51 protein-coding genes (2 of these 51 only partly in view) are annotated in these 55,897 nt (G+C 68.9%); 26 read left to right on the top strand and 25 right to left on the bottom strand.

All coding sequences use genetic code 11. The features are described 5' to 3' along the window. A protein-coding gene (dusA, locus tag M2351_RS41755) for a tRNA dihydrouridine(20/20a) synthase DusA (protein ID WP_264661844.1) crosses the window boundary here: on the bottom strand, positions 1-211 show its beginning. 794 nt of this gene lie to the left of the window's left edge; only the first 211 of its 1,005 coding nucleotides appear in the window; its start codon is at positions 209-211; its stop codon lies off the left edge, out of view. Between the two features lie 197 nt (positions 212-408). Next, a complete protein-coding gene (gene hexR, locus M2351_RS41750) occupies positions 409-1,293 on the bottom strand; it encodes a transcriptional regulator HexR (protein WP_264661843.1) in 885 nt (294 codons plus the stop codon). A gap of 374 nt (positions 1,294-1,667) precedes the next feature. Here hexR and M2351_RS41745 point away from each other — a divergent pair, with 374 nt between their 5' ends. The 4 genes from M2351_RS41745 to M2351_RS41730 all read left to right on the top strand — a co-directional run bounded on the left by M2351_RS41745 (position 1,668) and on the right by M2351_RS41730 (position 5,761). Further along, complete coding sequence (locus tag M2351_RS41745; protein ID WP_264661842.1) at positions 1,668-2,183, top strand: TRAP transporter small permease; 516 nt, start codon at positions 1,668-1,670, stop codon at positions 2,181-2,183. Positions 2,184-2,224: 41 nt separating this feature from the next. Continuing rightward, a complete protein-coding gene (locus M2351_RS41740) occupies positions 2,225-3,502 on the top strand; it encodes a TRAP transporter large permease (RefSeq protein WP_264661841.1) in 1,278 nt (425 codons plus the stop codon). A gap of 33 nt (positions 3,503-3,535) precedes the next feature. After that, positions 3,536-4,549 carry a TRAP transporter substrate-binding protein gene (locus tag M2351_RS41735; protein ID WP_264661840.1) on the top strand — a complete coding sequence of 338 codons (1,014 nt, stop codon included), beginning with the start codon at positions 3,536-3,538 and terminating at the stop codon, positions 4,547-4,549. Between the two features lie 267 nt (positions 4,550-4,816). Beyond that, positions 4,817-5,761 carry an IS110 family RNA-guided transposase gene (locus M2351_RS41730; RefSeq protein ID WP_264655227.1) on the top strand — a complete coding sequence of 315 codons (945 nt, stop codon included), beginning with the start codon at positions 4,817-4,819 and terminating at the stop codon, positions 5,759-5,761. A 331-nt stretch (positions 5,762-6,092) separates the two neighbouring features. Here the strand turns inward: M2351_RS41730 and M2351_RS41725 are convergent, their stop codons facing one another. The 3 genes from M2351_RS41725 to M2351_RS41715 all read right to left on the bottom strand — a co-directional run bounded on the left by M2351_RS41725 (position 6,093) and on the right by M2351_RS41715 (position 9,521). Further along, the gene (locus M2351_RS41725) at positions 6,093-7,343 is read right to left on the bottom strand and encodes a hypothetical protein (protein ID WP_264661839.1); all 1,251 of its coding nucleotides are present in this window, start codon (positions 7,341-7,343) and stop codon (positions 6,093-6,095) included. 116 nt (positions 7,344-7,459) lie between these two features. Beyond that, on the bottom strand, positions 7,460-8,284 hold the full coding sequence (locus tag M2351_RS41720) for an aldo/keto reductase (protein ID WP_264661838.1): 825 nt from the start codon (positions 8,282-8,284) through the stop codon (positions 7,460-7,462). A 55-nt stretch (positions 8,285-8,339) separates the two neighbouring features. Next, positions 8,340-9,521, bottom strand: a complete 1,182-nt coding sequence (locus M2351_RS41715) for an MFS transporter (protein ID WP_264661837.1) — start codon at positions 9,519-9,521, stop codon at positions 8,340-8,342. 134 nt (positions 9,522-9,655) lie between these two features. Between M2351_RS41715 and M2351_RS41710 the strand changes: the two genes are divergently transcribed. From M2351_RS41710 to M2351_RS41685, 6 genes are all read left to right on the top strand, one after another. Beyond that, positions 9,656-10,555: a LysR family transcriptional regulator gene (locus tag M2351_RS41710; RefSeq protein WP_264661836.1), complete on the top strand. Its 900-nt coding sequence runs from the start codon at positions 9,656-9,658 to the stop codon at positions 10,553-10,555. Between the two features lie 105 nt (positions 10,556-10,660). Continuing rightward, entirely contained in the window at positions 10,661-11,110 is a 450-nt protein-coding gene (locus tag M2351_RS41705; protein WP_264661835.1) for a MarR family winged helix-turn-helix transcriptional regulator, read from the top strand. Between the two features lie 49 nt (positions 11,111-11,159). Then, positions 11,160-12,059 carry an efflux RND transporter periplasmic adaptor subunit gene (locus M2351_RS41700; RefSeq protein ID WP_264661834.1) on the top strand — a complete coding sequence of 300 codons (900 nt, stop codon included), beginning with the start codon at positions 11,160-11,162 and terminating at the stop codon, positions 12,057-12,059. Beyond that, positions 12,056-14,107, top strand: a complete 2,052-nt coding sequence (locus M2351_RS41695) for an FUSC family protein (protein ID WP_264661833.1) — start codon at positions 12,056-12,058, stop codon at positions 14,105-14,107. The genes M2351_RS41700 and M2351_RS41695 overlap by 4 nt, the downstream gene beginning before the upstream one ends. A 12-nt stretch (positions 14,108-14,119) precedes the next feature. Beyond that, positions 14,120-14,326, top strand: a complete 207-nt coding sequence (locus M2351_RS41690) for a DUF1656 domain-containing protein (RefSeq protein WP_264661832.1) — start codon at positions 14,120-14,122, stop codon at positions 14,324-14,326. A 124-nt stretch (positions 14,327-14,450) separates the two neighbouring features. Further along, entirely contained in the window at positions 14,451-15,545 is a 1,095-nt protein-coding gene (locus M2351_RS41685; RefSeq protein ID WP_264661831.1) for a spore photoproduct lyase family protein, read from the top strand. On the opposite strand, the gene M2351_RS41680 is transcribed toward M2351_RS41685, so the two are convergent. From M2351_RS41680 to M2351_RS41655, 6 genes are all read right to left on the bottom strand, one after another. Then, the gene (locus tag M2351_RS41680) at positions 15,533-15,766 is read right to left on the bottom strand and encodes a formate dehydrogenase subunit delta (RefSeq protein ID WP_264661830.1); all 234 of its coding nucleotides are present in this window, start codon (positions 15,764-15,766) and stop codon (positions 15,533-15,535) included. The two genes, M2351_RS41685 and M2351_RS41680, sit on opposite strands and share 13 nt — an antisense overlap. Before the next feature lie 22 nt (positions 15,767-15,788). Further along, positions 15,789-16,574, bottom strand: a complete 786-nt coding sequence (gene fdhD / locus M2351_RS41675; protein WP_264661829.1) for a formate dehydrogenase accessory sulfurtransferase FdhD — start codon at positions 16,572-16,574, stop codon at positions 15,789-15,791. A gap of 243 nt (positions 16,575-16,817) precedes the next feature. After that, on the bottom strand, positions 16,818-19,634 hold the full coding sequence (gene fdhF / locus M2351_RS41670; RefSeq protein ID WP_264661828.1) for a formate dehydrogenase subunit alpha: 2,817 nt from the start codon (positions 19,632-19,634) through the stop codon (positions 16,818-16,820). Between the two features lie 126 nt (positions 19,635-19,760). Continuing rightward, positions 19,761-21,338 (bottom strand): formate dehydrogenase beta subunit, encoded by a 1,578-nt coding sequence (locus M2351_RS41665; RefSeq protein ID WP_264661827.1) that lies wholly within the window; start codon positions 21,336-21,338, stop codon positions 19,761-19,763. After that, positions 21,335-21,823 (bottom strand): formate dehydrogenase subunit gamma, encoded by a 489-nt coding sequence (locus tag M2351_RS41660; protein WP_264661826.1) that lies wholly within the window; start codon positions 21,821-21,823, stop codon positions 21,335-21,337. Before M2351_RS41660 ends, M2351_RS41665 begins: the two co-directional genes overlap by 4 nt. Before the next feature lie 307 nt (positions 21,824-22,130). Further along, positions 22,131-23,063: a LysR family transcriptional regulator gene (locus tag M2351_RS41655; RefSeq protein ID WP_264662441.1), complete on the bottom strand. Its 933-nt coding sequence runs from the start codon at positions 23,061-23,063 to the stop codon at positions 22,131-22,133. A 218-nt stretch (positions 23,064-23,281) separates the two neighbouring features. On the opposite strand from M2351_RS41655, the gene M2351_RS41650 reads away from it, so the two are divergent. Continuing rightward, positions 23,282-24,040, top strand: a complete 759-nt coding sequence (locus M2351_RS41650) for a molybdate ABC transporter substrate-binding protein (protein ID WP_264661825.1) — start codon at positions 23,282-23,284, stop codon at positions 24,038-24,040. A 9-nt stretch (positions 24,041-24,049) separates the two neighbouring features. Here M2351_RS41650 and M2351_RS41645 read toward each other — a convergent pair whose 3' ends face one another. The 3 genes from M2351_RS41645 to M2351_RS41635 form a co-directional block, all read right to left on the bottom strand. Continuing rightward, the gene (locus tag M2351_RS41645) at positions 24,050-25,327 is read right to left on the bottom strand and encodes a multidrug effflux MFS transporter (protein WP_264661824.1); all 1,278 of its coding nucleotides are present in this window, start codon (positions 25,325-25,327) and stop codon (positions 24,050-24,052) included. A gap of 117 nt (positions 25,328-25,444) precedes the next feature. After that, on the bottom strand, positions 25,445-26,473 hold the full coding sequence (locus M2351_RS41640; RefSeq protein WP_264661823.1) for a sensor histidine kinase: 1,029 nt from the start codon (positions 26,471-26,473) through the stop codon (positions 25,445-25,447). A 207-nt stretch (positions 26,474-26,680) separates the two neighbouring features. After that, positions 26,681-26,875: a hypothetical protein gene (locus M2351_RS41635; protein WP_264661822.1), complete on the bottom strand. Its 195-nt coding sequence runs from the start codon at positions 26,873-26,875 to the stop codon at positions 26,681-26,683. A gap of 193 nt (positions 26,876-27,068) precedes the next feature. Between M2351_RS41635 and M2351_RS41630 the strand changes: the two genes are divergently transcribed. Next, positions 27,069-27,377, top strand: a complete 309-nt coding sequence (locus M2351_RS41630) for a ribbon-helix-helix domain-containing protein (RefSeq protein ID WP_264661821.1) — start codon at positions 27,069-27,071, stop codon at positions 27,375-27,377. Positions 27,378-27,485: 108 nt separating this feature from the next. Here the strand turns inward: M2351_RS41630 and M2351_RS41625 are convergent, their stop codons facing one another. The 4 genes from M2351_RS41625 to hflX form a co-directional block, all read right to left on the bottom strand. Beyond that, positions 27,486-30,608, bottom strand: coding sequence for an ATP-binding protein (locus M2351_RS41625; protein ID WP_264661820.1), 3,123 nt, complete (start codon positions 30,606-30,608; stop codon positions 27,486-27,488). Positions 30,609-30,900: 292 nt separating this feature from the next. Further along, entirely contained in the window at positions 30,901-32,766 is a 1,866-nt protein-coding gene (gene ilvD / locus M2351_RS41620; protein WP_264661819.1) for a dihydroxy-acid dehydratase, read from the bottom strand. Positions 32,767-32,946: 180 nt separating this feature from the next. Next, complete coding sequence (locus M2351_RS41615) at positions 32,947-33,354, bottom strand: DUF2934 domain-containing protein (protein WP_264661818.1); 408 nt, start codon at positions 33,352-33,354, stop codon at positions 32,947-32,949. 125 nt (positions 33,355-33,479) lie between these two features. Continuing rightward, entirely contained in the window at positions 33,480-34,850 is a 1,371-nt protein-coding gene (hflX, locus tag M2351_RS41610) for a GTPase HflX (protein ID WP_454464608.1), read from the bottom strand. A gap of 298 nt (positions 34,851-35,148) precedes the next feature. On the opposite strand from hflX, the gene M2351_RS41605 reads away from it, so the two are divergent. Then, a complete protein-coding gene (locus M2351_RS41605; protein WP_264661817.1) occupies positions 35,149-36,753 on the top strand; it encodes a phospholipid carrier-dependent glycosyltransferase in 1,605 nt (534 codons plus the stop codon). Positions 36,754-36,800: 47 nt separating this feature from the next. Here M2351_RS41605 and M2351_RS41600 read toward each other — a convergent pair whose 3' ends face one another. Then, the gene (locus M2351_RS41600; RefSeq protein ID WP_264661816.1) at positions 36,801-37,682 is read right to left on the bottom strand and encodes an NmrA family NAD(P)-binding protein; all 882 of its coding nucleotides are present in this window, start codon (positions 37,680-37,682) and stop codon (positions 36,801-36,803) included. A gap of 89 nt (positions 37,683-37,771) precedes the next feature. Here M2351_RS41600 and M2351_RS41595 point away from each other — a divergent pair, with 89 nt between their 5' ends. The 4 genes from M2351_RS41595 (at position 37,772) to M2351_RS41580 (ending at position 40,523) form a co-directional block, all read left to right on the top strand. Then, a complete protein-coding gene (locus M2351_RS41595; protein WP_264661815.1) occupies positions 37,772-38,701 on the top strand; it encodes a LysR family transcriptional regulator in 930 nt (309 codons plus the stop codon). A 27-nt stretch (positions 38,702-38,728) separates the two neighbouring features. Beyond that, a complete protein-coding gene (locus tag M2351_RS41590; protein WP_264661814.1) occupies positions 38,729-39,427 on the top strand; it encodes a TetR/AcrR family transcriptional regulator in 699 nt (232 codons plus the stop codon). Positions 39,428-39,621: 194 nt separating this feature from the next. Further along, on the top strand, positions 39,622-40,059 hold the full coding sequence (locus M2351_RS41585) for a phasin family protein (protein ID WP_264661813.1): 438 nt from the start codon (positions 39,622-39,624) through the stop codon (positions 40,057-40,059). A gap of 128 nt (positions 40,060-40,187) precedes the next feature. Then, positions 40,188-40,523: a tRNA-binding protein gene (locus tag M2351_RS41580; RefSeq protein WP_264661812.1), complete on the top strand. Its 336-nt coding sequence runs from the start codon at positions 40,188-40,190 to the stop codon at positions 40,521-40,523. A 149-nt stretch (positions 40,524-40,672) separates the two neighbouring features. Here M2351_RS41580 and M2351_RS41575 read toward each other — a convergent pair whose 3' ends face one another. The 3 genes from M2351_RS41575 to M2351_RS41565 form a co-directional block, all read right to left on the bottom strand. Then, on the bottom strand, positions 40,673-42,034 hold the full coding sequence (locus M2351_RS41575; protein ID WP_264661811.1) for an ATP-binding protein: 1,362 nt from the start codon (positions 42,032-42,034) through the stop codon (positions 40,673-40,675). A gap of 27 nt (positions 42,035-42,061) precedes the next feature. After that, positions 42,062-42,757, bottom strand: a complete 696-nt coding sequence (locus tag M2351_RS41570; protein WP_264661810.1) for a response regulator — start codon at positions 42,755-42,757, stop codon at positions 42,062-42,064. Between the two features lie 478 nt (positions 42,758-43,235). After that, on the bottom strand, positions 43,236-45,446 hold the full coding sequence (locus tag M2351_RS41565) for an ATP-binding protein (RefSeq protein WP_264661809.1): 2,211 nt from the start codon (positions 45,444-45,446) through the stop codon (positions 43,236-43,238). Positions 45,447-45,775: 329 nt separating this feature from the next. On the opposite strand from M2351_RS41565, the gene M2351_RS41560 reads away from it, so the two are divergent. Next, a complete protein-coding gene (locus tag M2351_RS41560; RefSeq protein ID WP_209768718.1) occupies positions 45,776-45,985 on the top strand; it encodes a cold-shock protein in 210 nt (69 codons plus the stop codon). Between the two features lie 118 nt (positions 45,986-46,103). Then, positions 46,104-46,400 (top strand): hypothetical protein, encoded by a 297-nt coding sequence (locus tag M2351_RS41555; protein ID WP_264661808.1) that lies wholly within the window; start codon positions 46,104-46,106, stop codon positions 46,398-46,400. 38 nt (positions 46,401-46,438) lie between these two features. On the opposite strand, the gene M2351_RS41550 is transcribed toward M2351_RS41555, so the two are convergent. Then, positions 46,439-46,951 (bottom strand): MarR family winged helix-turn-helix transcriptional regulator, encoded by a 513-nt coding sequence (locus tag M2351_RS41550; RefSeq protein WP_209768714.1) that lies wholly within the window; start codon positions 46,949-46,951, stop codon positions 46,439-46,441. Between the two features lie 146 nt (positions 46,952-47,097). On the opposite strand from M2351_RS41550, the gene M2351_RS41545 reads away from it, so the two are divergent. From M2351_RS41545 to M2351_RS41525, 5 genes are all read left to right on the top strand, one after another. After that, complete coding sequence (locus M2351_RS41545) at positions 47,098-47,970, top strand: branched-chain amino acid aminotransferase (RefSeq protein WP_264661807.1); 873 nt, start codon at positions 47,098-47,100, stop codon at positions 47,968-47,970. 479 nt (positions 47,971-48,449) lie between these two features. Beyond that, positions 48,450-49,490 (top strand): hypothetical protein, encoded by a 1,041-nt coding sequence (locus tag M2351_RS41540; RefSeq protein ID WP_264661806.1) that lies wholly within the window; start codon positions 48,450-48,452, stop codon positions 49,488-49,490. 94 nt (positions 49,491-49,584) lie between these two features. After that, on the top strand, positions 49,585-50,775 hold the full coding sequence (locus M2351_RS41535) for a hypothetical protein (RefSeq protein WP_264661805.1): 1,191 nt from the start codon (positions 49,585-49,587) through the stop codon (positions 50,773-50,775). Positions 50,776-50,913: 138 nt separating this feature from the next. Next, a complete protein-coding gene (uvrB, locus tag M2351_RS41530) occupies positions 50,914-53,052 on the top strand; it encodes an excinuclease ABC subunit UvrB (RefSeq protein ID WP_264661804.1) in 2,139 nt (712 codons plus the stop codon). A 94-nt stretch (positions 53,053-53,146) separates the two neighbouring features. Then, positions 53,147-53,368 carry a hypothetical protein gene (locus tag M2351_RS41525; protein WP_264661803.1) on the top strand — a complete coding sequence of 74 codons (222 nt, stop codon included), beginning with the start codon at positions 53,147-53,149 and terminating at the stop codon, positions 53,366-53,368. 160 nt (positions 53,369-53,528) lie between these two features. Here the strand turns inward: M2351_RS41525 and M2351_RS41520 are convergent, their stop codons facing one another. Beyond that, the gene (locus tag M2351_RS41520) at positions 53,529-54,020 is read right to left on the bottom strand and encodes a nuclear transport factor 2 family protein (protein ID WP_264661802.1); all 492 of its coding nucleotides are present in this window, start codon (positions 54,018-54,020) and stop codon (positions 53,529-53,531) included. Positions 54,021-54,272: 252 nt separating this feature from the next. Between M2351_RS41520 and M2351_RS41515 the strand changes: the two genes are divergently transcribed. Continuing rightward, the gene (locus M2351_RS41515; protein ID WP_264659284.1) at positions 54,273-55,040 is read left to right on the top strand and encodes an IS5 family transposase; all 768 of its coding nucleotides are present in this window, start codon (positions 54,273-54,275) and stop codon (positions 55,038-55,040) included. Between the two features lie 314 nt (positions 55,041-55,354). Beyond that, the gene (locus M2351_RS41510) at positions 55,355-55,807 is read left to right on the top strand and encodes a hypothetical protein (RefSeq protein WP_264661801.1); all 453 of its coding nucleotides are present in this window, start codon (positions 55,355-55,357) and stop codon (positions 55,805-55,807) included. Here the strand turns inward: M2351_RS41510 and M2351_RS41505 are convergent. Beyond that, positions 55,804-55,897, bottom strand: partial view of a Cache 3/Cache 2 fusion domain-containing protein gene (locus M2351_RS41505; RefSeq protein ID WP_264661800.1) — the final stretch only. Its footprint extends 428 nt past the window's final position; the window shows 94 of its 522 coding nt (coding positions 429-522); its start codon lies off the right edge, out of view — the gene reads right to left on this strand; the stop codon is at positions 55,804-55,806. The genes M2351_RS41510 and M2351_RS41505 overlap by 4 nt on opposite strands.

The following is a 55,897-nucleotide window of genomic DNA, read 5'->3' as shown; positions in this document are numbered from 1 at the left end:
CCGCCGGGTCCGACCCGCCGAGCTGGAGCGCCACCGGATGCTCCGCCGCGTCATAGCCCAGCAGCCGCTCCCGGTCCCCGTGCAGCACGGCGCCGGTGGTCACCATCTCGGTGTAGAGCAGCGTGTTCTTCGACAGCAGCCGGTGGAAGGTCCGACAATGGCGGTCGGTCCAGTCCATCATGGGTGCGACGCTGAGGGCGATAGGGGTCATGAGGCGCGGGATTTGGTGATAGGGGAAACAGCCGCATCAATTGGCCGATTGAGGACCTAATGGCAAGAGCCCCTTCGTCCCCTCTCCCCTCCGGGGAGAGGGTTGGGGTGAGGGGGATGCGCATTTGCCGGACGTACCAAGGTGGCGGGACCCCCTCACCGGCCCTCCGGGCCACCCTCTCCCCAGAGGGGAGAGGGCTATTGTCTCCGCCCCCTTGTCGGCCTTCCGTCCCGCGCCTCGCGCGTGTCGGCCAGCACGGCCTTGACCTTCGCCAGATGCCGCCGCGCGCCGGTGCCGATCTTCAACGCCACGCCGGTGGACAGCACGTCGATGATGGCCAGATGCACCAGCCGCGAGGCCATCGGCGTGTAGATCTCGGCGTCCTCTACCGGGGTGTGGCCGATGGTGACGGTGGAGACGGCCGCGAGCGGGGAACCCGGCGCGGTGATGGCGATCACCGGCACGCCCTGCTCCCGCGCGGTCTGCGCCAGTTCCGTCACCACGAAGGTGCGGCCGGTGTTGGAGATCGCCAGCAGAACGCCCTTCTCGCCCAGGTTCACCGACAGCATGCGCACCATCATCGGGTCGGCGCTGGCCTGGGCGGCCATGCCGAAGCGCAGGAACTTGTGCGCCGCGTCCTCCGCCACCACGGCCGAGGCGCCGGTGCCGATGCACAGGATGCTGGAGGCACCGGCCAGCAGGTCCACCGCGCGGGCCACCGCCTCCATGTCCAGCGCACCGGCCGCGTCGTTCAGCGCCGCGGCGGCCGAGGCGAAGACCTTCTGCGCCACCATCGGCACGTCGTCGTCGGGCGCCACGTCCTGGCTGACGAAGGGGGTGCCGCGCGCCTGCCCCTCGGCCAGCCGCAGCTTGAAGTCCGGAAAGCCGCCGCAGCCGATGCTGCGGCAGAAGCGGACGACCGTCGCCTCGCTCACCCCGGCGGCATGGGCCAGCACGGTGATGCTCTGGCCCAGCACCTTGTGCGGGTCGGCCAGCACCATGTCGGCGACCTGCGCCTCCGACTTCTTCAGCTCCGGCAGGCGGCCGCGGATGTGGTCGAGAATGTTCAGCGGCTGGAGCATGGGGAACCGTGTGTCCCTTCTTGTAGCGGGCCTCTTTCGCCGAATCGGGCGCCGGAGGCGGGGGATGGGGCGCAGTGTCCGGTCAATTCCCGGCCGCCGCAAGCCCCTTGCGCGCACCCTGTCATCGGGCTGCCCACGGCCCGGACCCTACGCGCAGGGTCTTCATTTTGTGAAGATAATTTTCGTCAGAGTTTCATTCGCAGCGCAGCGATATGTCCATATGAAGAAAATCTTCTTCACACGAATGAGGCGCTCATCTATTTTCCGCGCCCAACAAAACAAGGTTTCGGTAAGCCGGCCGTCCCCCGTTCTCCGCCGCTTGCCGATCAACGGAGTCCCGCGCGTGCCCGGTCGCGCGGGGTCAAGGAGTGTGCATGAATCGCGTGGTTGCAGCGCTGGAGCGCGTCACCGAATGGATCATGGCGCTGATGCTCGCCGTGATGGTGGCGCTGGTCTTCGGCAACGTGGTGCTTCGTTATGTCTTCAACAGCGGCATCGTCGCCGCCGAGGAGATCGCCCGCCTGATGTTCGTCTGGCTGGTGTTCCTGGGCGCCACGCTGGCGCTGCGCCGCAACCAGCACCTGGGGCTGGAGCTGCTGCAGGCCCGCCTGCCGCCCTCCGTCCGCCGCGCCTGCGCGGTGGTCAGCCACCTGCTGATGCTCTACGCGCTGTACCTCTTCGTGACGGGCAGCTGGACGCAGCTGCTGATCGGCATGCAGACCTACTCCACGGTGCTGCGCTTCCCGATGGCCTTCTACGCCGCCGCCGGCTTCTTCCCGGCCATCGCCATGGCGCTGACCATCCTGGCGAACCTGTGGAAGATCGTTTCGGGCGACCGCGACGCGGTGGTTCCCGGTGCCGCGCCGCAAGGCGTGCTGGTCGAACACTGATGCCCCGGCATTGACGCCCTTCTGATTCGGGACCCCGTTCCATGGCTCTCACGGTCTTCCTGTCCTCGCTGTTCGGGCTGATGCTGCTCGGCATGCCGATCGCCTTCGCGCTGATGCTGACCGGCGTCGCGCTGATGGTGCACCTGGACTTCTTCGACGCGCAGCTCGTCGCCCAGAACATGCTGAGCGGCGCCGACAACTACCCGCTGATGGCGGTGCCCTTCTTCATCCTGGCCGGCGAGCTGATGAACGCCGGCGGCATCTCGCAGCGGATCATCAACCTGGCGGTCAGCCTGGTCGGCCACATCCGCGGCGGCCTGGGCTTCGTGACCATCGGCGCTTCGGTGATGCTGGCCAGCCTGTCCGGCTCGGCCATCGCCGACACCGCCGCCCTGGCGACCCTGCTGATCCCGATGATGCGCGACCACGGCTACCCGGTGCCGCGCTCCGCCGGCCTGATCGCGTCGGGCGGCATCATCGCGCCGATCATCCCGCCCAGCATGCCCTTCATCATCTTCGGCGTGACGACCAACACCTCCATCAGCAGCCTGTTCATGGCCGGCATCGTGCCCGGCCTGATGATGGGCACCGGCCTCGTGCTGGCCTGGATGTGGGTGGTCCGCGGCATGGAGGTGAAGCTCCAGCCCAAGGCCAGCTGGGGCGAGCGCAAGGGCGCGCTGCTGGAAGGCCTGTGGGCGCTGCTTCTGCCGGTCATCATCATCGGCGGCCTGCGCGGCGGCATCTTCACCCCGACCGAGGCCGCGGTGGTCGCCGCCGTCTACTCGCTGTTCGTGGCGCTGTTCATCTACCGCCAGGTCGCGGTGAAGGACCTGATGCCGCTGTTCGTGCAGGCTGCGCGCACCACCAGCACGGTGATGTTCCTGTGCGCCGCCGCGCTGGTGTCCTCCTACATGGTGACGCTGGCCGACCTGCCGCAGCAGATGAACGAGATGCTGGCGCCCCTGATGGGCCACCCGAAGATCCTGATGGCCGCCATCGCGCTGCTTCTGCTGGCCGTCGGCACCGTTATGGACCTGACGCCGACGATCCTGGTGCTGGGCCCGGTGCTGACCCCGCTCGCCGTGTCGGCCGGCATCGACCCGACCTACTTCGGCGTGATGTTCGTCCTGATCGGCACGCTCGGCCTGATCCACCCGCCGGTCTGCACGGTGCTGAACGTGGTGTGCGGCGTCGCCCGCATTTCGCTGGAAAGCGCCACCCGCGGTATCTGGCCGTTCCTGCTGACCTACCTCGTCCTGACCGCCCTGCTGATCGCCGTCCCGGAGATCGTCACGGCGCCCCTGCACATGTTCCGCTAATCAAATCAATTCCATACAGGGAAGAGATCGACCATGAAGTTCCTGCGTTCCCTCCTCGTCGCGACCGGCCTCGCCGCCGCCGCGCTCGCCCCCGTCGCCGCCAACGCCCAGGACATCAAGCCGCGCCTGATCCGCTTCGGCTATGGCCTGTCGGAGAGCAGCAACCAGGGCCGCGCCGTGAAGTACTTCGTCGACGAGATGGCGAAGCGCTCCGGCGGCAAGCTGAAGGTGAAGGGCTTCGCCGACGCCAGCCTGGGCAGCGACATCCAGATGCAGAACGCCCTGATCGGCGGCGCGCAGGAGATGATGGTCGGCTCGACCGCCACGCTGGTCGGCATCGTCAAGGACTTCGCCGTGTTCGACCTGCCGTTCCTGTTCAACAACGAGCAGGAGGCCGACGCCGTGTTCGACGGCCCGTTCGGCCAGAAGCTGGCGGCCAAGCTGGACGAGAAGGGCCTCGTCGGCCTCGTCTACTGGGAGAACGGCTTCCGCAACCTGACCAACAGCAAGCGCCCGGTCACCAAGGTCGAGGACCTGAAGGGCATCAAGCTGCGCGTCATGCAGAACCCGGTCTACATCGACATGTTCAACGGCTTCGGCGCCAACGCCGTGCCGCTGTCCTTCTCGGAGCTGTTCACCGCCATGGAGACCGGCACCGTCGACGGGCAGGAGAACCCGGTCACCACCATCCAGTCCTCGAAGTTCTACGAGGTCCAGAAGTACCTGACCATTTCCAAGCACGTCTACAGCCCGTGGATCGTGCTGGCATCCAAGCGCTGGTTCGACGGCCTGTCGGCCGATGAGCGCAAGATCATCAACGAGGCCGCCGTCGCCTCCCGCGACTTCGAGCGCAAGGACAGCCGCGAGGCCTCCAAGCAGTCCATCGCCTACCTGAAGGACAAGGGCATGCAGATCAACGAGCTGAGCGACGCCGAACTCGGCCGCATGCGCGAGATGGTCAAGCCCGCCATGGACAAGTTCGCCGCGGATGGTGGTGCCGACCTGCTGAACGGCCTCCAGGCCGAGATCGCCAAGGTCCGGAAGTAAGCGTTCTTGAGAGAAAAGGCCGTGGCGTTTGCCACGGCCTTTTCTTTACGAAGTAAGTGGTTTCGTTGGTCCCCCCTCCCAACCTTGTATGTTGGAACAGCATTAGAGTGAAACCCGGCTGGCGCGCGGCCGCGCGCCAGCCGGGTTGACCGACCCCGTTACCAACCCGTCTTCAAAGCCGTGGGGGAGCTTGGGGCGGTCAACCTTCCTTGGAGACCGAACGGTTGCTTGGGGCGTGACCCCGCAGCACAAGGAAGGAGCGCAAGGATGACACACCTGATCCCGTCTGTCGGCCTCGATTGTGGCCGGGATTGGCTCGATGCCGCCCTGTTCCCCGGCCCGGCCCGCCTGCGCGTCGCCAACACCTCGGAGGGGCGGAGCGCGCTGGCGTCCTGGATCCGCGAGCGCGGTCTCGCCCGCGTCGGGGTCGAGGCCAGCGGCGGCTACGAGCGCCCGGTCCGCGACGACCTGGGCGCGGCCGGCTTGGCCGTTCACGTCCTCGATGCGGCCCGCGTGCGCCACTTTGCCAAGGCCAAGGGCCGGCGTGCCAAGTCGGACGCCATCGATGCTCCGCTGATCGCCGAGTTCACCGCCACCCTGATCGACGGCCCGCCCACGGCGCCCGACCACGGACGGGAGGCGTTGGCCGGCTTGCTGCGTCTGCGCCGGCGGTTGGTCGATCAGAGTGCCGATCTGCGCAAAGCGGCGGTCGGCCTGCCGAGGGAGGCCGAGGCCACCGTCGGCGGCGCGCTCGCGGCGTTGGACCAGGCGGTGGCCGCCGTGGAAGCGCTCATCACCCGGCGGGTGGCGGCCGACAGGGCGCTCGGAGAGCGCGTCGCCGCGCTTCAGAGCGCCCCGGGCATTGGGCCGGTGACGGCGACGACCCTGGCGGTTCGGCTGCCCGAATTGGGGGCACTGAGCGGCGCCAAAATCGCCGCGCTGGTGGGGGTGGCGCCCTATGCCGCCGACAGCGGCGAGCACCATGGCGAGCGCCACATCGCCGGCGGGCGCACCGATGTGCGCCGGGCGCTGTATATGGCGACGCTGACCAGCGCCGTCCGTGGCCGCGGCGTCCTGGCGCGGTTCTATGCTCGACTGATCGCCTGCGGCAAGAAGCCCAAGGTGGCGTTGGTCGCCTGCATGCGCAAACTGCTCGTCCGCCTCAACGCCATGCTCGCCCACCACCAAACTTGGCACGAGCAGACCGCCTAGAGGCCGACGGTCGGCGCTCGCCGCCGACCACATGCCCAGCCCAGCGAACCGGGGGCGCGGACCGGTCAAGGCCGCAGCCGCCCGCAGGGCGGGCGCGCGCCAGCGCGAGCCTTGACAGGGAGCACCCCCGGTTCACTCACCACCTCCCAGAAAACACGGTTGCTCCCCCCACTTCGCGGGGGGAGGGGTTAAGCGCGGGAGCGGTGGCAGTCCCCTCCCTCGCCGAAGGTGGGGGAGGGTTAGGGTGGGGGCCCAACGCGACAACTCGTGGGGGCCCAACGCGACAACTCGTGGGGGCCCAACGCAACCACTCCTCACCACCCCACAAACATCACCGCACCCGTTCCCCCGTGAACGGGTTCCACCCCATCGCGGCCAGCGCCGCCCAGGCCGTCGCCCCCAGATGCGGCCTGCGGTAATAGCGGAAATCGTCCGTCGTGCTGTCCGGTCCGATGGCCAAGCCCGTCGTGATGCTGTCCGGCCGCGTCGCCCAGACATAGCCGCCGGGGCTGATTTCCTTGCCCACTTCCGCCAGCAGGCGGTCGGCGTCCTCGGGCCGGCCAACCGCGCGGTAGGTCAGGGCGGCCTGCGCCGTGCCTTCCACCCACATCCCGTCGCGGTCGTCGTTGAAGTCGAAACCGCCGTCCACCCCGTGCGCCTTTTCGGCATAGGCCAACGCCGTGCGCCAATCCTCCGCTGCGCCCGTCAGCAGCAGCGGCCAGAGCTGCGCGTCGAGGCCGGAGGTCGCGCGGTTGACCGTCACGCCGTCGGGCGTAGTTCCCGTCGGGAAATGCCCGTCCCCCGCCGCCCACATCGCGTCCAGGAAGCCGCGCGCCGCCTTGGCGGGGCCGGCCCAGTCGCTGGCGGTCTTCGTGCGCTCCAGCCAGACGAACAGGGCGACAAGGTCGGTGTTGTGCTCCGTCGCCTTCCAGGTCAACGGCTGCGGCTTGTCGTCGTAGCCCTGGACGCCGCCGTTGAAACCACCGGGGCCGCGCGGGTCGGCGGTGGTCTTGACGATCCAGCGCGCCAGCTCGGCCGCCCCGTTGCGGAACCGCTCCTCCCCCGTCGCGTCGCCCAGCGTCATGAGGGCGAGCCCCGCCCAGGCGACGTTCCCCGTCGCGCTGCCAACCTGATACGGATCCTCGAACCAGCGGTTGGCGGTCACGTCCCACCAGCCCATGGGTGGGATCGGCTTCTGGTTCTGCGGCCCGGCACGGTAGGCGTTGCGCAGTCGACCCTTCAGCCGGGCGCGGTCCAGCGTGGCGGCGGACAGCAGCGATTCGCCGATGCGCAGCGCCTGGGGCTGCTTGCCGCAGGCGACCAGGGCGATCACCGCCAGCGCGTTGTCGTAGGTGAAGGCGGCGTTGCCCAGCGCCAGCTCGCTGGTCTGGCCGATGCCGTACTGGCTGTCGTAGCTGCGCAGGAACACCGGGCCGGAGCCGGGAATTTCCTCCACGCGCGACACCAGCGCGCCGCAGGTCTTCGCGGCCAGCGCGGACGGCGCGTCGGCCGCCAGGGCGTTTCCGGACACACCGATTCCGGCGGCCAGCATCCACGCGGCAAGGCTGCGTTTCCCCACCATACAAGGGCCTCCCTCACGTCCTGTCGAAGCAGCCTCTTACGCGAAAAGGGGGCAGGGCGTCCAAGCAAACCGCCCAATACCCCCTTCCGTCATAAGGGCGATTGACAGAGCGCGGTTCAATCCCAGGCCGGCGCCAGACCGTCCGGGCTGACGATGCGCCCATCGGGCCGGGCGAGGCCGTGGATGGCCGCCATGTCATCCTTCGACAGCTCAAAGTCGAAGATGGCGAGGTTCTCCGCGGCGCGCTGCTCGCCCACCGTTTTGGACAGGGCGATGACGCCGTCCTGCTGGACCAGCCAGCGCAGTACGACCTGGGCAACGCTGTGGCCGTGGCGGTCGGCGATGCCCTTCAGGACCGGGTCGGCGAACACCTTGCCGTCGGCCATGGCGTAGTAGGCGGTGACCGACTGGCCAGCCTTGTGGGCGGCCTCCAGCATCACGGACTGGTCGATGTAGGGGTGGATCTCGATCTGGTTCGTCACGATCGGCGCATCGCTGAGGCGCACGGCCTCGGCCAGCAGAGCGCGGTTGAAGTTGCTGACGCCGATGTGGCGGACCTTGCCGGCCTTGTGCACCTCGTTCAGCGCGGCAATCTGCTCGGCCAGCGGCACGGCCTCGTTCGGCCAGTGCAGAAGCAGCAGGTCCACATAGTCGGTGCGCAGCTTGCCCAGGCTCTCGTCGACAGAGCGCAGGAAGGCGGCGCGCTTGTAGTTGCTGACCCAGACCTTGGTGGTCAGGAAGACATCGCCGCGCTTGACGCCGGAATTGGCGATGCCCTCGCCGACCTCGGCCTCGTTGCCGTAGATCTGGGCGGTGTCGATGTGGCGGTAGCCGAGCGTCAGGACCTGCGGGACCATCCGCAGCACGTCCGGCCCGCTCATGCGGAAGGTGCCGAAGCCGAGAGCGGGGATGGTGGCGCCGTTGGCGTTTACGTTGTGCATCTCTGTTCCCTGTTCTTCGAAGGCAAACTCAAAAGGTCCCGGATGACATGGGCGCTCAGGCCGGCTGGGCAACGGCGCCGTCGCGGCGGTCGAGCGCGCCGCTCAGCAGCGTCAGGGCCAGCCCGCCCAGCACGAACAGCCCGCCGACCCACGGCGTCGCGGCCAATCCCAGCGCCGAATCCACAACCTGCCCGCCGAAGAAGGCGCCGGCGGCGATGCCCAGGTTGAAGGCGGCGATGTTCAGGGCCGACGCCACGTCCACCGCCCCCGGCGCGTGGCGCTGCGCCAGCTGCACGACGTAGAGCTGGAGGCCCGGGACGTTGGCGAAGGCCAAGGCGCCCATGCCGGCCAGCGTCACCAGCGCCGGCACCGGGCTGGCCGCGGTGAAGGTGAAGACGATCAGCACGGCGGCCTGAAGCGCGAACAGCCAGGCGAGCGCGCGCACCGGGCGGCGGTTGGCGACCTTGCCGCCCACCACGTTGCCCACCGCGATGGCGGCGCCGTACAGCACCAGGACAAGGCTGACCGTGCTGTTGGAGAAGCCGGTGATCGTCTCCAAGATCGGAGCCAGGAAGGTGAAGGCGACGAAGGTGCCGCCGTAGCCCAGCGCGGTGATGGCGAAGGCCAGCAGAAGGCGCGGCTTGCCCAGCACGCGGACCTGGTCGCCGAGTCCCGCGGCCGGCGGCTGGCTCAGCGTCGCCGGGACCAGCGCCGCGACGCCCAGCGCGCCGATCACGCCCAGCGCGGAGACGGCCAGGAAGGTGGCGCGCCAGCCGAAATGCTGGCCGATCCAGGTGCCCGTGGGCACGCCGGTGACGATGGCGATGGTCAGGCCGGAGAACATCAGGGCGATGGCCGACGCGCGCTTGTCCTCCGGCACGAGATCGGCCGCGATGGTCGAACCGACGGAGAAGAACGCGCCGTGGGCGAAGGCGCTGAGCACCCGCGCGACCAGAAGCATCTCGTAATTCGGGGCGAAGCCGGCCAGCAGGTTTCCGGCCACGAAGATGCCCATCAGGCCGAGCAGCAGCGCCTTGCGCCGCACCCCGCCGGTCAGCGCCGTCAGGACCGGCGCGCCGAAGGTGACGCCCAACGCGTAGACGCTGACCACCATGCCGGCCAGCGGCAGGCTGACGTTCAGGTCGGTGGCGACGGTCGGCAGCAGGCCGACCACCACGAACTCCGTGGTTCCGATCGCGTAGGCGCTGATGGCCAGCGCCAGCAGTGCGAGTGGCATGACAAGAACTCCCATCCATGCGGACTGTGCAGGCCGCATCAGATGAGGCAAAAGGTCGAGATGCGGAATACCGTCGGGATTCCCATGATCTTGTCATTGTATGACAAGATGGGCCGGCAAGGGGAGGGGTGGGCATGAGCGACACGCGGGCCTGGGACATGAAGGTCTTCCTGCGCGTGGCGGCGCTGGGCAGCTTCAGCGCGGCGGGGCGGGAGGTCGGCATGACGCCGTCCTCCACCGCCAAGCTGATCACCCGGCTGGAGGAGCGGCTGGGCGTGCGCCTGATCGAGCGCTCCACCCGCCGCCTGCGCCTGACCGCGGAGGGGGAGCTGTATCGGGAACGCGCGGAGGCGCTGCTGGGCGACCTGGACGCGCTGGACGCGGAGGTGGCGGGCGGCGCCCGCGCGCCCACCGGCCTGATCCGCATCACCGTCTCCGTTCCCTTCGGCCGGCACTGCCTGCTGCCCCTGCTGCCGGAGTTCACCCAAGACTTCCCAGACATCCGGCTGGATCTGACCCTGACCGACGAGGTGGTGGACCTCTACGCCGCGCAGGCCGACGTCGCCTTCCGCGCCGGGCGGCTGATGGACTCCGCGTTGCTGGCGGTGCGGCTGGGCGAGGTGCGGCGGCGGATCGTCGCCTCGCCCGACTATCTCGCGCGCAGGGGGACGCCGCGGAGCGCCGCCGACCTGGAGCATCACGACTGCCTGGGCTTCAATTTCCGCCGCGCCGCCGCGGTCTGGCCGCTGAAGACCGGCGGCCGGCTGGTCGACCGCGAGGTGGACACGCGCATCGTCGCCAACAACGGCGAGACGGTGCGGCACATGGCGGTGCTGGGGCTGGGGCTTGCGCGGCTGGGGGAATTCCACGTCCGCGCCGACCTCGCTGCCGGGCGGCTCGTCTCCGTGCTCGACGACGTGCTGGTCGACAGCGAGGCCTTCCACGCCGTCTATCTCGGCCGCGAACGCGCGCCGCGCCGCGTCCAGGCTTTCCTCGATTTTATGACCCCCCGGCTGCGCGCATGCCTGCAATGACGCCGGGAACCGAATGGGTCACTGGACGATAATCGATAGGGAACCTATTAAATAGGCATGACATCGAATACACCCACTTCCGCTGGGCCTATCGAGACGCCAACCTTGGACCAGGAGCCATTGGGTTTCCCGGCCAACTTCGGCATCCACCTGTTCCGCGCCGCGCACCTGTGGCGCCGCGAGGCGAACAAGGTGCTGGCCGACTGCGGTTTTTCCTCCTCGGTGATCTCGCCGCTGATGCTGCTGAGCGAACTCGGCGACGGCATGCGGCAGCGCGAACTGGCGGAGGAGATGGGGGTGGAGGGGCCGTCGCTGGTCCGGCTGCTCGATTGCCTGGAATCCTCCCGGCTGGTCGAGCGGCGCGAGGATCCGGACGACCGGCGGGCGAAGACGCTGCACCTCACCGACGAGGGCCGGGCGCTCCTGGTGCGGGTGAACGCGGCCCTGAACGGCGTGCGCCGCCGCATCCTGGAAGGCGCCCCGACGCAGGACATCGACGCCTGCCTGCGCGTGATGTCGATCATCGAAACCAACGCCAAGAACCTGCGGCCGTGACCCCTTTTCAAAGGATGGTCGCGCACGATCCGCTTCTAGGACGAAACCCGTGAGATTCCTGTCTTTCCTGACCCGTTTCGCGGTCACGCTGGTGGTGACGGTGGCGGCGCTGGGCGCCGGCTGGTGGCTGTGGGACTACTACATGAACCAGCCCTGGACGCGCGACGGCCGCGTGCGCGCCGACATCGTCCAGGTGTCGCCCGACGTGGCGGGGCTGGTCACGCAGGTGAAGGTCGTCGACAACCAGCCGGTCCACAAGGGCGACGTGCTGTTCGTCATCGACCCCAATCGCTACCAGCTCGCCGTCGAGCAGGCGGAGGCCAACCTGCAGAGCGCCCGCGCCGAACTTGGCTACCGCAAGGCGGAATTCGGCCGGTACGATCAGCTGGGCACCAACGTCGTCTCCACCGCGCAGAAGCAGGAGGTCGCCTCGGCCATGGCCAAGGCCGCCGCAGCGGCGCGCCAAGCGGAGGCCGCGCTCGACCTCGCCCGCTTCAACCTGGAGCGGACGCAGGTCAAGGCGACCGTGGACGGCTTTGTCACCAACCTTCAGCTGAAGGAAGGCAACTACGTCACCGCCGGCCAGCCGGTCATCGCGGTGATCGACAGCGACAGCTTCTACGTGGTCGGTTATTTCGAAGAGACGAAGCTGCCGCGCATCCACGTCGGCGATCCGGTCGACGTCACCATCATGGGCGTGGCGGACAAGCTGCGCGGCCATGTGGACAGCGTGACGCGCGCCATCGTCGACCGCGACCGGACGGAGGGCGCCGGCCTTCTGCCCAACGTGAACCCGACCTTCAACTGGGTGCGGCTCGCCCAGCGCATTCCCGTGCGCGTGCGGCTGGAGCAGGTGCCCGACCCCCGCGACCTCGTCGCCGGCCGCACCGTGACCGTCGAAGTCGTGAAGGACCGCGGGGACAAGGCCAAGACCATAGCCGGGCTATGAAACTCAAATCACTGGTTCCGACTTGGGGGGAGGCGCTGTTCTCCCTCAAGTCCTTCGTCGCCTCCATGATGGCGCTCTACGTCGCCTTCGGCATGGGGCTGCCGCGGCCCTTCTGGGCCATGCTGACCGCCTACGTCGTGTCCGGCCCGCTGTCGGGTGCGGTTCGGTCCAAGGCGCTGTACCGCGTGCTCGGCACGACGCTGGGCTCCGCCGGGGCGATCGCCCTGGTGCCGACGCTCGCCGATGCGCCGGAGCTGCTGACCCTGGCGCTCGGCCTGTGGGTGGCGGTGTGCCTGTACATCTCGCTGCTCGACCGCACGCCGTCCAGCTACGTGTTCATGCTCGCCGGCTACACGGTCGGGCTGATCGGCTTCCCCGCGGTGTCCGACCCCGGCAGCATCTTCGACACCGGGCTCGCCCGCGTGGAGGAGATCCTGCTGGGCATCGTCTGTGCCACCGTGGTGCACAGCGTCGTCTTCCCGCAGAGCCTCGGCCCCGTCCTCCTCGGCCGCCTCGATGCCACGCTGCGCGACGCGGAGCGCTGGACACTCGACGCGCTGAACCGCAATTCCGACAGCACCCAGGACCGCCAGAAGCTCGCCCGCGACATCAGCGAGCTGCGGGTGATGGCGACGCATCTGCCCTACGACACCTCGGACGTGCGCTGGATGACCCGCTCCGTGCGTGCGCTCCAGGACCGCATGGCCTACCTGCTGCCGATCCTGGCGGCGGTGGAGGATCGGCTGGCCGCCCTGCGCGCCGACGGCGGGGAGCTTCCGCCCGCCGTCGCCGGGGTTCTGCAACGCGTCACGCTGTGGATCGCCCGCGACGAGAAGGCCGATGACACGGAGACTTTGCGCGCCGCGCTCGACCGGCTGATGCCGGCTATCAACGCGGACTCCGGCTGGCGCGAGGCCACGCTGCTGAACCTGCTGAACCGCCTGCGCGCCATGGTCGACATCCACCAGGACTGCCGCGACCTGCGCGACAACATCCGCAAGGGCAACTCCGCCCTGCCGGAGCATATGGACCCGCTGGCACGCAGCCGCTCGCGCGGCGTCTTCCACCTCGACCACGGCATGGCCCTCTGGTCCGGGGCGGCGGCGGTGCTGGCCATCGCGCTGGTCTGCGCCTTCTGGATTTCCACCGGCTGGTCGTCGGGATCGGCGGCGGCGATGATGACCGCGGTCTTCGTCTGCTTCTTTGCCTCGCTCGACGACCCGGTGCCGGGCATCCGGATGTTCCTGGTCTTCACCGTGCTGTCGGTGCCGCTGGCCGGCTTCTACCTGCTGGTGGTGCTGCCGAGCTTCGACAGCTACCCGCTGCTGGTCCTCGGGCTGGCGCCGACCTTCCTGGTGCTGGGCGTCTTCGTGGCGCGGCCGGCGACCATGGGCAAGGCCATGGCGTTGCTGATGGGCGTCGGCGGCTCGCTCAGCCTGATGGACACGGGGCAGGGCGACTTCGCCTCTTTCCTGAACAGCAACCTGGGGCAGGTGGTGGGCATCGCCACGGCGCTGGTGGTGACGCAGCTCTGCCGCTCCGTCGGCGCGGCCTGGAGCGCCCGGCGTCTGCTGCACGCCGGCTGGCGGGAGATCGCGGCGATGACCGCGGCGCGAGGCGCCAATCCTGCCGGCAGCTTCGAGAACCGCATGCTCGACCGCGTCGGCCTGCTGTCCGCGCGCCTTGCCTTGGCGAGTTCGCAGCAGCGCGACCTGTCGGCCGCCGACGCGGTGAACGACCTGCGCATCGGCCTGAACATCGCGGAGCTTCAGCGCGCCCGCCGCGCGCTCGGCAACCCGGCGGCCCCGCACGTGGCGAAGCTGCTGGGCGCCGTGGGGCAGCATTTCCGCGACCTGTCGGCCAAGCGCCCGACCCCGACCCCGGCGGAGGTTCTGCCCATGCTCGACGCCGCCCTGTCCAACGTCGCGGCCGAGCCCCGCTCGCCGGAGCGCGACCGCGCGGTCGTCGCCCTGGCCGGCCTGCGCCGCAGCCTCTTTCCCGGAACGGCGCCGGTGGCGCCACCCGTTCTTCTCGAATCCGTTGCCTGAATTGGTGATCCGATGATCGGCGAAATCGACGTCTACGGACTGTTCATTCCCCCGCTGCTGATCCTGGCCGTGCTGGCCTGGGGCCTGTCCGGCCTGCTGCGCCGCGGCCTGCGCGCCGTGGGCTTCTACGGCTGGGTCTGGCACCCGCCGCTGTTCGACCTCGCGCTCTACGTCGTCCTGCTGGGCGCGCTGACGGCGGTGACCGGACAGCTGCGGTGAGTTGATTTTTTCACCACCAAGGCACCAAGACACCAAGAATCCCTGCGCCCGGCAAGGCGTGGACTCTTGTTGCCCAGGGTGTCTTGGTGGTGAAATCCTCCGCCGTCGACCCACCTCCTTCCCCATGCTGATCTCCGACACGCCATTACCCGACGCCGCCGTCCTCCCGCCGCTCGACGTCGCGCGCATCTTCGTGGAGCCGGCCGCCGCGGCCCACCCGCGCGGGCGGGCGATCCTGGACCGCTTCCCCGACGCCGAGCGGATCGAGGTCGCCTCCCACTGGAACATCCCCGATCTGCACGGTGACGAGCAGGCGGTGGACTCCTGGGTGCGGACCAAGCGCACCGTCCTGGTGCTGGGCGTCAAGAAGGGGCTGTCCTGCCGGCCGAACGGGCGCAGCGGGGACTTCATCGCGCCGTCGCACTCCAACGGCTGCGCCATGGCTTGCGCCTACTGCTACGTCTCGCGGCGCAAGGGCTACGCGAACCCGATCACGACCTTCGTGAACATCGACGGCATCATGGCCGCCATCGAGCGCCACGCGGCCAAGCAGGGTCCCAAGGCGGAGCCCAACCAGATCGACCCCCGCGCCTGGGTCTACGACGTTGGCGAGAACGGCGACTGTTCGGTCGACGCGCTCATCTCCGACAATGTCCGCGACCTGACCGTGCTGTTCCGCCGCTTGCCCAACGCCAAGGGCAGCTTCGCGACGAAATACGTGAACCGCGACCTGCTGTCCTACGACCCAGCCGGCGGCATGCGCATCCGCTTCAGCCTGATGCCGGCGCACCTCGCGCGGGTTCTGGACGTGCGCTCCACCCCGGTCGCCGAGCGCATCGCCGCCATCAACGACTTCGTCCGCGCCGGCTGGGAGGTGCACCTGAACTTCAGCCCCGTCGTGGTGTACGAAGGCTGGACCGCCGACTACGCCGACCTGTTCCGGCAGGTGGACGCCGCGCTCGACATGCAGGCGAAGGCGCAACTCGCCGCCGAGGTGATCTTCCTCACCCACAATGAGGACCTGCACGGCGTGAACCTGCGCTGGCACCCCAAGGCGGAAGATTACCTGTGGACCCCGCGCTGGCAGGAGGCGAAGACGTCGGAGAACGGCGCCGTCAACGTCCGCTACCGCGCAGGCATGAAGGGCAAGATGATCGCCCGCTTCCGCGAGGTTCTTGCGCGTGAGCTGCCGTACTGCCGCGTCCGCTACGCGTTCTGAGGCGCCCTCAACAACCCCGTCGCCTGCAACGCGATCTCGTGCAGTCCGTCGCCGCCGGTCCCCACATGGTCCAGCAGGCGCTGGCGCATGCGTGGTTCCCAGAAGCTGCGGATGTGGCCGGCGGTCTCGGTCACCGCTTCCTCCTGCGGGTAGGACTGGAAGTAGCCGGCGATCTGGTTCGCCATGCGGACGAGGTCGTGGACGGGATTGTGGGTGTGCATCACAAACTCCAATATAGATCGATCAGCGGAACAGCATGACGCCGTCGCCGCGCGACCGCGCGGCCAGCGCCATGCCGGCGTCGCGCGCCAGTTTCAGCGCCAGCGCGGTGGGGGCGGAGATGGTGGCGAGCAGCGGGATGCCGATGGTTGCGGCCTTCTGCACCAGCTCGAAGCTGCAGCGGCTGGACATCACGGCGAAGCCGCCGGAGGTGTCCACCCCCTCCCGCGCCAGCGCGCCGGCCAGCTTGTCGAGCGCGTTGTGGCGGCCGACGTCCTCCCGCGCCAGCAGGATGCGCCCCATCGGGTCGGCCCAGGCTGCGGCGTGCAAGGACCGGTTGGCGCGGTTCATCGGCTGGTGGTCGGGCAGGGCGGCGAAGGCGGCGGCCACCGCCTCCACCGACGGCGTGAAGGAGGACGTAACCTGCCGCGGCACCCGCACGGCGTTGGCGAGGCTGTCCACCCCGCACAGCCCGCAGCCGCTCCGCCCCTCCATGGAACGCCGCCGCAGCGAGCCGCGCAGAAGTCGCAACGGATCGGCCTCGATCCCCAGGACGATGCCTTCCTCCACCGTGCGCACGGTGACGCGGTCGATGTCGGCGGCGGAGCCGACGATCTCCTCGCACAGGCTGAAACCCAGCGCGAAGTCCTCCAGGTCGGCCGGCGTCGCCATCATGACGGCGTGGGATCGCCCGTTGTACTCGAACGCCACCGGGGTTTCCTCGGCGACCAGCCAGGTGATGTCGGCCTGATTGGCGGGTGTGGGGAAACCGGTTCCGCTGGCCGGCCGCGAATGGGCGAGGGTGAGCATGCGTCTTCTCCAATCCCCAACGGCGTTCCTCTTTTCCTCTCCCCTCCGGGGAGAGGGGAGGGTGAGGGGGGTGCGCGTGTGCCGGACGTACCAAGGTGGCGGAACCCCCCCACCCTAACCCGGTCGCTCGCAAGTCTCGCGACCTCGCTTCGCCTTTGATCGTCTTCGGCGCTCAACCGGCCTTCGGCCGTCGGCTACGCGCCCCAGGGGGGGAGGGGATTAAGGCAAGGGCGAAGACGGGGATCACTCCGCCGCCACCTCCACCACCGCGCCGCGCTGGATTTGCCAATCCGACGGGTGGTTGCTGCGGGTCACCTGGACCGCGGTCACCTTGTATTCTGGGCAATTCGTGGCCCAGTCGGAGTTGTCCGTGGTCACCACGTTGGCGCCCGTCACCGGGTGGTGGAAGGTGGTGTAGACCACCCCCTGCGGCATGCGGTCGGAGATGCGGGCGCGCAGGGTCGTGGCGCCGATGCGGCTGGCGATGGAAACCAGGTCGTCGTCCCGGATGCCGCGCTGCTCCGCGTCGTGGGCGTGGATTTCCAGGATGTCCTCCGGGTGCCAAGCCACGTTGGCGGTGCGGCGGGTCTGGGCGCCGACGTTGTAGTGGCTGAGGATGCGCCCCGTCGTCAGGATCAGAGGGTAGAAGCGCGATGCGCGCTCCGGCGTCGGCACATACTCGGTGATCATGAAGCGGCCCTGGCCCCTTACGAAGCCGTCGGCGTGCATGATCGGCGTGCCGACCGAGTCCCCGTCGGTGCAGGGCCACTGCACGCTGCCCACCCGGTCCAGTTTGGCGAAGCTGACGCCGGCGAAGGTCGGGGTCAGGCGGGCGATCTCGTCCATGATCTGCGCGCCGCTCTCGTAGCGCATGGGATAGCCCATGGCGGCGGCCAGCTCGCAGACCACCTCCCACTCCTGCTTGCCGGTCTGGGACGGCATCACCGGGCGGACGCGGTTGATGCGGCGCTCCGCGTTGGTGAAGGTCCCGTCCTTCTCCAGGAAGGAGGTGCCGGGCAGGAAGACGTGGGCGAAGGCGGCGGTCTCGTTCAGGAAAAGGTCCTGCACGACGACGATCTCCATGGCGCGCAGCGCGGCGAACACGTGCTGGGTGTTGGGGTCGGACTGGGCGATGTCCTCGCCCTGCACGAACAGGCCCTTGAAGCTGCCGTCCACCGCGGCGTCGAACATGTTGGGGATGCGCAGGCCGGGCTCGGGGTCCAGCGTGGCGTTCCACACCATCTCGAACTGCTGGCGCACCACGTCGTCCGACACGTGCCGGTAGCCGGTCAGCTCGTGCGGGAACGAACCCATGTCGCAGGAGCCCTGGACGTTGTTCTGGCCGCGCAGCGGGTTCACGCCGACGCCGTCGCGCCCGATGTTGCCGGTCGCCATGGCGAGGTTCGCCATGCCCATCACGGCGGTGGAGCCCTGGCTGTGCTCCGTCACGCCCAGGCCGTAGTAGATGGCAGCACTCCCACCGGTGGCGTAGAGCCGGGCCGCGGCGCGCAGGTCGGCCGCCGGGATTCCGGTGTGCTCCTCCACCGCCTCCGGGCTGTGGCGCGGGTCGCGGATGAAGGCTTCCCACCGGGCGAACTCGACCGGGTCGCAACGCTCGGCGACGAAGTCGCGGGCGACCAGACCCTCGGTCACCACCACATGGGCCAGCGCGTTCAGCGCCGCCACGTTGCTGCCGGGCTGGAGCTGGAGGTGGTGTGTGGCCGACACGTGCGGGCTGCGCACGAGGTCGATGCGGCGCGGGTCGAGCACGATCAGCTTGGCGCCCTGGCGCAGCCGCTTCTTCATGCGGCTGCCGAACACCGGGTGTCCGTCGGTCGGGTTGGCGCCGATGACCAGGATGACGTCGGACTTGTCGACGCTGCGGAAGTCCTGCGTGCCGGCGGAGGTGCCGAAGGTCTGCTTCAGGCCGTAGCCGGTGGGGGAGTGGCAGACGCGGGCGCAGGTGTCGACGTTGTTGTTGCCGAAGGCGGCGCGGATCATCTTCTGGACGACATACACCTCTTCGTTCGTGCAACGGGACGAGGTGATGCCGCCGATGGAGCCGCGGCCGTACTTCGCCTGCACCGCCATCAGGCGCTGGGCGGCGAAGGAAATCGCCTCATCCCACGACACGACGCGCCACGGCTCGTCGATGCTGTCGCGGACCATCGGCTTGGTCTGGCGGTCGGCGTGGGTGGCGTAGCCCCAGGCGAAACGGCCCTTGACGCAGGAATGGCCCTCGTTGGCGCCGCCGTCCTTGTGCGGGACCATGCGCACCACGGTGGTGCCCTTCATCTCCGCCTTGAAGGAGCAGCCCACGCCGCAATAGGCGCAGGTGGTGATGACGCTGTGCTCCGGCTGGCCCAGCTCGATGACGGACTTCTCGGTCAAGGTCGCGGTCGGGCAGGCCTGGACGCAGGCGCCGCAGGACACGCACTCGCTGTCCATGAAGCTTTCCAAGGCGCCCGGCGACACCTTGCTGTCAAAGCCGCGCCCGTCGATGGTCAGCGCGAAGGTGCCCTGAACTTCGCCGCAGGCCCGAACGCAGCGGGAGCAGACGATGCACTTGGACGGGTCGAAGGTGAAGTAGGGGTTGCTCTCGTCCTTCTGGGCCTGGAGGTGGTTCTCACCCTCGAAGCCGTAGCGGACGGCGCGCAGGCCGACGGCGCCGGCCATGTCCTGAAGCTCGCAGTTGCCGTTGGTCGGGCAGGTCAGGCAGTCCAGCGGGTGGTCGGAGATGTACAGCTCCATCACGCCGCGGCGCAGGCGGCCCAGCCGCTCGTTCTGGGTGTGCACCTTCATGCCCGGCGCCACCGGCGTCGTGCAGCTGGCCGGGGTGCCGCGCCGCCCTTCGATCTCCACCATGCACAGCCGGCAGGAGCCGTAGGCGTCCAGCATGTCGGTCGCGCACAGCTTGGGAACGGTGATCCCGGCCTCCATGGCCGCGCGCATCACCGAGGTGCCTTCCGGAACGGTGACGGTGCGCCCGTCAATGTCCAGCGTCACCATCGTGGCGGAATCGCGGGCCGGGGTGCCGTAATCGATATCCTTGATCGACATGGTCTCAATCCTTTTTGGGGAAGTGCCGGTCAAGGCCCCCTCCCTAACCCTCCCCCGCTGACGCGGGAGAGGGGACCAGACTCCCTCCACCGCGGAGCGGGGGAGGGTTGGGGAGGGGGCAAGCGGTCACTCGGCCGCGACAGCCGTGGGGCTGCGGGTGAAATCTTCCGCGAAATGCTTCAGCGCGCTGCGCACGGGGATGGGCGTCATGCCGCCCATGGCGCAGAGCGAGCCGTCGGTCATGACCTCGCACAGGTCCTGGAGCAGCGTGACGTTGGCCGCCACATTCTGCCCGGCGATGATGCGGTCCATCACCTCGACGCCGCGCACCGCGCCGATGCGGCAGGGGGTGCACTTGCCGCAGGACTCCGCCGCGCAGAACTCCATGGCGAAGCGGGCCTGCTTGGCCATGTCCACGCCGTCGTCGAACACCACGATGCCGCCGTGGCCGACCATCGCCTCCACCGCCGCGAAGGCCTCGTAGTCCTTGGGCAGGTCGAACAGCGACGGCGGCAGGTAGGCGCCGAGCGGGCCGCCGGCCTGCACCGCGCGGATCGGGCGGCCGGTGATGGTACCGCCGCCGAACTCGTACAGCAGCTCGTGCAGCGTGACGCCGAAGGCCTTCTCCACGATGCCGCCGTGTTTGATGTTGCCGGCCAGCTGGAAGGCCAGCGTGCCGCGCGACCGGCCGACGCCGAAGTCGCGGTAGTAGGACGCCCCCTTGTCCAGGATGACCGGCACGGAGGTCAGCGACAGCACGTTGTTGACCACGGTCGGCTTGCCGAACAGCCCCTCCAGCGCCGGCAGCGGCGGCTTGGCCCGGACGGTGCCGCGCTTGCCCTCCAGGCTTTCCAGCATGGAGGTCTCCTCGCCGCAGATGTAGGCGCCGGCCCCGACGCGGACGTCCAGGTGGAAACGGTGGGCGGTGCCGTGGATTTCGTCGCCCAGCCACTTCTCGTCGTAGGCCAGCCGGATCGCCTCGCGCATCGTCGCGACGGCGTGCGGGTATTCGGAGCGGATGTAGATGTAGCCCTCGGTGGCGCCCACCGCGATGGCGGCGATGGTCATGCCCTCGATCAGGCAGAAGGGGTCGCCCTCCATGATCATGCGGTCGGCGAAGGTGCCGCTGTCGCCTTCGTCGGCGTTGCAGCAGATGTACTTCTGGTCCGCCCGCGCGTTCAGCACCGTGTTCCACTTGATGCCGGTCGGGAAGCCGGCGCCGCCGCGGCCGCGCAGGCCGGACTCCGTCACCTCCGTGACGATCTCGGCGGGCGTCATGGCGAGCGCCCGCTCCAGCCCGCGGAACCCGCCGTGCAGGCGGTAGTCCTCCACCGACAGCGGGTCGATGATGCCGCAACGGGCGAAGGTCAACCGCTCCTGCTTGGCGAAGTAGGGGATTGCTTCGGTCAGGCCGTGGCCCAGCGCGTGCCCGGCGCCCTGGAGGAAGCCGGCGTCGAACAGGCCGGGCACGTCCTCGGCATTCACCGGCCCATAGGCGACGCGGCCCTGCGGCGTCTCCACCTCGACCAGGGTTTCCAGCCACAGCATCCCGCGGGAGCCGTTGCGGACGATGCGCAGCGGCAGACCGCGCCTGGTCGCCTCCGCCCGGATCGCCGCCGCGACCTCCTCGGCGCCCACCGACAGGGCGGCGGCGTCGCGGGGAACGTAGACGGTGTGCATGGTCGTGTGATGGGGGGCGCTCATCGAGTGGCCTCCGCGGCGAGGGTGGAGGCAGCGATGGCGTCGAACCGGCCCGGGCTGACCCGGCCGTGCAGCGTCTCGTCCACCATCACGGCGGGGGCCAGCGCGCAGTTGCCGAGGCAGAAGACCGGCTCCAGCGTGAAGGCGTCGTCAGCCGTGGTATCGTGAAAGTCCACCTTAAGGCGGCGGCGGATGTGGTCGATCAGCCCGTCGGCGTTCATCGACTGGCAGGCCTCCGCCCGGCAAACCTTGATGGTGTGGCGGCCCGGGCGGGTGCGGCGGAACTCGTGGTAGAAGGACACCACCCCGTGCACGTCGGCGCGCGACAGGTTCAGTTCGCTGGCCAGCATCGGCACGGCGTCCTCGTCGATGCAGCCGAACTCCTCCTGCAGGGCGTGCAGGATCGGCAGCAGGTTGCCGCGCAGGTGCCGGTTGGCCTCGACGATCGCCGCGGCGCGCTCCGCGTTCCAGGGTGATCGAGCGTTCATGGTCTCCTCCCCCGCGCCCCGGCTCGGTTTGGGTGGGGCGCTCGTTTCGTGTCTCGTCCGTTAGGGTGGCGGACGATTGGGGAGGCGGCAAATTTGATTTCTTGATGCGGTGATAGGCTTTGGCTATCGCGGCCGGGGAGTCACCACCAAGGCACCAAGACACCAAGGATTTCGGAAGAGGCGTCGGCTCACCGGGTGGGGCGTTTGGCGTTCTGAAAACAGCTTTCCGTCGTCATCCCAGCCTTCACTGGGATGACGGAGAAGGCGCGTCGCTCCTTGGTGTCTTGGTGCCTTGGTGGTGAAAGAATCACCGCCGCCATGGCGTCAGCGCTTCCTCCTTGATGGCGCGGATGCGGTCGCCCAACCCCTTTTCGCCGGCCACGGTGGCGAGCGCCTTGGTCAGCGGGGCGATGGGCTCGCGGTCGGCGTAGACGAGGCCGACGGCGTAGGTCAGGTCTGGCTCGACCAGCGGCAATGCCACCACGTCCGGGTGCGGCGCCACCAGGGTCAGCAGCTGGCTCGGCACCACGCTGGCGCCCAGGCCGCTGCGCGCGATGGTGTAGAGCGTGACGATGGAGTTGGTCTCCACCAGCGGGGTCACCTTGCGGTCGGCCATGCGGAAGGCGGCGTCGGCGATTCGGCGGTTCTGCATGTCCGGCGTCAGCAGGCAGAGCGGCAGGTCGGCGGCGTCGTCCCAGCGGACGCTGGCGGTGCCCTCGGGCAGGCTGGTCCGCGGGGCCAGCAGGAAGTACCGCTCGGACACCAGCGGCGCCGTTCGGACGTTGTTCAGAGGTTCGTTGTCGAGGTAGGTCACCGCCGCGTCCAGTTCGAAGGCGTCCAGGTCGCGCTGGATGTCGCGGGAGCTAAGCGAGACCACGCTGGACTGGATGTGCGGGTAGCGCTCCGCGAATCGGGCGAGCAGCAGGGGCACCACAGGCAGGGCGGTCGGGATGGCGCCGATTCGCAGATGGCCGGACAGGCCCTTGCTCAGCGCCGCCAACTCCTGGTACAGGCCGTCCCGCTCGCCCACGATGCGGCGGGCGTATTCCAGAACCTTCAACCCTTCGGTGGTGAAGCCGGCGAACTTCTGCCCGCGCTCCACGATGGGGACGCGCAGCTCCTCCTCCAATTGGCGGATGGCGTTGGACAGGGTCGGCTGCGAGACGTGGCAGGCTTCCGCCGCGCGCCCGAAGTGCTGCTCGCGCGCCAGCGCCAACAGATAGTTGAACTTGCGGAACAGGGCGTTTCTCCCATAATGCCGAAGGCCGGCTTTGCAGAAATTCCGGCTCTGCGTAAATTATGCATGCTGGCGTGCACGTGCGACAAGCGGGCTTCCAAGCATGCAGGAACTTGAGCGATCGGCGACTTGGGGGATGCATGACGGGCAAGTTGGGCCGCCTTGCCGGAATTTACCTAGCCGGATTTTGTCTGGGTGGAGTGGTGATGATGGTTGCCGGCTTGGGCGCTGGTTCAGCGGCAGCGGAGGACACCGTCCGGCTGTTCGCGGCCGGCAGCCTGAAGCCCGCCCTGACGGAGGTCGCCCGCGACTTCGAAGCGATGACCGGCATTCGGGTGGAGGCCACCTTCGGCCCCTCCGGCGCGCTGAAGGACCGGCTGGCGGGCGGCGCCGCGGCGGACGTCTTCGCCTCCGCCAACATGGAGCACCCCCGGGCGCTGGCCCAGGGCGGGCAGGCCTTGCCGCCGCGGCCCTTCGCGCGCAACCAGTTCTGCGCGCTGGCCCGCCCCCCGGTTGCGCTGACCAGCGCTACCCTGCTCGACCGGCTGCTCGACCCCGCGGTGCGGGTCGGCACCTCGACCCCGAAGGCCGACCCGGCCGGCGACTACGCGTGGGAACTGTTCGCCAAGGCCGACGCGTTGCGCCCCGGCAGCGGGCGGGTGCTGCGCGCCAAGGCCATGCAGCTGACCGGCGCACCCGATTCGCCGAAGCCACCCGACGACCGCAGCGTCTACGGCTGGCTGATGGAACAGGACCGCGCCGACGTCTTCCTCACCTACTGCACCAACGCCCGCCTGGCGGTGGAGGAGGAACCGGTGCTGAAGGTCGTCGCCATCCCCGAATCGCTGGCCGTCGGGGCGCTCTACGGCCTCATCGTGCTGAAGAAGGGGAACGCGGCGCGGGGCAACGCGTTGGCCGACCACATCCTGTCGGAGGCCGGCCAAGCGGTGCTGGAACGCTACGGCTTCACCAAGCCGTAAGCGCCCGGCTCACTCCCCGGCCTGCGGCGCCGGCACATGGCGGGAGCGCATCAGCTTCCCGCCCTCGGTCACCAGCACGGTGGCCAGCGCCAGGTAGCCCAGGCAGACGAAGCCGATGATCAGCGGGCGCACGGTGCCGTCGAAGGACCGACCGATGATCATGCCGACCACGGCGCCCGCCGCCGTGCTGTAGCAGCCGACGAAGGACGACCCCATGCCGGCCACGTGGCCCAGCGGCTCCATCGCCATGGCGTTGAAGTTCGGCGCGATCAGGCCGAAGCAGTAGAATATCACCGCCATGAACAGGCCCAGCACCAGCAGGGGCGGGTGCTCCGGAAAGCCCATCAGGGCCATGACCGTGCCGGCCGCCACATAGCCGATCAGCGCCAAGTGCGACACGCGGTGCATGCCGACGCGCCCGACGAACCGCGCGTTGGTCAGCGAGGCCAGCGCCATGACCCCGGCGATGGCGCCGAAGGCGACCGGGAACAGGCTGCCCAACCCGTAGACGTCCTGGAAGATCTGCTGGGCGCTGCCAACGTAGCTCAGCAGCCCGCCGAACAGGAAGCCCATGGCCGTGGTGTAGCCAACCGTGGCGCGGGTCGTGACCACCATGCGGAAGGCGTGGCCGAGCGCCGCGGGGGTCAGCGACATGCGGTCCTCCGGCCGGCGCGTCTCGCGCAGGCGCAGCATCGACCAGGCGAAGGCGATGGCGCTCGCCAGGAACAGCGCGCCGAAGATCCACGGCCATGTGCCCAGCCGCAGGATGCCCTCGCCCAGGCTCGGCGCGATGACCGGCACGATGATGAAGATCATCATGACGAAGGACATCACTCGGGCCATCTCGCGGCCCAGGAAGCGGTCGCGCACGATGGCGATGGCGACCACCCGCGGCGCCGCGGCGCCCAGCCCCTGCAAGGCGCGGGCGGCGAGCAGCGTGGCGAAGCTGGGGGCGAGGGCGGCGCCCAGCGACCCGATGGCGAAGATGACCAGGCCGACCGCCAGGATCGGCTTGCGGCCGAACCGGTCGGACAGCGGGCCGTGGAAGGGCTGGCCGGCCGCCAGGCCCAGCATGTAGGCGGTGATGATCAGCTGGCGGTCGTTCGCCCCGGTCAGCGCGTAGGTCTGCGCGATTTCCGGAAGCGCCACCAGCATGATGTCGATCGACAAGGCGGTCAGCGCGATCAGCAGCGCCATCAGCGCAACGAATTCGCCGAAACGGACGTCCTGCGTTCCGGCGGGCGTCTGGGGCGGGCTCTGGGCGGGGGGAGGGGGCGTGTTCGGCATGGTCGCAGTGTGAAGCGGTGCCGCGGGCTCCACAAACCGAAAGAGCGCAGCCCCGCCATCCGGAATTTTGCAGTTGCAACAATCGCGGTGGCCAAACACTGCGGCCAGACCCGCCCGTCACGCGTCCGGGATAGGAAACCAAAGCGTCGCGTTGGTCCCGCCGCCTGCCATGCTGCCACCCGCCATGCCGCCATCTGTCATGCCGAAGCGGCCGTCGAGCTGGCCAGCCAGCGCCTGCACCAGCTTCAGCCCCAGGCTGCTCGGCCGGTCCAGGCTGAAACCGTCGGGCAGGCCGCGGCCGTCGTCGCGCACGGTCAGCACCGCCCCGTCCCCATCCGCCCGCAAGCCGACCGCGATCGTCCCACCGCAATCGCCGGGAAAGGCGTGCTCCAGCGCGTTGCTGACCAACTCGGTGACGATCAGCGCCAGCGGGATCATCTTGTCGGCGGGAATGTCGAGCGCGTCGGCGGAGACGGGGCAGCGGACCCTGTCCGCGCCGGCGCTGTCCAGGACGTCCTGGCACAGGCTCGACAGGAATTCGGCCAGCGATGTCCGTTCGCGGTTGGGATCGTGCAGCGTGCGATGCAGGCGGCCCAGCGTCGTCAGGCGCCCGCAGGCGTCCTCCAGCGCGCGTCGCGCCGCCGGGTCCGTCACGTTGGCCTGCTGGATCAGCATCAGGGCGGAGACGAGCTGCAGGTTGTTCGACACGCGGTGCTGCAACTCGGAAAACATCACCTGCGCCTGCTGCGTCAGCGCGGCGCTCCGGTTGCGCTCCTCCGCCAGCCGCTCCAGCGCCACGTTCATGATGTGGATGACGGTGATGTCGACCGCGACCACCACGATGTAGAAGCCCAGCGCCAACGCGGTGCCGGATGTGACTTCGAAGGAGTTCAGCGGCTCTATGAAGAAATACCACGCCGCCAGGCCGCTCAGCACCGCGGTCACGATGCCCGGCCACAGTCCCGCCAGGACGGTGGTGAGGATGACGGCCGGAAAGAAGGTCAGGTAGGGATAGCCGGGGGGAAGCCGATCGCCGATCGCCATCCGGACGACCAGGGCGACCACGAAGGCCAGGACGGCGAAAACCAGCCCGAGCCCCACGCTCTTGCGCAGTCGGAAGAGCGTGCTCAACGGCATGGGGGGCATGGGGAACGCGCGCCCGTTCGGAAAACCATTCCATATTCAACGCGATGGACGGTCCGAAGGCAACGCGCGAATGGGCAATCGCGGAAAAATGATAAAATTATCAGTTCTGGTGCGCCGTCCGCTTCGGACGGCCGCTGCGCGCGGGACCGTGGCTGGCTGGATCGATGCCGGCCGCCACGGCCCGAAGACGCAAGGTGAACCCGCCGATCAGAGGCCCGGGGTGATGTAGCTGCGGCCGGCCTGGTGGTCGTCGTTGTTGAAGCCGCGGCGGTCGCCGATGCGGGCGGAGGCGGTCAGCGCGGCGGCCTGCTCGGCAACCTCGGCGACGCCCTGGGCGGACACGGAGAACAGACGGCCGTCGGCGCCACGGATGAGGGCGGTCTGGCTGATGGTGGTGGTCATGGGCGTTGCTCCTTGTCTTCGGGGTTTGTCGGGGTCCGCGAATACCGCGGTATGACCAAACCTTCGATCGAAAGGGGCTGTCCGGACTGTGAAGAACTTCACACGCCGGGGGGTACCTCACGCGGTAGAAAATGCCCACACGCGTGCACACGCGCAGCGCCACGCCGCGATACCGAGCCAAAGGAGCGCACCGATGAAGATGGACCGCCGGATCCCCCGCAGTCTTGACGAAATGGCCGATCTCAGCTCCCTGGCCGCTCCGCCGGCGGTCGTGTCCCGTTCGGTGATGGTGGCCGGCCGCCGGACCAGCCTGCGGCTCGAGGCCCCCGTGTGGGATGGCCTGAAGGACATCGCCCGCAACCAGGGCAAGTCGCTGGATGTCCTGTGCGGCGAGATCCACGACGGCCGAACGCAGGGCATTCCCTTCGCCACCAGCGTGCGCGTGTATGTCCTGAACTATTTCCGGGACGGCGCGGCCGGGTGCTCCGCCCTGGTGGCCTGACGCGCTCGCAGCGGCGTGCCATGCGATGCCCGAAGCGCTCGGGTTGTGGGTCGTGGCGGGGCTTTCCCGACTCCAAGGGCCCGGCCCGTGATCGTCCGATTCCCGCGTTCAGGGATCGCCGTTCAGCGCGCGGGAGTCCTGTCGGCAGCCGCGGCATCGTGCGACCAGGGGCCGCATCAGCATGCGCTCGCCCATGCCCTCCGCTACCCCCAGGTGGTGGAGCGCGTCCTCGTGCCGCGACGAGGCGAACAAGGCCCGCGCCAACGACAGATGGGCCCAGGCCTGCTCGGGGGGCTGCTGGATGTCGCGTGCCACCGCCAGGGCTTCCTCGGCGTAGGCGACGGCGGCTTGCGCCTGTCCCGTTTCCACCGCCAGTTCGGACATCCAATTCAGGATCCGCGGCTTGGGAAGCGAGTGGTTGAGCATGCGGGCCTGTTCCAGACTCGCGTGGAGGAGCCTCGATCCCTCCTCGACCGACCCGGTCCGGGCGATCGCATAGCCGAGCGCGCCCAACGTCAGCGGCTGATAGATGTGAAGCCGGATGGCTTCCGTGATCGTCACCGCGTCCTTCAGCAACGGAAGCGCTGCGTCGAACTGTCCCCCGGTGATGTGGGTCAGGGCCAGATACATCTTCGATGTCGAGATCGAGAAGGCGTGCCCTGCTTGCTCGGCGCTGTCCAGGGCGCGGCGCGCGGCGCGGACCGCATCCTGGTTGCGCCCCAACTCGGCGAGGCATCGTCCCTGGTGGCAGGCGCTGATCACCGTGGCCACGACGGCAAGGCCGAACCGCGCAAAGGCGTTGTAGTCCAGCGCCAGGGAACGGGCTTCCTCCAGCTTTTCAAGCGCTTCCGGGAAATCTCCCTTGTCGCCCAGCATGCCCCCCAGCCGCGCCAGCACCTGGATGCGAAGCTCGACGCTGCCGCCCGCACCCAAATGGTCGAGCGCGCTTTTGCTCAGTTCGACGGCCTCGTCCAGGGTGCCGTAGACCCATTTGAACGATGCCATCAGGGACGTGGCGCGCGCGTAGCGGAAGCGGTCGTCGATGCCGAGCGCGAAGTCGCGCGCCGTCGTCAGATGGCTTCCGGGCAGCGGCCGGCCTTGCGGCAGGATCACCAGCGGGATGGCGATCAGCAGGTCGATGCGGCGCTGCGTGTTGCGCCGGGTCTGCGGCAAATGGTCCAACGCCTTCAGGGCGTTCTCGTAGAAGCGCTCCGCGTCGAAATGCTTGCAGCGGGTTTCCGCCCGCCGGCCGGCCCGACGGCCGTAGGCGCAGGCGAGTGCCCATTGCTCGGCGAAATAGGCGTGGTGCGCCATCAGCTCCGCCCGGTTGGGCAGGCTGCGGTCGCGGCGCAGGCGCAGCGCGCGCAGCACGCGGCCGTGCAGCGGCTGGCGGTCGCGCTTGGTCAGAGTGGCGTAGGCGACCTCCTGCACCAGCGCGTGACGAAAGGTGACCGCCAGGTTGGGCATCAGGCGCGACCGCGCCAGGAATCCGTCCTCCTCCAGCCGCGCGAGGATCGGCGGCAGTTCGGCCGTGGGGACGGGCGAGACCTGGCGCAGCAGTTCCAGGTCCACCGACGTGCCGATGACCGCCGCGTGCAGCAGCACCCGCCGCGCGACCGGGTCGATCGCGTCGATGCGCGACGCCAGCAGCCCGTGCACGGTGGTCGGCAGGATCACCGTGGCGTCCGACTTTCCGATCTCGTAACGGCCGGGGCTGCCGACGATGGCGCCGGAGGACTCCAGCGTGCGCAGCGACTCTTCCAGGTAGAGCGGAACGCCCTGGCTCTGCGTCGCCACCCGTTCCTTCAGGTTGGCCAGCGCAGGGTTGTGGCCCAGCCAGTGGTCCAGGAACTCGTCGGCCTGGATCGGTTCCAGCGGTTCCAGCGCGATGTGCCGCACATGCTCCGGCGCGGTCCAGCCGCCGCGCGTGTCGGGGCGGCTGGTGGCGATCGCCAGGACGGGGACATCGTCGAGCGCCTCGCACAGCGCGTCGAGCAGCCGGTTGGTCAGGCCGCGCGTCCAGTGCGCGTCTTCCACCAGGATCAGCAGCGGGCGGTCGGCGGATAGGTCGCGGATGGCCGCGACCAGCCCTTCGATGGCGAACTCCACCTTCTGCGCGGCGTCCAGGGTGATCCAGGTGGGGTGCACGGATGGCACGCCCAGCAGTTCCTTCACCGCTTCCCCGGCCAGTTCGCCGCCGTTGCGCTCCGCCGCCGCAGCGACCGCGACCACGGCGACGCGGTCCGCGGTTCCAATCGCGGTTCCGCCGACCAGCGCGGCAAGGCTGCTTGCCACCGCCTCCAGGTCGTCGGGTTCGCCCAGGCGGCGGATCGGGAACTGCGGCCAGTACAGCGTGCCGAACCCGCACGCCGCCGGGCTGCGCGTCAGCTCGCTGGTCAGGCGCGACTTTCCGATGCCCGCCTCGCCGCTCAGCAGGATGAAGGCGCCTTCGCCGTCCCGCGCGTGGTGCAGGGCCTCGGTCAGTTCGGCCAATTCCGCGTGCCGCCCGACGAACAGGTTCGCGTCCGACGACAGCATGTCCATCGCCGTGCGCCGTATGGCGCGGGCGGATTCCAGCGCGTGGGCGGCCACCGGTTCGGCCGTAGCCGACAGGCGCAGCGTCCCCGCCGGGCGGGCGGTCAGGCCGGTCGGCACCAGGGCCAGCGTGGCGTGGCTCAGCAGCACGCTGTTGGGCTCGGCTCGCTGCTGCAGCTTGGCGGCGACGTGCACGGTCTCGCCCACGGTGCGGTAGTCGGTCCACACGCCGCTTTCCACGACCTGGGCCACCACCTCGCCGGAGCTGATGCCGACGCGCACCTTGAAGTCGGCGGAATCGATCGCCGCGCGGGCGATGTCCTGGGCGGCGAGGCAGGCGCGCAGCGCGTGGTCCTCCATCGCGGCCGGCGCGCCGAACACCGCCATCATGCCGTCGCCCAGCATCTGCGCGATGGTGCCGCCGTACCGCGCGACGCCGTCCGTCAGGATCTGCAGGATGCCCAGGAGTGTCTGGTCGGCCTCCTCCGGGTCGCGGCCGGAAACCATGCTCGACGATTCGACGATGTCCGCGAACAGGACGGTGACGACCTTGCGCTCCGGCGGCTTGCGGCGGATCGCCCCGTCCGGGCCGCCGTTCGCAACCTCCGGTTCCGGACGCACGGGCACGCTGCGGGGTGCCGCCGCTCCGGGCAGTGCCTCCGGTATCCCATCAAAGTCGAAACGTGCGTTTGCCATGAAGCCCCCAGCCGGAGCCCTCTTTGACATATTAGAGCATGCAATTCCAGATTTGTGGATTTCAAACCAATCTGCCCGTGATTCTTTTTCAAAAGGCGCCGCTTCTGCATACAGGTGTATGTCATCACGGGCGATATTATGGAAAAGCGCCGCAGCGACTGTCGCTGCGGCGCTCATTTCATGAATATTATTCTAATATATAACGAATTCCGTATGACCCGAGGGCGCCGATCCGCCCCCGAGTCGCTGCGGTTTCCGCTTTCGTCCTATGCCCGAGATTAAGCGCTGATCCTCAGCGCTTAACCGCCATGCCCTCGACCTGGCTGACGTCGCGCACGGCGCCGCGGTCGGCGCTGGTGGTCAGGGCGGCGTAGGCGCGCAGGGCGGGGGAGACCACGCGGTTGCGGCTGCCCGGCTTCCAGGCCGCCGCCCCCTTGGCGTTCTCCGCGTCGCGGCGGCGCTGCAGCTCGTCGTCCGCCACGGCGAGGCGGATGGAGCGGTTCGGGATGTCGATTTCGATCCGGTCGCCCTCCTGCACCAAGCCGATGGCTCCGCCCTGGGCCGCTTCCGGCGAGGCGTGGCCGATCGACAGGCCGGACGTGCCGCCGGAGAAGCGGCCGTCGGTGACCAGCGCGCAGGCCTTGCCCAGCCCCTTCGACTTCAGGTAGCTGGTCGGGTACAGCATCTCCTGCATGCCGGGGCCGCCGCGCGGCCCTTCGTAGCGGATGACCACCACGTCGCCGGCCTTCACCGTGTCGCCCAGGATGGCCTCCACCGCGGCGTCCTGGCTTTCGAACACGCGGGCCGGGCCGGCGAAGACGAGGTTGGACGCGTCCACGCCCGCCGTCTTCACGATGCAGCCCTTCTCCGCGATGTTGCCGAACAGCACGGCCAGCCCGCCGTCCTTGCTGAAGGCGCTGTCGACGGAGCGGATGACGCCCTTGTCGCGGTCCAGGTCCAGATCAGGCCAGCGCTTCTCCTGGCTGAAGGCGATGGTGGTCGGGATGCCGCCCGGCGCCGCCTTGTAGAGCGTGTGCACGCTTGCGTCGCCGGTGCGCTTCACGTCCCAGCGCTCGATCGCCTCGCCCAGCGTCTTGGCGTGGACGGTGGGGACGTCCCGGTTCAGCAGGCCGGCGCGGTCAAGCTCGCCCAGGATGCCGAAGATGCCGCCGGCGCGGTGAACGTCCTCGATGTGCACGTCCGCCACGGCCGGGGCCACCTTGCAGACGTTCGGCACGCGGCGCGACAGCCGGTCGATGTCGGCCATGGTGAAGGGCACCTGGCCCTCCTGCGCGGCGGCCAGCAGGTGCAGCACCGTGTTGGTGGAGCCGCCCATGGCGATGTCCAGCGTCATGGCGTTCTCGAACGCCTCGAAGGTGGCGATGCCGCGGGGCAGGGCGGTGGCGTCCTCTTCCTGGTACCAGCGGCGGCACAGCTCCACGGCCATGCGGCCGGCGGCCAGGAACAGCTCCTTGCGGTCGGCGTGGGTCGCCAGGATGGTGCCGTTGCCGGGCAGGGCCAGGCCCAGCGCCTCGGTCAGGCAGTTCATGGAGTTGGCGGTGAACATGCCGGAGCAGGAGCCGCAGGTCGGGCAGGAGCTGCGCTCCATCGCCTCGGCCTCCTCGTCGGTCACGGTCGGGTCGGCGGCGGCGACCATGGCGTCGATCAGGTCCACGGCCTTGGTCTTGCCGCGCCAGTTGACCTTGCCGGCCTCCATCGGGCCGCCGGACACGAAGACGACCGGGATGTTCAGCCGCATGGCCGCCATCAGCATGCCCGGCGTGATCTTGTCGCAGTTGGAGATGCACACCAGCGCGTCGGCGCAGTGGGCGTTCACCATGTACTCCACCGCGTCGGCGATCAGCTCGCGGGACGGCAGGCTGTACAGCATGCCGTCGTGGCCCATGGCGATGCCGTCGTCCACGGCGATGGTGTTGAATTCCTTGGCGACGCCGCCCGCCTTCTCGATCTCGCGGGCGACCAGCTGGCCGAGGTCCTTGAGGTGCACGTGGCCCGGGACGAACTGCGTGAAGGAATTGGCGATGGCGATGATCGGCTTGCCGAAATCGCCGTCCTTCATCCCCGTCGCGCGCCACAGGCCGCGAGCGCCCGCCATGTTGCGGCCGTGCGTGGAAGTGCGGGAACGGTAGTGCGGCATAGGTCCACCTCAGAGATCGAACATTGCGTGCGGATGCGGTTTGGCCGCAACACTAGCAATCCCTTCCGGCAGAAACCAGACCTGTCGTTGTGAAGCCAAAGGTGGCTGTGGGCATGGGAGGGCTGCGGCGGGCACAAGGGCGCGCCCGGCCCGGGAAACGACGTGTGGACGGTGAAGCGCTCAGCCCGGCGACGCGTCCTTGCGGGATGCCTTGGCGGATTTGCCGCGCGCCGCACCCCCACGGGAGATCTGGCCACCGGTCTTGGTGGTGCCGGTCTGCTCCGTCCGCCCGGCGGCCACCGCCGACAGGTTCTCCGCCGCGGCGCGCGTGGCGCTTTTGGCAGTCGCGTTTTTGGCCGTCGCGTTTTTTGGGGTCGCGCTTTTGGGTTTGGCGCTTTTTGGGGCGCTGTCTTTCGGCGCCGCCTTGGCCTTCGGCTTCCTGCCGGCGGACTGTTCCGCGGTGCGAAGCTCCGCGTCGATCTCGGCCTGCGCCTGGGACCAGTGCTCGTCGTGGCGGCCGTGCGGCCGGTCTTCCCGCTCCCAGATTTCGTGGGCGCGGCGCTTGATGCGGTCGGATTTGTCGTCCATCGGGAATTGGCCTCCTCGCCATGGCCGTTCTGCGGCGGGGGCCGCCGGGATGCGCAATCCCGGCGGGTTGGTGAACGGCCTTCCCGCTTCAACGCGCGAATCGCGCCGGTGTTTCAAAGTCGGTCTTAGCCGGCGAATTGGGTCTCGAAGCGCGCCGCGTCGGCGGGATCGAGCGCCACGCGCAGCCGGGCCATCCCCTCCTCGTCCCGGCGGTCGAGCACCTGGCCGTGCGCGTAGAGCCAGGCGAGCGCCCGCCCGTCGGCAAGGTCGATGGACAACTCCATCACCCGCCAGCCGCTGGACAGGCGCCGGTCCAGCAGGTCCAGCAGGTCGTCAAGGCCCAGCCCGGTCAGGGCTGACACGGCAACCGCGCGCTCCGCGCCCTCCATCATCCTCTGGTTGGTCAGCCGCATGCCCAGCGCGCCGCGCGCGGTGGCCGGCAGCAGGTCGGTCTTGTTCAGCACCTCCACCACGCGCGGGTCGTTCTCCGCGTCGATGCCCAGCTCCGCCAGCACCCGCTCCACGTCGGCCTTCTGGGCCTCGCTATCGGGGTGGGACACGTCGCGGACGTGCAGGATCAGGTCGGCGGCCTGCACCTCCTCCAGAGTGGCGCGGAAGGCGGCGACGAGCTGCGTCGGCAGGTCGGAGACGAAACCGACCGTGTCCGACAGGGCGATGGTCCGCCCCGACGGCAGGGGGAACTGCCGCACCGTCGGGTCGAGCGTGGCGAACAGCATGTCCTGCGCCGTCACATCGGCGCCCGACAGGCGGTTGAACAGGGTGGACTTGCCGGCGTTGGTGTAGCCGACCAGCGCGACCAGCGGCGTGTCGCCGCGCTGGCGGGCGGCCCGGTGCAGGCCGCGAGTGCGGCGCACCTCCTCCAGCTCCCGCTTCAGGCGGGTGATGCGCTCGGCGATCAGGCGCCGGTCCAACTCCAACTGGCTTTCGCCGGGACCGCCCAGGAAGCCGAAGCCGCCGCGCTGCCGCTCCAGATGGGTCCAGGACCGCACGAGGCGGGAGCGCTGGTAGGTCAACGCCGCCAGCTCCACCTGCAGCTGACCCTCGCGGGTGCGGGCGCGTTCGCCGAAAATCTCCAGGATCAGGCCGGTGCGGTCGATCACCTTGGCCATGCAGATCCGTTCCAGGTTGCGCTGCTGCACGGGGGAGAGCGCGTGATCGATCACCACGAGGTCGGCCTCGAAGGCCTCGGCCATGCCGCCGATGCGCTCCGCGGCGCCGCGTCCGAACAGGCTCGCCGGATCCGGCCGCGCCACCTTGACGACTTCGCAGTGCGGCACGTCCAGCCGGATCGCCTCGGCCAGCGCCACCGCCTCGGCCAGCCGGGCCTGCGGCGGACGGGTCGAGGAATCGCCGGGCAGAAGCGGCAGGATGACCAGCGCGCGGCCCGTGTGCGCGGCCGTGGCGGGATCGGCGCCCTGGCCTTGCATTGCGGAATCGGGAGAGCGGAGCGGGATGCGGTCGTCAGGGTCTGGCATTGCGGTGGCGCAGCTCCATCGATCCAGGAAAATGCCTGCATGTTGTGCAATGCATCCAACAGCCCGGCCCGGCCCGGGTTCCCAAACCGCCCGGAATCGTGCACAACCCCGGAGCCGCTTCCCGGGATCCCTTCTCCCCTCCGGGGAGAAGGTTAGGATGAGGGGGCGGCCGCAGGCCGGAAACGCAGGCTCATTGCAGCGCGTTGACGCTCTTCGGGCGCCCCCTCACCCTGACCCTCTCCCCAGGGGGAGCGGAGAATTCCCGCGCATTCACCGAATCCACCGCCGAGCCGCCTTCATGACTCCCATCGACCAAGCCGTCTTCCCATCGCGCTCCGTCTTCGACCGGTGGCCCTGGTGGGGGCTTTGCCTCGGCTTGGCCGCGGTGATGGTCGTCTCGTCGCTGCTGGTGGGCTTCCGGTTGCCCTATTGGGCGCACGCCGACCAGGACCTTGTGCTCGCCTATCACGGGCTTCTCTTCAACCAGGGCCTTCCGCAGGAGTTCTTCGACCACCCCGGATACACCTATTTCCTGGTGATCGAGGCCTGGTACCGGCTGCTGCACGCGCTGGGGCTGTTGCCGGTCATCACCGTCTCGGGCCTGCCGCCGGCCGCCGACACCGCCGCCTACGACGCCGCGTGGCAGAACCTCGTGGAGGCCGGGCGCGCGCTGTCCATTGCCATCACGGCGGGTTTCGTCCTGGTCTACGCGGCGCTGGCCCGCGCGCTGGTCGGCGACCGGCGCGTCGCTCTGCTGTCGGCCATCGTGCTGGCCTTCGGGATTGGCGTCACGACCCAGGCCCGGCAGATGCGCACCGACCTGCTGTCGGCCTCCTTCGTGGTCACGGCCCTTCTCCTCGTCCTGGCCGCAGTGCGGACGGCGCCGGGCTGGCGGCCGGTGGTGATGCTCGGGCTGGCGGGGCTGCTCGCGGCGCTTGCGGTGGTCACCAAGATCCAGGCGATCTTCCTGGCCATGGGGATTCCGGTGATCGCGCTGCTCTTCGGCCGGCGGTTCGCCCCCGTTCCGCGCCTTAACCATTGGCTGGCCGTGCTCATCTTGCTCGCCGTCGCCGGTGTCGCGGCGGTTCCGGCGGTCGCGCTGATCCGCCAGGGCATCGCCGACGCGGGCCACGCCATGTACCCCTACCACGCGGTCGGCGGTGGCCTGTCGGGCGTCTACCAGGGGATCATCGTCGGCTGGGTCTTCCTCGGCATGATGGTGCACGCCGCGGTGTGGCGCGTCCGCCCGGCCTTCGCCCTGGCTTGCGCCGGGGCGGTGGCGCTGGGACTCGCGCTCGGCGTGCTGGCGCTGGAGATCCGGCCGCACGAGCAGAACGTCATCGCCGTCTCGAACCTGATCGAGCACATGTTCGTCTTCACCACCTGGAAGCATCAGGCGGCGCTGGGCGGGGAGCAGCAGGTGCTGTCCGAAAGCCTGTTCCTGCTGCTGGCCAAGGGCCTGTGGCGCACGCTGGCGATCCGCACCATCGTCCTGCACCCCGACAACGTGCCGCAGACCGTGGTCGTGGAGTGGTTCGTGATCGGCGGCGCCATCGCCCTTTGGCGCCGGGGCGAGCGGCTGGCGGCGGTGCAGGCGGGCTTCCTGCTGCTGGTCGCCTGGGGGCTGGAGACGCTCTTCTCCCTGCGCGGCTTCCAGCGCGCCTACGCTGCCTACACCGACCCGCTGGTCGCGCTCGCCGCCGCCTGGGTGCTGGTGCGCTTCCCCGGCCTTCTGGAGCGCGTCCGGAGCCGCCGCTGGATATACGGCATGATCGCGCTGGTCGTCCTGGTCGCCCACGTCTGGCCGGTCATCGAGGGCCGCCGCCTGCCCAGCCCCGCCGGCCAGTGCTACTGGATCCCCACCTACATGAAGCACGTGGAGACCTTCCCCTTCTGCCGGTGAGGGGGGAAAAGCCCCTCTCCTCCCAAGGGGCGAGGGGCTTTTTTCCTTTACGCCATTGCCCGCGCGCCCTGGACCAGCCGCGCCATGGCCTGTTCCAGCGTCACCGTGCCGTTCGCGCGCTCGGTGCCGTCTTCCGGCACGACGCGGCCCTCGTTCAGGCCGTCGTACATCTCAGCCAGAAGCTCGGCCGGGCGCTGGGCGAGACCGGCGCCGAGCAGGGTGGGCACCCAGGCCTCGCGCGGGACGGCGACCGCCTGCACCGGCCGCCCAGCCGCGGTGGACAGTGCCGCCGCCGCGTCCTGCGGGGTGCGGTCGGTCGGGCCGTTCAGTTCGACCACGCGCAGGCCCCGCGGTCCGCCGAGCAGCGCCTCCGCGGCGGTGCGGCCAATGTCGGCGACGTCCACCATCGGGAAGGGCTTGTCGAGCGGCAGGGTGAAGCAGGGCAGCACGCCCTGGCCCAGCGCCGGCTCCAGCACGTTGGCCCAGTTCTCCATGAAGAATCCCGCGCGCACGATGGTCAGCGGCCGGCCGGCAGCGCGCAGCGCGGTTTCCAACAGGTGCGTCGTGACGATGATGCCGGTCCCGTCCGGCCGGTGGCCGCCGATGGAGGACAGCGCCACCACATGCGGCACCCCGGCGCGCGCCACGGCGTCGGCCAGCGCCGCCCCGACCGCCCGCGCGTCGGCCAGCGGGTCGTCGGAGCCGTAGCCCGGCGGGTTCAGAACATAGACGCCCTTCACGCCCCGGAACGCCGCGGCCAGCGCGTCGGCGTCGCGGGCGTCGGCCACCGCCACCTCCGCCCGCCGAGCGACCCAGGACGCGGCCTTGCCGGCGTCGCGCACCACCACGCGCACCGCCGCACCGCGCGCCAGCAGAGTCTCGGCCACCGCCGCGCCCGTGTTCCCCGTCACGCCCATCACTGCAAACATGGTTCCTTCTCCGTCCGATGAGGTCTTGTCTGCGGATGACGATACGGATGCCGCTCGCATGTGCCCAATGCATGGAGTATATGAAGGCCATGCGTGAAGTGAATTTGGCTGGCGTTGACCTGAACCTGCTGGTCGCCCTGGCCGCGCTCCTTGAGGAGCGGAACGTGACCCGCGCCGCAGGACGCGTCGGGCTCAGCCAGCCGGCGATGAGCCGCGCGCTCGGCCGGCTGCGCGCGCTGTTCGGCGACATGCTGCTGGTCCGCACCGCCGCCGGGCTGGAGCCGACGCCGCGGGCGGAAGCGCTGGCGGCCCCGCTCGCCCGCGTGCTGGCCGAGGTCGGGCGCATGGTCCAGCCGCCGGACTTCGACCCGGCCACGCAGACCGGCACCGTCCGCATCGCCACCGTCGATTACCAGAGCATCGTGCTGCTGCCCCGCCTGCTCGCCCATTTCGCCGAGGTCGCGCCGAACCTCGACGTCGAGGTCGTTCTGCATGGGCCATCGGCGGAGGAGGGGATCGCGTCCGGCGCGATCGACCTCGCCATCGGGGTCTTCGACGTCGCGGAGGCCGGCTATTACCAGCAGACGCTCTACCGGGAGGATTTCGCCTGCGTGGTGCGCGCCGGTCACCCGGTGCTGGAGGATGGCCCGATCACGCCGGAGCGGTTCGCCGGGCTGCGCCACGCCTTCCTGACGGTGGGGCGCGACAGCAGCCGCGGCGGGTTTGTGGACGCCGCGCTGGACCGGCTGGGGCTGGCCCGCCGCATCGTGCTGCGCACCCCGCATTTCCTGGCCGCGCCGCTGATCGTGGCGGAGAGCGACCTCGTCCTGACCCTGCCGCGCCGGCTGGCCGAGCATCTGCGGGCGCTGGTCCCACTGGCGGTCTTCGACCCGCCGGTGCCGATGCCCGGCTTCGCCATCACCCAACTGTGGCACGAACGGCGGCACGGCGACCCGGCCCACGCGTGGTTGCGCGCCGCCGTCCTGACCTGTGCGGCGCCATCAAGGCTCACCACATAAGGGGCATCAGACGAGAGGCCCGGACCCATGGACGATACTGCCGATTCCCCTTTCCGCACCGAGCCCCACACCGACTCCGGGTCCGAGCCCGGCGCCAAGGCCGCCGAGAGGGACCGGCGCGTCGCCGACGCCGCGATGCGGCTGGCCGCGGAGCAGGGCTGGTCGCGCACCGGCCTCCTGGACATCGCGCGGGCCGCCGGCTTGTCCGCCGCCGCCTTCTACCACCGCTACCCGGACCGCGCCGACGTGCTGGCCGCGGTGTCCCGCACCGCCGACATGGCCGTGCTCGCCGACGACCAGCCCCTAGACCCGGAGGAAAGCGCCCGCGACCGGCTGTTCGACGTCATGATGCGTCGTTATGACGCGCTGCAACCTTACCGCGAGGGGCTGCGTGTGGTGATGCGCGACCTGAGGGGGGAGCCGCTGACCGCGCTGGCCTTCTCGCGCCAGTTCGGCCGCTCCATGGCCTGGATGCTGCGCGCCGCGGGGGTGGAGGCCGACCGGCTGGGCGGTGCCGTGCTGACCGCCGGGCTCGGGGCCGTGCAGGCGCGCGTGATGCGCGTGTTCCTGGACGACGACACCACCGACCTGTCCCGCACCATGGCCGCGCTGGACGCGGAGCTGCGCCGGGCGGAGCGTTGGGCCGGCACGCTGCGCCGCCGCCCGCGGCGCTCCCGCACCCCGGAACCCCCGCAGGATCCCGCCGCGATCGATCCCGCAATTTGAAAGGACGCCTGGCCGGCAGGAACCGGATCCCGCGTCCATCGGTTGAACGTCCGTCGGCCCGGTCTAGTGCCCCGGTATGGCGCGTGGTGCGACGCACAAACGCGTTGACTATCTTTTTGGCACTCTGCATAGTCCCGCTCCAGGTATGTTGCGCCGCAGCATGCCGGCAAAACCTTTCGTCGGGGGTGATGAACATGGCCAAGCAGTCGTCCGGTAACCCGTTCCTCGAATTCGACGTTTCCAAGGTCCTGGGCGATTTCAAGGTCCCCGGCCTCGACGTGGACGCCATCCTGGCGAGCCAGCGCAAGAACATCGAAGCCGTCACCGCCGCCAACCAGCTGGCGATCGAAGGCCTGCAGGCCGTTCTGCGCCGCCAGGCCGAGATCGTCCGCGCCTCCGTGGAAGAGGCCGGCTCCTACGTGAACCAGGTCGCCGCCGCCGGCACGCCGGAGGAGAAGGCCGCCAAGCAGGCCGAGCTGGTGAAGGTCGCCTTCGAGAAGGCGCTGTCCAACATCAAGGAACTGGCCGAGCTGGTCGCCAAGTCCAACACCGAGGCCGCCGACGTGCTGTCCAAGCGCGTGTCGGAGAGCCTGGACGAGGTCAAGGCCGCCATCGCCAAGACCGGCAAGTAAAAGACCGGCAAGTAAGCATCCTCCGCGGATGTTTCCGGAAAGGGTCGCCCTGCCTGGGGCGGCCCTTTCGCGTTTCTGGGTCCGATGCTAGCCTCGCCCCGACCATTCCAAACGGGCAGGGAGGCACCGTGACCATCAGCTACGACGACTTTCTCAAGGTGGACATCCGCGTCGGCACCATCGTCGCGGCCGAACCCTTTCCGGAAGCGCGCAAGCCAGCCTACAAGCTGACCGTCGACTTCGGTCCGGAGATCGGCACGAAGCGCAGCTCCGCCCAGATCACCAAACACTACACGCTTGACGAACTGGTCGGCCGGCAGGTGCTGGCGGTCGTGAACTTCCCGCCCAAGCGCATCGGCCCCTTCACCAGCGAGGTCCTGTGCCTCGGCCTGCCCGACGCCGAGGACGCCGTCGTCCTGATCGCCCCAACCCAACCCGTCCCCAATGGCGGCCGGCTGTACTGAGTGGTGGATTGGGGAGTGATTGCACCGGGCCCCCACCCAACCCTCCCCCACCTTCGGCGGAGGAGGGCTTTACGGCACGTGCGGCGGAGTTTCCTCCCCCGCGAAGTGGGGGAGGGTTAGGGTGGGGCCCAGTGCTGGGGCTTTACCCTTCACACCGGCAGGCGGATCAGCACGCGCAGGCCGCCGTGGGGGCTGTCGCTCAGCGTGACGTCGCCGCCGTGGCTGCGCACCACGTCGCGGGCGATGGTCAGGCCAAGGCCGGCGCCGCCCGTCGCCTGGTTGCGGGAGCTGTCCAGGCGGAAGAAGGGCTTGAACACGTCCTCGCGCGATCCCTTCGGGATGCCCGGCCCGTCGTCGTCCACCAAGATCTCGATGCTGCCGCCGCGCCGCTCCGCCTGCACCCAGATGCGCGCGCCGTGGCGGCGGGCGTTGGACAGCAGGTTGGCCAGGCAGCGCCGCATGGCGTTGGGGCGCAGCGGCAGGGTCATGTCGGCCGCCGCCTCCAGCAGCACCTCCGCCCCTTCGCGGCGGGCACCGGCGACGGTCTCGTTCAGGATGCGGGTCAGGTCGGTGGGGGTCACCGCCTCCGTCCCCTCGCCGCGGGCGAAGGCCAGATAGCCCTCGATCATCGTTTCCATTTCGGCGACGTCGGTCATCAGCTCCTCGACCTCCGGCCCGTCGCCCAGCATGTCCAGCGCCAGCTTCATGCGCGTCAGCGGAGTGCGCAGGTCGTGGCTGACGCCGGCCAGCATCTCCGTCCGCTGGGTGATCTGGCGGTGGATGCGCTCGCGCATCTTCAGGAAGGCGGCGGCGGCCTGCCGCACCTCGGTGGCGCCCTCCGGCTTGAAGTTCGCCACGTCGCGGCCCTTGCCCAGCGCGTCCGCGGCGGCGGCCAGCCGCTTGATCGGCCGGATCTGGTTGCGCATGAAGATGATCGCCACCGTGAACAGCACCAGCGCCGAGCCGACCATCCACAGGATGAAGATGTAGCTGGTCGGGCTGAACAGCCGCCGCTCCGGCGACATCACCGACAGCACGCCGTCGGGCATCTGCACGCGGATCTCGTACCATTCGTGGGCGACGCGGGTGTTGATGGCGAAGGGGCGGTGCACCCGCTCGTCCAGCGCCTTGCCCAGCGTGCGCTCCAGAAGGCCGCGCAGCTGCGGCGGCTGTTCGGGCAGGGTGGTGCCGGGCTCCAGCGTCACGATCAGGTCGGTGCTGCGCGCCGTGTTGGCCAGCATCCAGTTCCGCCCCTCCGGGGTCGGGTCGTGCTCCAGCACGGAGATGACCATGGCGATGTCGCCGGCCACGGCGAAGGCCAGCCGGTTCGTCATGGTGTCCCAGTGCCGGTCGTAGAAAATCCAGGTCGCCACCGCCTGGGCCAGGATGACCGGCGTGACGATGATCACCAGCGATCGCCCGAACAGCGTGCGCGGCAGGAATCGCTTCAGGAACCCCGTCCGCTCCCGTTTCGGCAGGGGGGCCGGTCCGGCGGCGGTATCGGCGGTCATGGCATGGTCCTCTTACGGGTACGATCTTTAAGGATCTGGCCGCAACACGTACCCCTCGCCGCGCACGGTGTGCAGGTAGCGTGGCTCGCGCGGGTCGGCCTCGATCTTGCGGCGCAGCCGGGTCACCTGCACGTCGATGGTGCGGGCGTTGCCGGCGACCTTGCTGCGCTCGGTCAGCTCCTCGCGCGAGAAGGTGGTGCCGGGCGCGGCGGCGAGGATGCGCAGCAGGCTGGCCTCCGCCGTGGTCAGGCGGATCACCTCCTCGCCGGCGCGCAACTCGTCGCGGTCCGGGAAATAGATCATGGGGCCGAGCCGCACCGGCTGCGGCGGTGCCGGCTCCGGCGGGCGGCTGGCCTGCCGGCGCAGGATGGAGTTGATGCGCAGCAGCAGTTCCCGAGGGTTGAAGGGCTTGGCGAGGTAGTCGTCGGCCCCGGCCTCCAGCCCGGCGATGCGGTCGTCCGGCTCGCCGCGCGCGGTCAGCAGCAGGATCGGCATGTCGCGGTCTTTGCGCAGCGCCTCGGTCAGCTCCAGCCCGGTTTCCCCGGGCATCATGATGTCGAGCACCAGCAGGTCGAAAGACAGCCCGCCCAGCTTGGCCCGCGCGTCGGCGGCGTCCTTCGCGGTGCTCACCAGGAAGCCGTTGCCGGCCAGGTATTTGCGCAGCAGCTCGCGCAGGCGGGTGTCGTCGTCGACAACCAGGATGTGGGGCTGGTCTTCGGTCATGGCGCGACTATAGCGCGCCCGCGCGCGCCGCACCATCCGCCGGTATCCACCTCATCCGCGCGGCGCGGGCGGCTGTCCCGGCGGCTGTCCCGGCGGCGGCGGGGGAGGGGATGCGGGCGGCGGCGGGTGGTGGGGGCGTGCGACCAGACCCTTCGGCGACGCCTCGCAAGTGGCGGGCACCCGCCTTTGCGGAGTCGTGTGCTGGACGGTGTCCCCGGCCTTCCGGCCGCGGCAGTCCTCGTACGCCTGCGGCGGGGGCGGATGGCCCCCGGGCGGATGTGGCTGCGGGGGAGGCGGCGTCTGGGCCAGGAGCGGCGCGGCGCTTAACGCCCACAGAACCACCGAAAGCCACACCAGCCCGCGTCCGCCCATCACCACAGCCTCCGTCAACGCGCCGCCCTACGCGGCAAATCATGGTGTCAGGGTAGCGAAAGGGGTGAACAAGGACAACCGGCAACACCCGCTGGCCGCGATGGCATCACGCCGCGGCCTCTGCGGCGGTCATCTCGGCCAGGGTGGCGAGAATCCGCGCGGGCTGGGCCGGCTTCGTCAACACCGTGCACCGGGCGGCCTTGGCGGCTCGGGCAAGCTCGGCCGACAATTCTCCGGTCAGCAGGACGGCGGGAATCCCGATGCCCAGCGCGGCACGCAACCGTTCGATTCCGCTCAGCCCGTCCGTGCCGCCGGGCAGGCGATAGTCGCTGAGGATCGCCGACGGCGACGTGAGGGTCGCCCGCGTCATGGCCAGCGCGGTGTCGAAGCTGTCCGCGGCCACCACCACGGCCCCGGCCTGTTCCAGAAGCAGGGTCAGGGAACTGCGTTGCAAGGGGTCGTCCTCGACGATCAGGATCATCCGCCCGCCGAGCCGCCCGGCGGACGTCGCCGCCCGGGCCGCAGGCGCTTGTCCCACGGGAAGAACGAAAACCGGCGATTCCGGCGCCGCCACATCCGTAGCCGTGGCCTCGGCGCGTGGCAGCGTGACCGCGAACACGGACCCGCGGCCGTGGCGCGACCGCACGTCCAAGGGGTGGTTCAACAGGCGCGCCGTACGGTCCACGATCGACAGGCCCAGCCCCGCGCCGCGCGATCCGTCCCGGGCCGGGTTGCCGATCTGGTAGAACTCCTCCCAGATGGTCCCCAGTTCGGCCTCGGGGATGCCCTGGCCGCTGTCCCAGACCTCCACCCGCACGCGGTCGTCCCGGCGGCGCACGCCGACGACGATGCCGCCGCTGGTGGTGTATTTCACCGCGTTGGACAGCAGGTTCCGCAGGATCGGCTGCAACCGGGCGGGGTCGCTGCGCACCCAGGCGGCGGTCGGCACGACCCGCAGCCGCAGGCCCTTGCCCTCCGCCTCCGCCGCCAGTTCGGCGGTCAGCTGTTCCAGCAGCGGCCCGACGGGGAAGTCGGCCATCTCCACCGGGACCACCCCGGCCTCCAGCCGCGACAGCGTCAGCAGGTCGTCGAGCAGCCTCTGCCCAGCCTGGAGCGAGGCGGACGCCATGCCGCCCAGCCGGTGCAGGTCGGGGTTGGGCGAGTCCTTCAGCAGCAGGTCGTGAAAGGCCGCCAGCCCCTGGAGCGGCTGCCGCAGGTCGTGGCTGACGGTGGCCAATACCTTCATCTTGGCGAGGTTGGCGGTCTCGGCCGCGCGCAGCGCCCCCTCCAGCTCCGCCGTGCGGCGGCGCACGCGCTCGTCCAGGCCCAGGTTGGCGCGGACCAGTTCGGCCCGCACCGCCTCCTCGCGCCGGATGCCGGACAGGGCGTAGAGGAACAGAAGGCCCACGCCGGCCAGGACGCCGCCGGTGATCGCCCCGGCCCAGGCGGCGCGTTCCCGCCAGCCGGCCAGGATTTCGTGCAGCGGCCGGCTCGCCACCACGACCACGGGGTATGGGTCGAGCTGGCGGGCGGCCGTCAGGTGGGTTCCGTCGGGCATGGCCGGCATGTCCGGAGGATCCCAGGGCTGCGGCCAGGCGGCGACCGGAGGATCCACCGAACCGTCCGGCGGCCATTCGGCCAGCCGCTCCCGCGCCGCGGTGAACAGGGCGAGGCGCGCCCCGGTCCCCCAGCCGGTCTGCCCGTAGATGCGGGAGAAATAGCTGCCGCGGATCGCCAGAACGACGACGGCGCGGACCCGGCCGTCGGCATCGTGCAGCGCGCGGCTGATCGTGAAGCGGTCGCCGGCGCCGTCGGCCTCTCCCATCGTCGCCCCGACGCGCAGTCCACCGCCGCTGCCGCCGCCGCTGCCGCTGCCGCGATGCGCCAGGATGGCGCGTTGGAGGCCGTCCTGGCCGGCGTCCCGATCCACCGCGGAGGCGACCGGCCCGCGTGTGTGTGCGGACCCCGGCGGCCGCGCGCTGTCCAGGACGGTCCGCCCCTGGGCGTCCACCACCCGGACGGCGCCCAGCTGCGGCATCCGGTCGATGCGCGCGCGCAGCAGCTCCCACACCCGTTGTTCCTCGTCGGGGTCGGTCAGGTCCCACCCCGCCACGACGGCCGTGAACAGCTGAAGCAGCGTGTCGCCCGACTCGAAGACCCGGTTGGCGTGCTCGTCCAGCAGCTGCGCGGTGGCGGCGATCTCCCGTTGCGCCTGGTCCAGCGTGGCGGTGCGGTCATGCCAGACCGACAGGGCGGAACCGCCGACGCACAGCGCGGCGAAGCCCAGGAAGGCAGCCACGAGATGAGCACGCTGCACGCCTCCGCCTCCCCCGCAAGTTCATGGTGGGGGAAACTATGGGGTATCGTCCGCAAGGCACACAATTCGGCCTTAGGGCAGGTTCGGCTACCCCGTCCTGCCGTTCCGGAGATGACGGTCGACGGCTGACGGGCATGGGCTCCGGCATGGCCGTGCTAGCCGGTTGGGACAAGGGATCGGGTTGCATCCCGGCCCCGCGGACCCCACGTCTAGGGAGTCGAATTTCTGGGAATGCGGTCCGCGTGCAGACTTCTGCGTTTGGTCCCCCCTCGGGATTTGATGCCCGCGGCAGGTCTGCCGTGGGCAACTTGCGTCCAAGGAACTGCCAGATGGCTATCGGAACCGTCAAATGGTTCAACACCACCAAGGGCTACGGCTTCATCCAGCCGGAAGACGGCACGGAGGATGTGTTCCTCCACATCTCCGCCGTTGAGCGGTCAGGCATCGGCAACGTCCACGAAGGCCAGAAGCTGTCCTACGAGCTGCAGCGCGACCCGAAGAAGGGCAAGAGCGCCGCGGCGAACCTGAAAGCCGTTTGAACGAAGGCCTTTCCGAATCCGGCATTTCCTCAGCCGCTTTTTCAAAAACGCCCTTTCTCGTCGCCGCAGTCCGGCGCATGGATCCGAATAGGGCCGATCACGATCGCAGGAGGCATGCATGGCATCCGATAACCGCAACGCGGATCGGAATGAGCTCGACTCCATGACTCGCGAATTCCTCGCGAAGGGGGGCAAGATCGTTCAATGCCCGCCGGGGTCCTCCGACACCGTGGTCTACAAAAGGACCTCATTCCGCCGCCGCGGCGCGCCGTCCGCAGCTGGCAAGGACGAGGCGGCGGGCGCGGCCGCCGCTCCGAGCGGCGAAGCCTCGGCCGGCGATGCGTCGATTGGTGATGCGTCGACTGGTGACGCGTCCAACAACGCGTCCAACGGTGCAGCCCCGACCAGCGAGTAGCTCCGGGGCGCATGCCCCAAGCGGGCCGCGCCCGGTTCCTACCGCTTCACGGCGGCGAGCCGGGCCGGCACTGGCGGTGCGAACTTCGCCCGGTCCTCCTCGTCCATCATCCCCAGCATGACCTTGCGGAAGCCTTCCACCGCCTCGGCTCCCGCCATGCGATAAGCGCGGGCGATCCGCTGCCGCTGCGTTTCCGACAGCAGCCGTTCCAGTTCCACGCCCTTGTCCGTCAGTTCCAGAAGCCGCTGTCGGCGATCGCGCACGCCCGTCTGCTGCAGGATGTATTCCTGCCGGACCAGTTCCCCCAGCACGCGCGACAGGCTCTGCTTCGTGATCTTCAGGATCGCCAGAAGCTCCGACACGGTGATCTTCGGGTAGCGCCCAACGAAATAGATGACACGGTGGTGCGCCCGGCCGAAACCGATCTCCGCCAGAATCTCGTCCGGCTCCGCGGTGAATTCACGGTAGGCGTAGAACAGGAGTTCCATCCCCGTCCGCAGCTCCTCCTCGCGGAGGAACAGCTGGTTCACGCCTGCTTTTATGTCAGCCATGTTGACGTGATCGGTGCAAATCGTTACAAATGGGTCAGTCACACAGACATAAACGAACAAACGCCCTTAAACAAGGGAAACGCTCAACAATTTCCCCGCGCGAAATTTTTTCCGGACGCGGGGCCAAAGCCACGCAGGAAACACCCATGTCCATCCTTCCCTTCGACGATCGTGACGGCGTGATCTGGTACGACGGCGCGCTGGTCCCGTGGCGCGAGGCGAACCTGCACGTCCTGACGCACGGCCTGCATTACGCCAGCTGCGTCTTCGAGGGCGAGCGCGTCTACAACGGCAAGGTCTTCAAGCTGACGGAGCACAGCGAGCGTCTGGCGGCGTCGGCCCGCATTCTTGGATTCGATCTGCCCTATTCGGTGGCGGAGATCGACGCGGCGACGAACGAGACCGTGAAGGCGATGGGCTTCACCGACGCCTATGTCCGCCCGGTGGCGTGGCGCGGCAGCGAGATGATGGGCGTCGCGGCGCAGGACAGCCGCATCCACGTCGCCATCGCCGTCTGGCAGTGGCCGAGCTATTTCAGCCCGGAAGCGAAGATGGCCGGCATCAAGCTGATGTGGGCCCCCTGGCGCCGCCCCGCGCCCGACACCGCCCCGACCGCGTCGAAGGCGGCCGGCCTCTACATGATCTGCACGCTCTCCAAGCACGAGGCGGAGGCCAAGGGCTACCAGGACGCGCTGATGCTGGACTACCGCGGTTACCTGGCGGAGGCAACCGGCGCCAACCTGTTCCTGGTGATGGACGGCAAGATCCACACCCCGAAGCCCGACTGCTTCCTGGACGGCATCACCCGCCGCACGGTCATCGATCTCGCCAAGAAGCGCGGCATCGAGGTGATCGAACGCCACATCCAGCCGGACGAGCTGGCCAACACTCAGGAGGTCTTCCTGACCGGCACCGCCGCGGAAGTCACCCCCGTCGGCCAGATCGGCGAGCATACCTTCACCCCGGGCCGGGTGTGCGAGGTTCTGGTGAAGGATTACGACGCGCTGGTGCGGGGGTAACACCAAGTCCCGAAGATGATCGGTCACGATCAGCGGGATTTGCTGTAAGGGGCGCCGCGCCCTGTTCCGCGGCCCCCGCCGAAGATCGGCTGCAAAAACGCCTTCTGGCAAGGCGGCAAGGCCTTGCACGAGAATGAAAAACCCCTCTCCCTCGATGGGGGAGGGGCTCGGTTGGTCGGCGGTGCCGGCCTTCCGCCGGACGGTCGCGTCCACGTCGCGCCGCAGCGTCCCCCGCCCGCGCACCAGCCACACCATCGACAAACCGTCGGCCGCACCACGTCAAAGCATGGGCGGGTCGTTGTTCTGAACACATAAGTGCTCATTTGAATGCACGCCCAAAACTCCTTCAATGGTATGCATTATTTTCCCCGTACATTAGGTAATATGATTCATTTTATTTCAAAATAACTCACGCAAATGGAAAGGTGCATAATTTACACTTTGCGCTTCAAGCAATTATCGTCTGGAGGAAAATTGTCATGACCGATACTGTTTCGATTGGCCCGGTTGAGATTCCCATCGTTCAGGATTCCGAGGGCAGCTTTCACATCCAAGTCGCCATGCCCAACGGCGGCAAGCCGCTGACGGTGCAGCTCGACACCGGATCCAACGGTCTTGTGGTTCCCGCCTCCTTTTTCTATGTGGACGGCGTCTACGTTTACAACGAGGCGACCAATACCATCGTCGGCAACCTGTTGCCGGGCGTGACGCTCGGTGGTCCGGCGGTGGTCAAGTACCAGCCGTCGGCCGACGACATCCACGGCTTCCACTACACGGTCACCGACCTGTCCGTCGGGCTGAAGGATAACGAGGCGGTTGCCACCGCGCCCACCATCTCCATGATCGGCGCGGTCATCAAGACTCCGCACATGTGCGGCATCGGCTTCGGCCGCCCGGTTCTGGGCGACAACCCGTTCCTGGCGATCAAGGGCATGGCCACGGGGGAGTTGTACCCGTCCTATCTGCTGACCACCAAGGGAATCTGGCTCGGTTGCACGCCGGCCCAGGCGGCGACGCAGCTGGGGGCCAGCGCCTTCGGCTTCCAGAAGCTGACGTATCTGGGGAAGGGCAACGCTCCGAAGAATTCCAGCCAGTGGTCGACGCCGACGGGCCATTTCCGCGTCAGCAACATCAACCCCACCGACACGACCAAGTACGAAATCCTGGTGGACACCGGGCTTGACCTGTCGATGGTGAAGATGCCCGTTCCGGACTACGAAACCAGGATCACCGCGGGGTCGATCGTCGCCGTCGAACTGCCGGTGGAGCCTGCGACCGTGTCGGTCGTCTACAGCTACGGCATCACCGGCACGACGCGGATCGAACTGGCCGGCGTTGAGACGACCGTCTTCACCACGGAAAGCCTCGCCCAAGACGCGGTGCCGCCGCAGTATCTGCTGCCGCGCGGCGAGGGGCACTTCGTGAACACCGGCTTCCACCTGCTGAACAGCTACCAACTCTACTTCGACGCCTCCGTCGGCCAGGTCGGCTTCGCAGCCTATCCCGCCCATCCCGCCTGATGCGGAAAGGGGTTTGCCGGCGTCCGCCGGGCAAACCCCGCCGGCCGCCCTTCGCCAGCGTTCCAGCCGCGCGCGCCGACCACAGGAACCGACCATGAGCGAGACCGTCACCCCCGTTCCCCAAACCATCGCCACGACCCCGCTGCCCCAGCCACTCAACCTGTCCATCAGCCAAGTCGAGGACGCCGGCGCCACGATCGTGCCGCTCTTCATGATTCCCTACGACCCGGCCAAGCCGGACGCGCTGAAGCTGGGAATTCCCGTGATCATCACCGCCCAGGACCCGAACACCATGACCGGCGATCTGCCGGCCCCGGTGCTCTACGAGTTCGACACGGGCGGCAAGGGATTCTGGGCGAACGCGGCGGGCCTGAACGTCACCGGAAAACAGACCCACGGCGTCGTCTACAACCAGTACGCCAGTGGGATCACCTACGTCGGCACCGCCACGGACGTGTACGTGTCGCTTCCGTCCTCCTACGGCCTCGTCTCGACGCAGGCGACCGTGGGGCTCGTGGACATGCTTCTGGAACTGGAGACGGTCATTCCTCTGACCCTCGAGCTTCCGACGAGCTTCCCCATCTACAATTACTTCGTCGGAGATTTCGGCGCCTCGCTCCAGGCAACGCAGTCGAGCCCGGTCCTGAAGCACAGCGTCTTCGAAAAGAAGCTGCCGGCCGACATCGCGCAGATGCTGGGCGTGCTGTCGCAGATACCCTACAAGAACGGGGCCGGCTTCATCATCGACGTCGTCAACACCGAACCCTATGACGGGACGGACTTGCCGGCGGGCACCCGGATCGGCCGGCTGATCCTCGGCGGCATCGACTCCCTCGCCAGCTCTTTCCCCTTTGCCAGCCCGATGAAAAGCCCGGGCGACTACCAGCAGCTGTTCACGGGCGGCACGTCGGTGACGACCTACGAGGAAAGCGTCATCGCGGGAACCGCCTACGTGCAGGCTTCCGAGGCGCAGCCGGCGTCTGCGACCGACGTTCCCTTCATCCTGGATACCGGCGCCACGCTTACGACCTTTTACGGCGGGACCAACCTCGGTCCGAAGATGGCGCCGAAAAAGGGCGACACCATCGTGTTGAACGCCGAATCCGGGCAGACGCTGCTGAACTTCGTCGCCGGCGACGTTTCCTGCCGGAACCAGACGAAGTGGAGCACGGGCCACGGGGAGCAGGGCTCCATCAACACCGGCCTTGCGCCCTTCCGGAAGTACCCGGTGCTGTACAACCTGTCCAACGGCACGGTCGCCTTCCCCGCTCCGGCCACGCCGTAAGCCGCCCGCACCACCCCTTCCCGACACCGCGCCCGGAGTCGGGACGGGGTGCCGACAAGCCTACGCTCGACAGGGGAGGGGTTACGGGCCATATACTCGGTTCCCGTTCCGTACCCCCGCCCGGCGAGCGCTTCCCCCATGGCCAGTCCCGTCCTTTCCGTGATGCCGCAAAAGTCCCTTCCCAAGCTGGAGGCGGGCAAGAAGTTCGAACTGGTGTCGGAGTTCAAGCCCTCCGGCGATCAGCCCAAGGCCATCGAGGAACTCACCGGCGGCCTGCGCGCGGGGGAGAAGGACCAGGTGCTGCTGGGCGTGACGGGCTCCGGCAAGACCTTCACGATGGCGCACGTCATCCAGCGGGTCCAGCGCCCGACGCTCGTCCTCGCCCCCAACAAGACGCTGGCGGCACAGCTCTATGGCGAGATGAAGTCCTTCTTCCCGAACAACGCGGTGGAATACTTCGTCTCCTACTACGACTACTACCAGCCCGAAGCCTACGTCCCGCGCACCGACACCTACATCGAGAAGGAATCCTCGATCAACGAGCAGATCGACCGCATGCGCCACGCGGCGACCCGGTCGTTGCTGGAGCGGGACGACGTCATCATCGTGGCGTCGGTGTCCTGCATCTACGGCATCGGCTCGGTCGAGACCTATTCGGAGATGACGGTCGACCTGCGCAAGGGCGAGGTGATCGCCCAGCCCGACCTGCTGCGCAAGCTGACGGAGCTGCAATACAAGCGCAATGACGCGGCGTTCGGCCGCGGCCTGTTCCGGGTGCGCGGCGACACGGTGGAGCTGTTCCCCGCCCACATGGAGGACCGCGCCTGGCGCATCTCCCTGTTCGGCGACGAGATCGAGGGCATCCACGAGATCGACCCCCTGACCGGCGAGAAGATCGCCTCCCTCGAAGCCGTCCGCGTCTACCCCAACAGCCACTACGTGACGCCCAAGCCGACGCTCAACCAGGCGATCGAGCAGATCAAGCGCGAACTCAAGATCCGCCTGGAGGAGTTCAACGCCCAGGGCAAGCTCCTGGAAGCGCAACGCCTGGAACAGCGCACGACCTTCGACATCGAGATGATGGCGGCGACCGGCGCCTGCGCCGGCATCGAGAACTACTCCCGCTACCTGACCGGCCGCGCGCCCGGTGAACCGCCGCCGACCCTGTTCGAATACCTGCCCGGCGACGCGCTGCTGATCGTGGACGAGAGCCACGTGATGGTGCCGCAGATCGGCGGCATGTACCGCGGCGACCGCATGCGCAAGGAGACTCTGTCCGAGTACGGCTTCCGCCTGCCCAGCGCCATGGACAACCGCCCGCTGAAGTTCGAGGAGTGGGAGGGCATGCGCCCGCAGACGGTCTTCGTCTCGGCCACCCCCGCCCCGTGGGAGTTGGAGCGCACCGGCGGCGTCTTCGCCGAGCAGGTGGTCCGCCCGACCGGCCTGATCGACCCGGAAGTCATCATCCGCCCCACCGAAACGCAGGTCGACGACCTGATCCACGAGTGCAAGGAGGTCGTGGCGAAGGGCAACCGCGTCCTGGTCACCACCCTGACCAAGAAGATGGCTGAGGCGCTGACCGAATACATGCACGAGGCTGGCCTGCGCGTCCGCTACATCCACTCCGACGTGGAGACGCTGGAGCGCATCGAAATCATCCGCGACCTGCGGCTCGGCGCCTACGACGTGCTGGTCGGCATCAACCTGCTGCGCGAGGGCCTGGACATCCCCGAATGCTCCCTGGTCGCGATCCTGGATGCGGACAAGGAGGGCTACCTGCGCTCCAAGACCTCGCTGATCCAGACCATCGGCCGCGCGGCGCGCAACGTGGAGGGCCGCGCGATCCTCTACGCCGACCGGATCACCGGCAGCATGCAGTACGCCATCGACGAGACGGCGCGCCGCCGCGAGAAGCAGCAGGCCTACAACCTGGAGCACGGCATCACGCCGGAATCCGTGAAGAAGGCCATCGGCGACATCCTGGAGAGCGTCTACGAGCGCGGCGACCACGTCACCGTGAAGACCGGCCTGAACGCGACGGAACTGGTCGGCCACAACCTGAAGTCCGTGATGGCCGACATGGAAAAGCGCATGAAAGCCGCCGCCGCCGACCTGGAGTTCGAGGAGGCCGCTCGGCTCCGCGACGAACTCCGCCGCCTGGAGGCCATGGACCTGGGCCTGGAGCAGCCCGGCAGCATCGGCATCAGCACCGCCCGCCAAGCCCGCGGCATCCCCGAAGGCGCTCCAAAGAAGCAGGCCCGCCGCGCAAGGCGCTGACCCTCAACCCTTGGAATAAACGCCCCGCCGCAACCGTTGATTCCCACAAACGGCGCCCACCAGGGCGCCGGACTCAACGGCACAGACGGCCACCATGACGCCCCGTACCCTGTCGCTCCGCACGCCATCGCTCCGCAGTCTGTCGCTTCTCGCGCTGACCGGCCTGCTGCTCACCGGCTGCTACGTGGTCGACGCGCCACCCCCGGCAGTCGCCTACGGCTACGGCGGCTATGGCTATTACGAGCGCCCGCACCACCGCTACTACGGCCCGCCCGCCTACGGCTACTATGGTCGCCCCTATCACCGCCATTGGTAATCAACCCTCTCCCGCCCCAAGGCTCTCAGCGAATGCCATAGGCATTCGCCTGACGCCGTCAGCGCAAGCTTCGCTTGCGCGAGAGGCGGGGGAGGGAGGGACCCATGCCCTGCGGGTGTGGGAGGGTGGGGGCGACGACTCCCCCCACCCCAAACTCCCATCACGCCGGCAGCGGAGCCGCCTGCCGCGCCAGCAGCTTCCACGCGCCGCCGTCCTTCTTCCAGACCTGCAACACCTTGATGTGCGCGGTGCTGGTCTTGCCGTCCGGCAGGTTGTTGACGGCGTCGAAGGTGTGGCGGGCGACGGCGGTGTCGCCCACGACCTGGATCGCGTGGTCGGACAAGTCGATGGACTTGAAGGCGTTCTTGTTGTCCAGGCTGGCGACGAAGGCAGCCTTGTCCTCCAGCCGGCTGTTGGAATGGCCGTAGGTCAGCTGGTCCATGGTCATGGCCTTCAGCGCCGCCCCGTCGCCGGCGAGCATCGCCGCGCGCAGCGCCTCCACGGCCTTGGCGACCGCACCCGCCTCGTCCTGCTGCGCCAGCGCCGCCCCCAGCGGAGCCACGACCGCCGGCAGCGCCAGAGCCACCGCCGACCCGGCCAGCAGCGCGCGCCGCGCGCGGAACGCCTTGGTGGAGATACCGTTCTTGAGCATGATTTCCTCACGATTATCAGCGTTGACCCCGCCGAACCCGCCCACCGGCGCCTCCGTCGAGGTCCCATATTGGTATACTAGTATTCTACATAGCGCCACCTGCGACCACCTGTCGCGCAGGCCTCCAACCCAAAAATGTCACTCAGTCCCGGCCGCGCGCTTAGGCCCGGTTTCCAGAATTCTCCGAGGTCAGCTGCGAGCGTGATCAAGTAACCGCATGCCGGTTCCCGTGCCTTTGGCATGGGAGCGGACATGCGCGCGCAGGCGGTAGAGCTGGTGGCTGGCATCATCGACCGGATCGAGCCCCGGCACCCCGGTCCGGGACGCCCACCGGTGCCGCCGGCGGAGGTGATCCGGACGCTCGGCTTCTTTGTGCGCGAGGGTGTCCAATGGCGGGAGTTGAAGGCTGCGGACGGACGCGCCTCGGGCTCCACCCTGCGCCGCCGCCTGGACGAGTGGCACACCACGGCGTTGCTGCGCCGTGTCCATGCCGTCCTCATCCGCATGGCGCGCTCCGGCCCCGACGCCGCCGCATGGGACGTCGTGGTGGACAGCTGCTCGGTGCGGGCCAAGCGGGGCGGCGAGTTGACCGGGGCGAACCCGACCGACCGCGGTAAGCCCGGGACCAAGTACCACGTGGTCGTCTCGACCGATGGCCTGCCGCTGGCGGTCGTCCCTTCGCCCGCCAATGTGCATGACACCAAGCTCTTTCCGGATCTGCTGCGCCTGGCCCAGGTTGTCTGCGCCGCCATCAGCAGGCTCTACGCGGACGCGGGTTACGACAGCGCCGATAACCGCTGGCTCTGCTTGCGCGACGGCATCCAGCCGCACATCCGCAAGATCGGCGAGCCCCACGGCTCGGGGCTCGGCAAAGTCCGCTGCGTCGTCGAGCACGGCTGCGCTTGGCTGCTCGCAAACAAACGCCTAGATCGACGGCAGGACAGGTTGGGGCGGATCATACTCGCGCTGCTCACCGCCGCGGCGATCTTCATCATCGCCAACCGCCTCAGCGCATTCTGAAAACCGTCCCTTAAACCCTCTCCCCTCTGGGGAGAGGGGAGGGTGAGGGGGGCCTGCTTCTGCCGAACGCCGGTTCCGCGCAACCCCCTCCCAAATTCCCCGCTCAGTGCGTCCCGCCGCCCCCAGCTGCCCCGCGGCCCGCACCGCCCATCCCGCTTCGCCCCGCCTTGCTGCCCGGCGACGCGCTGATGCCGGAGCCGCTGCTGCCGCGAGACGCGACCGGCGGCTGCGTCGCCATGTTGGTCCGCCCCAAAGCCCCATGGCAGGCCGAGCCCTCGGCCGCCGCGCACCCGCCATCCTGTTGAAGGGGCGCCTTGGGCTCCGCGGTCGTCCCGCAGGCGGACAAGGCTAGGGAAGCAAAAACAAAAAATCCAGCGGCCAGAAAGCGCCTCATCTCCTGTCTCCAATCGAGTGTGTCTCGGAAATCCGATGCAAAACCCACCCTGGAGACGAACAGAAACCGGATCAAGCCACCTAAAAATCACCAAAGACAACGGATCGGGCGAGATGAGATGCCAAATCAGGCAATGAAGCACCCGGATAAATCTTCAAACTTGACGACGATACTGATCAAACAGTTTGAGACGACGCTGTCGCCCCGGCGGGTAAGCCACGGCCCATCAATCCCCGGCCAAGGCCCGCAGATCGCTCTAGCCGTCCTCGTCGATGCCGTCGAAGATCACGTGCGCACGGCCGGCGCTGGCGCGTTTCCTGAGCCGCGCCGGCGCACGCAATGGCAGGCGTGTCTGTTCGCTCGAGCCTGCTAACCCTTCAAGTAGCCGACGTAATAGACACCGATGATGTTGTTTTGTGCGTCGCGGATCGGTTCATACCCTGTGGTGTAGGGCTTGCCCAAT

This window comes from Azospirillum canadense (genome assembly GCF_025961225.1).
Classification (GTDB): Bacteria; Pseudomonadota; Alphaproteobacteria; order Azospirillales; family Azospirillaceae; genus Azospirillum; species Azospirillum canadense.
Note: the sequence above shows the minus strand (reverse complement) of the source record. Positions and strands in the feature narration are given on the sequence as shown.

What these genes read in the sequence shown, in the direction of transcription:
- hexR (WP_264661843.1), bottom strand. Translation starts at nt 1,293, where the DNA reads ATGCTCCAGCCGCTGAACATTCTCGACCACATCCGCGGCCGCCTGCCG.
- M2351_RS41745 (WP_264661842.1), top strand. Translation starts at nt 1,668, where the DNA reads ATGAATCGCGTGGTTGCAGCGCTGGAGCGCGTCACCGAATGGATCATG.
- M2351_RS41740 (WP_264661841.1), top strand. Translation starts at nt 2,225, where the DNA reads ATGGCTCTCACGGTCTTCCTGTCCTCGCTGTTCGGGCTGATGCTGCTC.
- M2351_RS41735 (WP_264661840.1), top strand. Translation starts at nt 3,536, where the DNA reads ATGAAGTTCCTGCGTTCCCTCCTCGTCGCGACCGGCCTCGCCGCCGCC.
- M2351_RS41730 (WP_264655227.1), top strand. Translation starts at nt 4,817, where the DNA reads ATGACACACCTGATCCCGTCTGTCGGCCTCGATTGTGGCCGGGATTGG.
- M2351_RS41725 (WP_264661839.1), bottom strand. Translation starts at nt 7,343, where the DNA reads ATGGTGGGGAAACGCAGCCTTGCCGCGTGGATGCTGGCCGCCGGAATC.
- M2351_RS41720 (WP_264661838.1), bottom strand. Translation starts at nt 8,284, where the DNA reads ATGCACAACGTAAACGCCAACGGCGCCACCATCCCCGCTCTCGGCTTC.
- M2351_RS41715 (WP_264661837.1), bottom strand. Translation starts at nt 9,521, where the DNA reads ATGCCACTCGCACTGCTGGCGCTGGCCATCAGCGCCTACGCGATCGGA.
- M2351_RS41710 (WP_264661836.1), top strand. Translation starts at nt 9,656, where the DNA reads ATGAGCGACACGCGGGCCTGGGACATGAAGGTCTTCCTGCGCGTGGCG.
- M2351_RS41695 (WP_264661833.1), top strand. Translation starts at nt 12,056, where the DNA reads ATGAAACTCAAATCACTGGTTCCGACTTGGGGGGAGGCGCTGTTCTCC.
- M2351_RS41690 (WP_264661832.1), top strand. Translation starts at nt 14,120, where the DNA reads ATGATCGGCGAAATCGACGTCTACGGACTGTTCATTCCCCCGCTGCTG.
- M2351_RS41685 (WP_264661831.1), top strand. Translation starts at nt 14,451, where the DNA reads ATGCTGATCTCCGACACGCCATTACCCGACGCCGCCGTCCTCCCGCCG.
- M2351_RS41680 (WP_264661830.1), bottom strand. Translation starts at nt 15,766, where the DNA reads ATGCACACCCACAATCCCGTCCACGACCTCGTCCGCATGGCGAACCAG.
- fdhD (WP_264661829.1), bottom strand. Translation starts at nt 16,574, where the DNA reads ATGCTCACCCTCGCCCATTCGCGGCCGGCCAGCGGAACCGGTTTCCCC.
- fdhF (WP_264661828.1), bottom strand. Translation starts at nt 19,634, where the DNA reads ATGTCGATCAAGGATATCGATTACGGCACCCCGGCCCGCGATTCCGCC.
- M2351_RS41665 (WP_264661827.1), bottom strand. Translation starts at nt 21,338, where the DNA reads ATGAGCGCCCCCCATCACACGACCATGCACACCGTCTACGTTCCCCGC.
- M2351_RS41660 (WP_264661826.1), bottom strand. Translation starts at nt 21,823, where the DNA reads ATGAACGCTCGATCACCCTGGAACGCGGAGCGCGCCGCGGCGATCGTC.
- M2351_RS41645 (WP_264661824.1), bottom strand. Translation starts at nt 25,327, where the DNA reads ATGCCGAACACGCCCCCTCCCCCCGCCCAGAGCCCGCCCCAGACGCCC.
- M2351_RS41640 (WP_264661823.1), bottom strand. Translation starts at nt 26,473, where the DNA reads ATGCCCCCCATGCCGTTGAGCACGCTCTTCCGACTGCGCAAGAGCGTG.
- M2351_RS41635 (WP_264661822.1), bottom strand. Translation starts at nt 26,875, where the DNA reads ATGACCACCACCATCAGCCAGACCGCCCTCATCCGTGGCGCCGACGGC.
- M2351_RS41630 (WP_264661821.1), top strand. Translation starts at nt 27,069, where the DNA reads ATGAAGATGGACCGCCGGATCCCCCGCAGTCTTGACGAAATGGCCGAT.
- M2351_RS41625 (WP_264661820.1), bottom strand. Translation starts at nt 30,608, where the DNA reads ATGGCAAACGCACGTTTCGACTTTGATGGGATACCGGAGGCACTGCCC.
- ilvD (WP_264661819.1), bottom strand. Translation starts at nt 32,766, where the DNA reads ATGCCGCACTACCGTTCCCGCACTTCCACGCACGGCCGCAACATGGCG.
- M2351_RS41615 (WP_264661818.1), bottom strand. Translation starts at nt 33,354, where the DNA reads ATGGACGACAAATCCGACCGCATCAAGCGCCGCGCCCACGAAATCTGG.
- hflX (WP_454464608.1), bottom strand. Translation starts at nt 34,850, where the DNA reads ATGCCAGACCCTGACGACCGCATCCCGCTCCGCTCTCCCGATTCCGCA.
- M2351_RS41605 (WP_264661817.1), top strand. Translation starts at nt 35,149, where the DNA reads ATGACTCCCATCGACCAAGCCGTCTTCCCATCGCGCTCCGTCTTCGAC.
- M2351_RS41600 (WP_264661816.1), bottom strand. Translation starts at nt 37,682, where the DNA reads ATGTTTGCAGTGATGGGCGTGACGGGGAACACGGGCGCGGCGGTGGCC.
- M2351_RS41595 (WP_264661815.1), top strand. Translation starts at nt 37,772, where the DNA reads ATGCGTGAAGTGAATTTGGCTGGCGTTGACCTGAACCTGCTGGTCGCC.
- M2351_RS41590 (WP_264661814.1), top strand. Translation starts at nt 38,729, where the DNA reads ATGGACGATACTGCCGATTCCCCTTTCCGCACCGAGCCCCACACCGAC.
- M2351_RS41585 (WP_264661813.1), top strand. Translation starts at nt 39,622, where the DNA reads ATGGCCAAGCAGTCGTCCGGTAACCCGTTCCTCGAATTCGACGTTTCC.
- M2351_RS41575 (WP_264661811.1), bottom strand. Translation starts at nt 42,034, where the DNA reads ATGACCGCCGATACCGCCGCCGGACCGGCCCCCCTGCCGAAACGGGAG.
- M2351_RS41570 (WP_264661810.1), bottom strand. Translation starts at nt 42,757, where the DNA reads ATGACCGAAGACCAGCCCCACATCCTGGTTGTCGACGACGACACCCGC.
- M2351_RS41560 (WP_209768718.1), top strand. Translation starts at nt 45,776, where the DNA reads ATGGCTATCGGAACCGTCAAATGGTTCAACACCACCAAGGGCTACGGC.
- M2351_RS41555 (WP_264661808.1), top strand. Translation starts at nt 46,104, where the DNA reads ATGGCATCCGATAACCGCAACGCGGATCGGAATGAGCTCGACTCCATG.
- M2351_RS41550 (WP_209768714.1), bottom strand. Translation starts at nt 46,951, where the DNA reads ATGGCTGACATAAAAGCAGGCGTGAACCAGCTGTTCCTCCGCGAGGAG.
- M2351_RS41545 (WP_264661807.1), top strand. Translation starts at nt 47,098, where the DNA reads ATGTCCATCCTTCCCTTCGACGATCGTGACGGCGTGATCTGGTACGAC.
- M2351_RS41540 (WP_264661806.1), top strand. Translation starts at nt 48,450, where the DNA reads ATGACCGATACTGTTTCGATTGGCCCGGTTGAGATTCCCATCGTTCAG.
- M2351_RS41535 (WP_264661805.1), top strand. Translation starts at nt 49,585, where the DNA reads ATGAGCGAGACCGTCACCCCCGTTCCCCAAACCATCGCCACGACCCCG.
- uvrB (WP_264661804.1), top strand. Translation starts at nt 50,914, where the DNA reads ATGGCCAGTCCCGTCCTTTCCGTGATGCCGCAAAAGTCCCTTCCCAAG.
- M2351_RS41525 (WP_264661803.1), top strand. Translation starts at nt 53,147, where the DNA reads ATGACGCCCCGTACCCTGTCGCTCCGCACGCCATCGCTCCGCAGTCTG.
- M2351_RS41520 (WP_264661802.1), bottom strand. Translation starts at nt 54,020, where the DNA reads ATGCTCAAGAACGGTATCTCCACCAAGGCGTTCCGCGCGCGGCGCGCG.
- M2351_RS41515 (WP_264659284.1), top strand. Translation starts at nt 54,273, where the DNA reads ATGCGCGCGCAGGCGGTAGAGCTGGTGGCTGGCATCATCGACCGGATC.